Below are 55661 nucleotides of genomic sequence, written 5' to 3'. Positions count from 1 at the left end.
GGACGCCCTGGTGAAGACCGACAGCCTGATGTCGAACGTCTACACCAAGTTCCTCCAGACCCTTCCCCCGGAGCAGTTGGCTGCTTCGCTGGGCGAGGAGACCCTGAAGAAGATCCGGCAGTACGAGGTCCAGAAGATCAAGTCCAACCAGCGGGGTGTCCCGCCGGCCGGCCAGCGAAATGCTGGTCCAGTCGCTCCGCAGCGGTCGGAAGACAAGCGTCCGATGTCAGAAGCTGAATGGCGGGACAAAATGGCGAAGCTCCGCGGCTAAATACCCGTGAACTGGACCAGTACTTGACCAAGCCAAGTCGCCGTCAAGTGCTGGTCCAACACGGAGTACCGCCCTGGTGCCAGGAGCCCAGACCAAGCCTCGCCGCCGTCTGCGTAAACCTCGAAGCCGTCGCGGAAATCCATCCCTCGAAAATCCCGGTGACCCCCGTCACCAGTATTTGTGAAATGGAGAGCCAAGATGGCCCCTGTTTACACCGACGTGGGCAAGCTGAACGGCTTGTTCAAGCAGGTTTACGCCGACAGCATCGCCGACCTGTACCCGGACAATGTGAAGTTCACGAAGATCGCGAAGTTCACCTCCAAGGACAAGGAACTCGGCGACTTCTACAACCAGCCCTTCCGCGTGAAGCTGCCGCAGGGCACGACCCGCTCGAACTCGAACGGTTCGGCGTTCAGCCTGAACGAGGCGGTGTCGGGTGAGATGGTCAACGCCCAGGTCCGCGGCAGCGAGTACCTGCTCCGCGACACCATCTCCTACGGTGCGGCTGCCCGTGCCGTCGGTTCCCGCAACGCCTTCATGGACGCGACCCAGGTCGTGGTCGAGGGCATGCGGAAAAAGATCGCCCGCGACATCGAGGCCGACCTGATGTACGGCCAGACCGGCATCGGCGAGGTCGCCAGCGTCGCTGGCAACGTCATCACCCTGAAGGGTGCTTCCTGGGCTCCCGGCCTGTGGGTCGGCCAGGAAGGCATGAAGATCCAGACATGGGCCGCCGTGTCGGGTGAGACCACCCCGACCAACACCGCCGGCACCGGCGTCATGACCGTCCTGGCCATCAACACCCGCACGAAGTCGATCACGGTGGACAACGCCACGGGCGTCGCCGCCAACCATCACATCTTCGAGTTCGGGGCCTACACGACCCAGATGGCTGGTCTGGACAAGATCCTGACCAACACGGGCAGCTTGTTCGGCATCAACTGGTCGAGCTACTCGATCCTGCGGCCGACCCAGTACTCGATCAACGACGGCGGCACCGCCGGTGCACTGTCGTTCGCGGCTCTGGACGAGGCCCTGGAAGAGGCTCTGGCCAAGGGCATGGGCGAGGATGTCACCCTCCTGACCTCCTTCGCGTCCTGGTCGGACCTGCACCGTGAGGTTCTGGCCCGTCGGGAGATCGACTCCAGCTACGCCACGGCCCAGGTGGATGTCGGCAGCAAGTCGATCCGGTACTTCAACCAGAACGGCGTGACCCGCATCGTCGGCTCCTCGTTCGTGAAGAACGGCAAGTCGTACCTGTTCGCCGACCGCTGCATGCTTCGCGTCGGTTCGACCGACGTGACCTTCCGCCGGCCGGGCCAGGGCGACCAGTTCTTCCGCGACCTGGAGAACAACGCCGGTTACGAACTCCGTGCGTACACTGATCAGGCCCTGTTCTGCGAGGCCCCCGGTCAGTGCGTCGTCATCGACAACATCGCTCCGGGCGTCGTGGCCTAGGGTCAGGTCAAGCACAAGTACCAAGGGGGACCTCCGGGTCCCCCTTTTCTTGTTCGGGGTTAACCCCGCGACGCCATCCCATAAATACCGGCGACTTCATGTGGAGAGTGCCGAATGGGAACCTCTGTTACGACCAACCTGGGGAATACCTACGTGATCCCCGGCGACAACGAGACGGACTGGGGCGAAGCCCAGGTCGGGCCGGCCCTGGTCGAGCTTCTCCAGTACGCCCTCCTGGAGGGTGGCGACGTGTCGCTCCTAAAGCTGGTCGGCCCCCTGGTCACCACACCGGTGTCCTTGACGGTGGACAACGGCTCGACGGTCCCGTCGTCGGCCCCCTGCTACTTCCTGACCGGCCTCGGTGGCCCGGTCGCCCTCAGCACCATCACCCCGATTGCTGCCGGCACCTACCCAGGCCAGCACCTGATCCTGGTCGGTCGTTCCAGCATCGCCCCCGTGACCGTACCGGACAGCGGGAACGTCAACATCAACGGATCCTGTGATTTGGAGCAAGACGAGGCCCTCGTTCTGCTTTGGACCGGTACTGCCTGGGTCGAACTCAGCCGGACTTTCTGATTGGAGAACCTGACATGAAAGACATTCGTCTTGCGAACATCTTGGAGGCCATGCAGGAACTCCTGCCGCTCCTGACCGAGGACGACGCCCCGCTGGGCGATGATGCGTCCACGACCGTGATCGAGATCGGTGGCGGCGACAACCCGCTGGAAGAGGCCGCCGAGGGCAAGACCGGGGATAACCCCCTGGAGGAAGCCCTGGAGAAGGGCGACGACGCCATGAGTGGCATGCTCGGCGGCGAGGAGGACCTCGACACCTCCAGCCTGGGTGGCCTGGACGATGAAGAGGACGCTTCGATCTACAAGGCCCTCCTGAAGTCGCTGGGGAAGTAACCCATGGCGACCATCGACCCCAAGCAGGTTCTCCTCGCCGCGTACGACGAGAACACGGCCCAACTCCGGACTTTGTACATCGGGACTGCCGGGTCGGTGGTCGAGCACGACTTGGACCCGGCCCAGATCTGGATCCGCGTTTATGACCCGGCGACCGCGAGCCTTCGCGTCGCCTCTGTCTCTTGAGGTGACGCATGACCACCAAACTTGATCCCAGCCAGATCCTCGCTGCGGTGTACGACCCGGCCACGGGTGCCCTCCGGATCTCCGGTGGGGGTGGCGGCGGGGGTGGCGGGGCCACGACCTTCACGGGGCTGACCGACACGCCGGCCAGCTACTCCGGTGCTGCAAACAAGCTCGTGGCGGTGAATGGAGCCGGCACGGCCCTGACCTTCATCACGGCCCCGGCCGGCAACTTCATCGGCCTGACCGACACGCCGGCCAGCTACTCCGGCCAGGGCGGGAAATCCGTGCGGGTCAAGAGCGACGCCACGGGGCTGGAGTTCTACACCGTCCCGACGTACTTGACCGCGGTGTCGGGCGACACCGCCCCGTCGCTCAGCGGCGACCTGAACGTCAACGGGCACAAGATCACGGGTGCGGCCGGCGTCGAGATCGCGACCCCGACCTTGGCCCTGACGAATGCCGGTGCGGACATCACGCTCCAGAAGGGCGACGCCGGCAAGCTCACGGTGTCCACCCTGGATGGCATCGTCCTGGACCCGGCCGGCAACAACGTCGCCATCGGGGGTTTCCTGACTGGCACCAACGGCCAGAACCTCTCGATCCAGGGCGACGCCGGGGCCGTGGTGATCGGCGGCGGGACCACGACCTCGCTCCTGGTCACCGGCACCGACCTGCTGCTCGATCCCAGCTACGCCCTGTCGGTCGATGGCGTGAACGCCGACCTGACCCTGCGGCCGGCTGGCACCGGCAAGGTGGTCCTGGACGGCCCGGTCCAGGTGAAGGGCAAGTTCACGGTGGCCAACACCGCCGGCACGATCTCGCGGGATGTCCGGATCCTGTCGGCCACCACCACGACCGGTTCCTTGACCGCCCTGACGGGGGCCACGCTCGCCATTGCGACCAACACCGTCGTGGATTTCGAGATCCGGGTGAAGGGTCACCGTAGCGACGTGTTTGGCGAAGTCGCCAAATACAAACTGTCGTTCACCGTGAAGAACGCTTCGGGGTCCCTGACCATCGGGCCGATCCTGAAGACAATCGTCCAGGAAGATGACTCGACCTGGGACGCCGATGTGGCGGTCAGCGGCACGAACATCGTCATCAACGTCACCGGGGCCAGCGGTAAGACCATCCAGTGGGTCGCCGTGGTCGATCAGGTTGTGTGAGGTGAGCCATGGCTCTGGTAATTGACAACGCCAACACTCGGCTGAACAAGACGGGGTCCAGCGACATCACGGTCGGGGACAACACCACGTTCGTGGACAACTTCGTCCGGAAACCCCGGCTCCAGTCGTACAGCAACGTCACCGACGCCCCGTCCATCGTGGCGGGTGTCGTGACGCTGAACCTGGACAACGCGAACGTTTTCCCGGTCAGCCTGACCGCCAACGTCACGTCCATCGTGCTCCAGAACGTGCCGGCGACCGGCCGGCACGTCGAGATCCTGATCACCTTCACCCAGGACGCCACCGGCGGCCGGACGGTGGCGTGGCCAGCCTCGTTCAAGTGGCCGGGCGGAACCGCTCCCACGGTGTCGTCCACGGCCTCGGCCGCTGACGTGCTGTACGCCTTCACGACCAACGGGGGCGTCACCTGGAATTGCTCCCTGGTGAAGGACTTCCGCTGATGCTGATCGGACGCGGCCTGACCGAATCTTTCACGACCCCGCCCATGACCTGGGCGACGTACGACGCGTCCAAGGATGGCCCCCGGACGGCGTTGTGGTCGAACGACGCCGCGTTCGACGGCGACAGCTTCTCCCGCTCGACCTCCATGGGGGGCGGGGTGTTCCTGTTCGTCCACAACCGGTTCGCCACGGGCACCAGCCCCGGCACCGCCGGCATCTACGCGTTCGCGATCCAGGTCAACGCCGACAACACCATCACGGTCGGGACCGAGACGGCGGTGGTCACCGCCAGCTTCCTGAACTGGGCCGCGTCGTTGTCGGTGCTGAAGGTCGAAACCAACAAGGCGGTGTGTTTTTACAACGGCCCGTCGGCCCCGTACGCCATCTACGCCGCAACCCTGGCTGTGGACCCCAGCACCCTGGCGGTCACGGTCACGAACGCGACCAACAACGTGTCGTCGGTGCTGGCCAACACCCGGATCGACCACAGCCACGCCATCATGCTGGACAGCACCAAGATCGTGCTGACCGGCCGGTCGGATTCGACCACGTACCGGGTCCGGTCGTACGCCCTGAACTGGAACTCGGCGGCGGGAAAGGTCGATGCCATGTCTTCGACCTCCCAGGCGGTGGGCAACACCTCGCTGGAAAACGGTGGCCGTCTGGTCAAAATCTCGGCCACCCAGGCGATCCTGACCGCGACCAAAACCGGCACGCCGGCCGGCATCTCGTCCGTGATCCTGACCCACAGCGGTACCGGCATCACGACCTCGGCCGTCGTGCAGGGAACGCTGACCAACGGCACCTGGGCCGACAACTTCAACAGCAACGACATGTCGGTGGCCGGAGCGGCGATGACCTACGGCATGACCGACCCTGCGGCTGGCATGAAAGTCTGGCCGGTGAAATCGGGCGGCACCACGCCCACGGTCGGCACGCAGTTGCTCCTGGCCGGATCGTCCACCGATTACCGGTACTGCCCGCTTTGGCTGTCCTCGACCCGGTTGGCCGCGGTGTGCTCGGACGCCACCACGAGCGGCGACCGGATCTACCTGTACGTCCTGGACTACGACGCGGCAACCAACGCCCTGTCGCGGGTGAACGGGCCGGTGATGATCGAGCCCAGCGTCGGGTCGTTCGGCCTGGAAAGCCACCGGATTGACGCCAACCGGATCCTCGCCGTCTACGCCAGCGACGACGGTGTGACTTCGGCAAAGGTCCTGTCCATCGTCTAAGTTCTCTGCGGTTCTGACCACGAGCCAGGGGGCCATAAATAACCCGAAGACGGGAGATTATGCCCTATGGCTCGTGAGTTTCAGTTTAACTCCAACGGTCACAAGCTGACCCTCAAATTGACGAACGCTGGTCTGACCGCAGACCGGACGGTCGTCATCCCGGATCGCTCTTTTACTCTGGGGGATGGCGGCAGCGGTGGCGGTCTGGCGTTCGTTGAGGACGACACCGCTCCCCGGCTCGGTGGGAACCTCGACGTATCCACGCACTGGATCGTCTCCAGTGTGAACCGGAACATCACGATCCAGCCCGACGGCACTGGCCAGATCGTCCTGGACGGCATGAAGTGGCCGGGGGCCGACGGCACGTCGGGGCAGGTCCTGACCACGGACGGCAGCGGCAACCTGACCTGGGGGAACCCCGTCGCGAGCTTCCTGGGGCTGAGCGACACCCCCGCCTCCTACGCCGGCAAGGCCGGCAAGATCCTGGCCGTGAAGAGCGACGAGTCCGGCCTGGAGTTCGTCTCGGATCAGGTCGGGACCGGTGGCCTCACGCTGCCGCTCGGCGTGTCCGACGGCGGCACCGGGGCGACCACCGCCGGCAATGCCCGGATCAACCTCGGGATCGGGTCGCTCGGCGAGCAGAGCCACAACAGCGTGGACATCAACGGCGGGACCATCGACGGCGTCGCGATTGGCGGCACGGCGGCGGCCACGTCCCTGACGGTCAGCGGCACCGTCTCGTTGAACGGCAACACGTTCCCGACCGGCACCGGCACCAGCGGGCAGGTCCTGACCACCAACGGGGCCGGCACCCTGACCTGGGCACCGGCTTCCGGCGGCACCTCGCTGGCCCTCTACAAGGAAATCACCGGCGGGACCGTCACGGCCAACACCGTGCAGGGCGTCCGCAACGTCGTCATCGGCAACGGGCAGTCGATCACCAGTGCGGCGTCCGACAACTCGATTTTCGGCGGCAGCCTCAACTCCATCGAGGGCGGCTACTACAACCTGATCGTCGGCGGCAAGTCGAACACCATCACGTCGAACAACACCAGTGCCATCGTGGGCAGCGACAGCGTCACGGTGACGAACGGCGGCTGGGTGTTCGGGTCGGCGTCCACGACGGTGTCGAACTACGGCATCGCCATCGGGAGCAACGCCGGGTCGGCCACGTCTTCCCGCGGCGTGCTGCTGGGTGCCGACGGGGGCACGATCTCTTCGTCCGGCGTGGTCCTGGGTGGCCTGTACAGCAGCGTCGCGAGCCGGCACTCGGTCGCCATGGGGTTCGGGGGCAAACCGCACGCCAGCAACACCAACGCGTTCGTGCACGGCGGCGACTACAACATCACCTCGGTGATCAACGCCGGACGGATGCAGGCCGGCCAGTATCTCCTGACCCACACGACCACGGACGGCACTCAGACGGCCCTGAACCAGTACGGCCCGACCGCTGGTGTCGTGATCGGGTCCGAGACCACATGGTCGTTCGACATCAACGTCGTGGCCCGCTCGACGGACGCCAACAACTACAGTGCGGCCTGGAACATCAAGGGCTGTTTCGCCCGCTCGACCGCCCTGGGCAACGTCTTCGTCGGGACCCCGACCAAGACCGTCATCGCCAACGACCGCTCGGGCATCTGGGACATCGATGTCCAGTTCCTGGCCGCCAGTTCCCTCCTGCAAGTCAAAGTAACGGGCGAAGCCGCCCGCACGATTAACTGGCTCGCCGTCATTCGGACCGCGGAGATCTACGCATGACCTACACCACGACTGATTTCGTAGCCTCGATCACGTCTCGCGGTCTCTTCCCGAAGTCTCAGCAGACTTTCTCGGACGGCGACATCCTGCGGTTCGCCAACGAAGAACTGATCAACGACGTGATCCCGCTGATCGTCAAGTTCAACGAGGAATACTTCACCCGCGAGATCGCGATCCCGTTCGAAGAGGGCAAGGTCCGGTACCGGATCCCGCCGCGGGCCATGGGGCAGAAACTCCGGGACGTTTACTGGACGGATTCCGAGGGGAACCCCCAGCCGCTCTCCAAGGTGAACCGCGAGGAAGCCTACACCTTCCCGACCGAGGCCAGCCGGCCCCTGGGCTACTACCTGGAGGGTAACGACATCCGGCTCGTGCCCTACCGGTTGGCCCGCCCCCAGGGCTCGCTGGTGGTCGTGATCAACATGCGGCCCTCCCGGCTGGTCCCGGCCAACCGTGCCCGCAAGGTCGTGGCCGTGACGGATTCCACGATCACGATCAACGGCGTGCCGGCCCACTTCCTGACCGGCCAGCGGATCGACGTGGTGAGCCAGTACGACGGGGGCGAGGTCAAGCAGTTCGACCTCCAGATCGCCGGCATCACGGCCCAGACCCTGGTGTTCAACGCCTGCTCGATCACGGACGTGGAGGTCGGGGACTGGATCGTCCTGGCCGACGAGACGCCGGTGCTCCAGACCCCGGCCGAACTGTACCCGTACCTCCTGGAACTGACCTCCATCCGGATCCTCCAGGCCCTCGGGAACGCCCAGGCGGTCCAGACCAAGATGGCGGCCCTGCCGACCATGCGGTCCTCGCTGGCCAACGTGATCGAGAACCGGGTCCAGGGTGACCCGACCAAGATCGTCAATCGCAACAACCTGCTGCGGATCGGTACCCGGCGGAGGATCTGACCATGGCTGACAGCATCGAACGCCGGACGGAGGCCAAGGGCCTGTACTCGGCCGGCAACCCCTTCGCGTTGCCCGCCGGGGCCTACCTGGAGGCCACCAACGTCGTGGTCCAGGAGCCCAACGTCGTGGAACCCCGAAAGGGCCTGGACGATTACCAGGGCTTCAACCGGGGCGGTTCGCTCCCGAACCTCGCCGGTGGGGCGGCCTGGAGTTTCCCGTCGGGTGACCGCCACTTCGAGCACGTCTCGCTGGCCGGGTACCGCCCGATTGGCTTCCTGGACGTGACCCAGGACATCGTCTGGGCACTCGGCAACTTCTCGACGGGCAACTTCGTCGCCTTGGCAGACCGCTCGACCCACCATCAGGCGTACGGGGTCAAGAACTCCGGCTACGTGGCCGGCGACATGTCCACCCAGTACGACCTGTACCCGGACCGGGACTGGGGCGACGCCTTCAACGCCGACTGGACCGACACCGGCTACCAGACCCTGAAGATGGCCCAGTACCGGAACGGTCGGTATGCGGTCCCGCAGTTCACGAAGTTCCGGGAAGCCGTCCTGACCACCACGGCCACGGGCGTGTACCGCTCGGAGGAGAGCTACGCCCCGTACATCACGGGCGTGTTGGGCTCGCCGGGCTCCTACACCACCACGACCGTCAACTATGGCGGCATCTGGCTCAACGCCCGCAAGGCCGGGCTGAAGAAACCCGCGTGGATCCGGGCGACGACCAGCTACGCCTCCGGGACCTGGACCGGCGTGGTCACGGCGTCGTCCAAGAACGTCTACACCGTCGCGTTCCGGGCCTGCTACCAGTACACCCCCGGTGCGGTCGCGAAGGCCGCGAGCCCCATCGGCATCCCGTCGGGCTACGAGATCCCGAGCAGCGGCATCCAGACCGCGACGCCGGCCGGCAACTTCCAGGCCAGCGACGCCGGGCTGGTGATCGGGCCGCCGAGTGACCGCGTCGTCGTCACCGGCAACGTGCTGCCCAAGATGACCGCCCTGACCAAGTCGGGCTCGACCGCGACGGCGACGTTCGCGGCCGACCACGGCATGACGCTCGGCAGCCGGTTCTCCATCGTGGAGGCCAATGACTCGACCTGGGTCGGGAACTACACGGTCGCGACCGCCCCCAGCACGACCCAGATCACCTTCACGGCCTCGACCAGCCTGACCACAGGCACCGTGACCGAATGGACCCGTCCCATGAAGGTGGACGTGCTCGTCGGCGACGTGGACCGCGAAGCCGGCTGGGAACTCAAGCTCTTCCGGACCAACGAGACCGGGGTGGCCCAGGCCCAGGGGGCGACCGATCCGGGCGACGAGTGCTTCGAGGTCACGGACCTGTCCTGGACCGCCGGCACGGCCTACTCGGGCGGCCCGGCCATCCAGATCACGACGGTGGACGGCAGCGAGGGGCTCGACAGCCTGCTGTACACCAACCCCAGCCGGGAAACGATTTCGAAGGCCAACGACCGGCCGCCGCTCAGCCGTGCGTCCGCCCTGTACCAACAGTACGCCTTCTTCGCCAACTGCGACCTGCCCGCGATCTCGATGCACCGCTGGGCACCGGACGGCACGTCCACGCCCGGCAACATCTCGTTCCAGATCGAGTACCAGGGTTCGACCGTCACCGAGACCTACAACGCCGGTGCGACCGAGGACTACACGGTCACGCCCCGGACCTTCCGGGTCGAGACCGGCGGCACGCCGTCGCAGAACGTCCAGGAGACGATGCGGTCGCTGTGCCGGGTCATCAACAACTGCTCGGCCCACCTCCGGGCCTACTACGTCTCGGAATTCGAGGACGTGCCGGGCCGGGTGGTGTTCGTCGCCGTCGGGACCGACCGGGACGCGGTCAAGATCGTGCCCGACACCGGGTACTCGGACGAGTTCGACCCGCCGCTCGACACCCGGTTCCGGCCCAAGGGCTACCCGAACCGGCTGTTCTACTCGAAGTTCCAGCAGCCCGAGCACGTCCCGGCCCTGAACTACATCGACATCGGCGACGCCACCCACGAGATCCTGGCCCTGGTCCCGACCGACGACCGGCTCCTGATCGTTACCAATAAGTCGGTGTTCGAACTGACCGGCGTGACGGACGCGTCCTTCTCGGTCCGGCCCCTCAACCTGACGCTCGGCACCGTGGCACCCCGGACGACGGTGGTGCTGAACAACTCGGCCTTCACCCTGACCCAGTCGGGCTTCACCCAACTGGCCGGCGACTTCGAGAGCATCTCGACCCCCATCGACGACGAGGTCCAGCCCCGCCTGAAATGGTCGAACCTGTTCGATGTCGCCCACGCCGTGGCCGACCCGCTCCGGCGTGAAGTCATCCTGTGGCTGCCGGTCGATCAGAACTCGACCGAGACCGTCGGGTACCGGTTCTCGGCCATCAACTCGGCCTGGACCAAGCTCGACCGCTCCGCCGGTGCCGCGACCTACATGGCGTCGGAGAACGACCTCCTGGTGGCGTTCGCGACCCCCGATCTCGCGACCCAGAAGCTCACGGTGATCCGCGACAGCGGCACTGTGGACGATTACCGGGAGGAGCGGATTGCCACGACCATCACGGGGGTGGAGTCGCCCACCGTCGTGACCGTCAACCACAGCGACGACTTCTTCGCCGCTCCGGCGGTCGGCTGGCAACTGGAGCAGGGCTCGGCCCAGTCGGTGGTCAGCAAGGTCGAGGACCTAGGGTCCGGTAACTACCGCCTGACCGTTGAGGAGGCCAAGGACTGGACCGCGGCTGCCGCCAACCTGTACCCGGCGATCACCACCCGCGTGATCCCGGCCCCGTTCGTGGGCGGGCAGGCCGGCCTCCTGAAGCAGTTCACCGAGGCCGCGATCAGTCTGAAATTCAACTCGGTCCGGGAGGCGACGTTCGGGTTCACCACCGACCAGAACCGCACCGAGACCTTCGTCACGGTCAAGAACGACGCCTTGTCGTTCGGCTGGGGCAAGAGCCCGTGGGGCCACTTCCCGTGGGGCAACCCGGAGCCCGAGATCGATCTCGGGCTCCGGACCTTCATCCCGGCGGAGGCCCAGTACGGCCGGTCGCTGGTGATGTCCTTCAACCACGCCCGTGCTGGCGAGAAGTACCAGATCATCGAGTGGGACATCTCCGTCAGCCCGAAAACGGAGACCACTGTCCGATGAAGTTCCCGTCCCTGCCGAAGATCACGACGCCGGCCCAGATCTTCACGGCGTACAACAGAGCCGTAGATCAGATCAATCAAGCCCTCCAAAAAGGGCTTGATTTTACTAACAACCTCCGAGCGGTAAATACGGACATCGACCTGCCGAAGCTCACCTTCGTCGAGATCGATGTTTCGGGACTTGGGTCCAAACCCTCGGAAGTCCAGGTCGTCCAGACCTCGGCCATCGGGAACAAGGGCTACCGCTGGGCCAAGGCCGGCGGGGCCGGCACGTTCCTGGGCGTCCAACTGGAGTGGTACCCGGTGGACGCCACCACGGTGGCGGTGCGGGCCAACTGGACGGGGACCGAGGAGAAGGTGCGGGCCAGATTGCGGATCATGGGTGAGTGAGAATGGCGAATTTCGGAACGACCGCCGGCAGCCTCTACGACGACGAGGCCCAGAACGTCACGCAGCAGGTCCAGCAGACCCCGACGCTGTTCAACTCGGACAGCGTTCTGGCCTCGATCCGGGGGGCGTACCCGACGCTGTCCACGTCCCAGGCGGCCTACGACGGCCGCCAGTACATGAAGAACCCGGCGTTCTCGACGCAGTGGCAGCAATCCCAGCAGACCGGCCTCCAGGCCAAAGCCCAGGCCAACGCCGCCAAGGCCCAGCAGCAGGCTGCCGCGTCCTCGCCGTCCGCCCAGCAGGCCCAACCGACCACGACCGTGACGCCGACGCCGGCCGCCACCAATCCGGTCCAGCAAGCCCAGCAACAGGCCCAGCAGGCGTCGGATCGGGTCACCACCCAGGTCCAGCCCCAGCCGGCCCCGGCTTACAACACCGGGTTCGTCCCGCAGGCCCAGGGCGGCTCGCCCGTGCCGGCCCCCCAGGCACCGCAGCCTCCCAAACTCCTGACGGACGCCGAGCGGACGAAGCTCATGACCCAGTCGGTGTCGAGCAACTACAACCAGCGTGCGGCGGCCCAGAAGGCCCTGGAGGCCGACAACCAGTTGCGTGCCCAGATCGGCGTCGGGGGCCAGATCGGCCCGATGTACATCGGGCCGCAGCAGAGCCCGGCCCCGGTCCAGCAGAACCCCGCGTGGCAGTACGCCGGCTACGGCTTCGACCCGTACGGGATGTTCGGGGGCGGCGGTCCGTTCGGAGGTGGCCTGTTCGGTGGCCTGCCGATGCCGCAGCAGCCGGCCCTCGACTGGGGCAGCCTGTTCCAGGCCGGTCTGTTCGGCCGCCAGCCGGCTCCGCGTCCGCAGGTCCTGCCGCCGCAGAACCTCCAGTTCGCCCTCCAGGACCTGTTCTCGTCGTTCCTCGGGGGTGGGGACCAGATGTCGGCCGCGGTCATGCCGCCCGGCTACCAGGAGCCCTACGCCCCGGACAAGCCGGTCAACACCGGCATCGTCCCGCCCGGCACCCCCAACTCGGCGGTTCCGGCCCCAGCCTCGACCCCCGCCCCGACGGTGGAAACGAAGCCCGCCGTGCAACCAACAGGAGAACAAAAGGCGAACAACCAGACGGCCAAGCCGGTCAACTCGACTGGGGCGACCAAGGCCGAGGCCAACGCCTACGGGTGGATCACGCCCCAGACCCTGGACGAGCAGAAGGCCAACAAGGCGGCCCAGGACTCGGCCAACAAGGCGATCCAGGCCGGCAAGCTGACCCAGGCCCTCGACTTCATGAAGACCGCCCCGTCGCTGCTCTCGGGCTTGTCCATGTCGGATCCGTCCTGGGGCGAGACCATGCAGAAGATGGTCGATGCCCAGAACACCGTCGAGGCGATGTCCAAGGGCTTGGTCCTCGGTACTCAGCAGTGGATCGACTTCACCCGCCAGAACGCTGAGCGGGTCCGGAAGTCCATCACCGACGATTTCATGAAAGGATACAAATAATGGCTCTCGACATGAGCGTGTTCGAGGACATCCTGGGTGATGGTCTGACGGACGAGTACAAGACCCTCCTGAACGGCATCTACAGCCCCCAGCAGATGGACGACCCGATGGCGGCCTCGGCCAGCCGGTACGGGTTCCAGCCGGACCGCTGGAACGGCGTGAAGTCGCTGGACCAGTTGGTCGCCGACGACAACAAGTCGTGGGACCAGCAGCGGCTCACCGCCATGCTGGACTCCCAGAAGAAGCAGCAGAACTGGTACGCCAGCGAGCAGGCCCGCCTCAAGAAAGAGGCGGAACTCCAGAAGCTCGCCAACCAGAACCAGTTCCTGGGGAACCAGCGTGCCCAGAACCTCCACGGTCAGGCCGGCTGGAATAACTACTACAGTGCCCTCCAGCAGGAACAGAACCGGCAGAAGTTCCGGGACGACCCTTATGCGAACGTCCCGATGTCTTCGGTCCTGAAGTCGGCGGCCATGGCCTACATGGGGGCCAGCCCGGTCGCCGTGGCCAAGGCGGCTGGCGGTGGCACCGGTGGGACTGCTCAGCCGCAGGTCTTCCCGCGGCAGCCGTCCACGGGCTCGAACCAGCAGCAGGTCCTCCAGCAGCAGCAGGCCCGAGCCGCAGCCCTGCGGGCTGCACTCCAGGGTCGGTACGGGCAGCAGCAGCAGCCTCAGGTCCTCCCGCGGAAGGTCTACTAATCGAAAAGGAGAGCCGGCATGGCCAGCTTTTGGGATGGACTGTGGGATGACCTTCTCGGCGATCTCGGGAACGCCGGCACCGGCGTGGTCAACGACGGGTTGAACGGGATCTGGAATGACATCCTGGGTCTCTCCGGGTCCCCCTTCGGGGGCACCGGCGAGGGGACCAAGATGGCACAGGAGTTCCTGGACTACGCCAAGGGCGTGGGCGAGGACTCGTGGATGCCGCCGGATGTCACCGCGGCCCAGTGGACCCCCTGGCTGTTCGGCGGCGACACCCCGTACAGCACCGCTCCCCAGACCGCGTACCAGGGCATCGACCCGACGCTGTTCCGCGAGGTGATGTCCCAGGGCTACACCCCGTCCACCGGCACGGCGAACACCGTCGATCTCAACGCCCTGAAGCAGGCGATCACCCAGGGGTACGACCCGGCCACGGCCGATCTGACGAAGATCGGGCCGCTGTCCAGTGTCGCCCTCAAGGGCTACGACCCGACCAAGATCGGGGATCTGGCCCAGGTGGCGTTGTCCGGGTACACCCCGACCACGCTGGGCGACGCCAAGACCATCGAGGACAACGCCGACCTGCTGGGCAAGCAGAACGCCCTGGTGGACCGGTACGGCTCGATCATCGACTCCGGCGGCTGGGACCCGGCCGCCCAGGGGATGTTCAACCGCGTCCTGTCCGACCAGTCCAAGCAGGCCCAGCGGATCAACGACAGCGTCATCCAGGACATGCAGGCCCGCGGCATCGCCGGGGGCGGGCAGGAATTGGCGGCCCGGCTGGCCGGCAATCAGGCTGCCGCGGATCAGGCCAACAAGGTCGGGATCGACGTGGCCGGCAAGGCCCGCGACCGTGCGGACGCCGCCATGGGTGCCCAGGGGAACCTCGTGGGCCAGATGCGGCAGCAGGACATCTCGACCCAGGCCCAGAACGCCCAGGCGATCAACGCCTTCAACCAGTACAACGCCACCGCCCAGAACACCGCCGCCCAGTACGGGGCGGAGGCCGGGAACCGTGCGGCCCTGGCGAACAACCAGAACGCCGTCCAGAAGGAGTTCCAGAACGCGGCCATCGCCAACGACGCGGCCAAGTTCGGGGCCTCCGCCGAGAACGAGGCGTCGAAGCTGAACGCCGACTACGCCAACCGGGCGGCCTTCCAGGACGCGTCCCAGGCCAACCAGATCGCCCTGGCGAACCAGTCGGCGAAGAACACCGCGTCGCAGTTCGGGGCCAACGCCCAGAACACCGCGGCCCAGCAGTACGCCACCCAGTACAACCAGGGGATGTTCCAGAACAGCGACGCCCAGAACCGCATGGGGCTGGCGAACCTCCAGTACGCCAACGACGCCGCCAAGTTCGGGGCCGACGCCGCGAACAAGGCCGAGCAGTTGAACGCCGACTACTGGAACAAGGGGCTGTTCCAGGACCAGACCGAATTCAACAAATGGGCGGCCAACCAGGGCAAACTGGACCAGAACGCCGACTTCTCGAACCAGGACCTCTGGTACAAAACGGGCCTGTTCAACAATCAGGCGAGCAACGACGCGGCCAAGTGGAACGCGACGCAGCAGAACTACGTCGATTTCCAGAACATCCAGAACAAGCTGGCCGGCAATAAAAACAACAACTCCATGATCAGCACCGCGTACCAGACGCTGATCAACCAGTTGAATGCCGAGCAGGCGGCCCGGAACCAGCGGAGCTTCGGCACTGACGTGAACAACGGGCTGGGCGGCACCGGCACCAACGGGACCTGGAACCAGATCAGCAAGCTGCTGGGCCTGGGCGGGACCGGTGGGACCGGCGGGAACAACGGCGGGCTGCTCGGCACCATCGGCGGCGGGATCAGCAGCATCTGGGACGAACTGTTCGGCGGCGACGACTTCGGCGAGGTCTACGACAACTGGGACAGCTACACCGGCACCGGCGACTGGATGTCGGATCCGGGTTGGGGCTGGTTCGACGGCGAGGACGTGAACTTCGCCGGGGACACCGGCTCGTGGATGACCGACCCGTCGTGGGGCTGGTTCGACGAATCCACCGGCGGCCTCGGCGACACGTCTTGGTTCGATTTCGGCGACGCCGGCACCGACACGTCGTGGCTCGACTTCGGTGACGACTTGTTCGCCGATGCGGGCGACTGGTTCGGCGATCTGTTCGATTGGTTCGGTTAAGGGAGACCAGCAATGGCCAATTGGTTCGACGACTTCAGTGACAACCTGCTGGGCTCCTACCGCGGCAAGCCCATCGACCCCATGGACCCCACGGCCATCGACCGCCTGGGAGCCCTGAGTGATGCCCGCGAGGAGGAACTCCGCCGCCAGAGCCTGATCGCCCAGCAGGCCCGGCAGCAGCAGTTGCTCGCCGCCGCCCTGGCGAACAAATATGCCTCGGCTGGCGGGATCCTGACCCACTCGCTCCCGGACCCCAAGCCGTACATGTCCACGGTCAGCGACTGGGCCAACCGTGAGACGGACATCAGCAAGACTCGGATCTCCGGCAACGAGAAGGACGAGGATCGGATCGCCCGCTTCGTCGCCGACAGCTACAAGTCCGCGGTGGACCGGGACAAAGAGGACTGGACCCGCTCGAAGTGGGAACAGGAATTCGACTACCGCAAGGGTCGAGACGCCGTCAGCGACTCCCATTGGAACTCCGAGTTCGGGCTCCGGAAGGAAGCCGACGCCCGCTCGGCGACCAAGTTCGGCTGGGACGCCGAGGACCGCCTGAAGAAGGAGAAGTTCGGCCTGCTGGAAGGCAAGGCGGTGTACCAGGACCCGGTCACCGGCGAGTTCCGGTGGCTGGATGACCACGCCCCGGTCGAACCCGGCAAGTACAAGGACATCAAGGGTATGGTGCTGGACGACGGCAAGTCCCGGTACCAGAGCGAGTTGAACTACATCGATCCGGTTACCGGCAAGCGGTTCAACAAGGTGTTCGATCCGAAGTCCGGCACCGCCGTGATCAAGGACAGCACCGGTGCCGTGCTGGCCGACGCCGAGGTCGAGAAGCGGCTCCAGCCCGACAGCGTCTCGGCCCCGACCTACGCCGGCCTGGGGGCGTTCTCGCGTGAACAGGGCAAGACCGGCTCCGAGGGGCTGAACAAGCTGGCCGAGGCCGCCGCGGGTGCCGCCAACACCAAGCAGGTGCTCGACACCCTGGAGAAGACGCTGGCGAACCAGTCCACCGGCGTGCTCACCGATTCCGACACCCTCCGGGGGCTGGCGTCGGCCGTCCAGCAGGTCACGGGCGTCAGCCTGCCGAACTTCGACCCGACCAAACAGGATGTCGCCCTTCAGCAGATCGGCGATCTGTTGCTCAGCCAGCGTGAGCGGCTCAAGGGCCAGGGTGCAATCACGGACTACGAGCAGCGTACGCTCGAACGCACGCTCCCGTCGCTCGGCAAGTCCCCCGAGGCCAACCGGCAGATCATCGAGATCCTCCGGAACGCCGCGGACCGGACGCTCCAGAAGCGGGACGCCTGGATGTCGGACCGGGAGGCCGGCAAGGTCAAGCCGGAGGACTTCAACAACTGGTCGATGGAGTACCAGATGCGGCAGAGCCGGAACCCGGCGGCGGCTCCGTCGAGCAGCAGCCGGCCGACAGCCTCGCCGTCGGGCCTGGGCGGTGCCGGCCGTGAGCAAGCCCTCCAGAAACTGTACGACGACGTGAAGTCCGGCCGGCTCAGCAAGGAACAGGGCCAGCGGATCTACGACGAGATCATGCGGGGAGGCTACTGATGGCGTCCTTTGACGAATTTCTCGCCGGTCCCCGCCCTGGGGCCGGCGGGGCTACCCCGGACTTTGACTCCTTCCTGAACGGCCCGCGGCCGGGCGAGCGGGGTCCTGGTCCGGGTACGCCTGAGGCCGAGGCCCGCGACACCAACAGCCTGAACGCCCTGGTGGGCGGGCTCGCCAAGGGTTTGAGCTTCGGGCACGACGACGAGATCGCGGGGTTCCTCCAGAGCCTCCCGGCCCTGGTGAAACCCGGCCAGTCCTTCTGGTCGGAGTACGAAAAGAACCGGGACAACATGCGGCGGTTCGACGACGCCCTGGCGAAGGAGCACCCGCTCGCCGTCAACGCCGGTGACATCGGTTCCGCCCTGGTGCCGGGTGGTTTGGCGGCCAAGGGCCTCGCCGGTGCCACCGGAGCGGCTCGTGCTGCCGGCCTGATCGGCACGGGTGCGGCTGCTGGTGCCCTGCGGGCCGAGGGCGACAATCGGGATCCCGGTGCCCTCCTGGGCGACATGGCCCGTGGTGCTGCCATCGGTGGTGCTGCCGGCGGTGTCGGTGCTGGTGTGTCGGCCATCGGCCGCGGTGCCCAGGGTGTCGGCCGGGAGATCAACGACTTCCTGGGGAAGAAGGCCCCGCTGGATCGCTTCGACGAGTTCAGCGACCGGCTCGGCAGCATCAACCCCGAGTGGGCCGACCAGCTTCAGGCCATGTACCGGGCTAACCCCGCCCTGGTCGAGAACCTGATGAAGCTCGGGCCGGCCGGGCTCGGGGGTCGCCATCCCTTCAGCCTGGGCCGGATGGCCACGGGTGCTGCGGGCGATGCTGCCGATCTCGCCGGGCGTGCCGTCGAGAAGGCCGGCGACAGCCTGGGTCCCCGGTTCTCCACCGCAGCCGGCGAGATGGCGGGCAGGGGCTCGGCCACCACGAGCTACGGCATCGAGCACTACCTGTCCAACCCGCAGGATCTCCAGCGGAAGGTGACCGGGTCGAAGTTCGAGCCGATCCTGGCCGACGCCATCAAGGAAGGGCCGGAAGCCTTCCACGCCCGCATGTACGTCCTCCTGATGCGGCCCGAGTTCCGGAAGCTCCTGGAGAACTAAATAGAGTCGTGAGTGGTTGAGATCGCCATCGAAACCATGAACTCCTCCCTCGGAAAGCTAAACTGGCCACGGCCCTGGACCCCCTCCAGGGCCGTTTCTTTTCGTCCGTCCGGGTCGCCATAGACATTGGCCAAATGCCCACTCAGTTTTGCAGCCGCCCCACTCCACGACAAAAGAAATGGGCTCCCTCCTTCGGCGGGAGCCTATTCCTTTTATCACGGATTGGACCGTCTGGCGAAATTAAAACTGAGTGATCTGACGTGGTTCCTCGCGGAACGGGGAGTGGGGCTCCCCGTCCTCTCGGTCCCCGCCGGTCGCTCTCGCTCGGATTCTGGAACGAGGGAGGCTCGGCTCGTCGATTACCTACCAAACTCGTGCCGGGCTTGTCGGTTTAATTTTGATTCGGCGTGTTTCAGGTCCGTACAATTTCGGAACGAGGCCGATCCACTTGGTTGGCCCGAACCGGACAAGGAACCGACCATGTCGAATACTAAAGCCAAACCTACCCCGATCTCCCCTCGGCCGGAGGCGAAGCCGACGGCCCAGTCGATTGGGGTCTCGATCCCGGCCGAGCAGGGGGACGAACTGCTCACGCCCCGCCAGATCGAGGCCCGAACCCGAGCCCAACGCCAGCCCGCCGGGCTGGTCCGGCTCAAGCCCGGCCCGTGCCGAACCCTCGCCGAGATCCGGGCCGAGCTTCAGGCACGCGATCAGCGTGCCGAGCGTGCCCGAGAGATCGGGCACTTGCTCGACACCTCCACCCGGATCCCGCCCGACCTCCGGGGAGCCCTGAAGCGGTGCATCATCACGTTGCGGACCAAGGACCTGTCCCCGGCCCAGAACAAGCTGGTGAACGATTTCCTGGTGCCGTACCGCAAGCCCGGCACCGAACTGGCCGAGGCCAACGCCGAGCCCGTCAACATCACCCAGCGGACCATCACCGAGATCGAACTCGTCCTGGCCGTGGGCGTGGATGGGTACGAGCACTGGACCCAGGCCATGGTCGAGGCCCTGCACGACCTCAAGCGGGGGATCCCGCTCGACGACCAGATGCGGGGCGTCCACGCCCACTACCACCGGAAGTACGTGAACACCGGCGGGAAGCCGAGGTCTGGGTACGGCCGGGGCCGAGGACCGAAGAAACCGAAATGACCACCATCACCGACATCGAGAAGGCCCTGCGGCAGGACCGGTTCCCGCCCGCCCAGGCCGAGATCATGCGGCACGCCGTCGCCCGGCTGAAGCTCGGGTACGCCATGACGCCGCAGCAAGCCGGGATCTGGGGAGCGTACGGCCCGTCCGCGAGGAAGCGGTGCCGCCCCCGGTCCCAACGGAAGCACTTTCAGAGCAAATCGAAGGCCACAGCATGACCACGCCCTACATCCAGACCCCGGACGGAAAGTACGACCGGGCCGACATCCTGAAGCTGATCGCCAAGTTCCGGGACATCTTCACCAAGAAGAAGAACGAGAAGGGCCTCGCCATTCTCGAAGAGTGGGACGCGAATTTCCGGAACAGCCGGGAACTCCGGCGGAACCAGTGGGAGTGGGTGCTCCTGAACGTCCGGTTCCACAATACCCGCCCGCCCCGGACCTGGGACGAGATCCACAGCCAGCAGGTCACGCCGGAACCCGAGAAGCCAGAGCCCGCCCAGGTCACCATGGAGGACATCACCGCCCTGGTGAAGGAACGGTTCGCCTCCCTGCGGCAGGACCTCGACGACCTGAACATCTTGACCGACTACCTGCTCCAACGTGCCAGCCCGTAAGGCCCGGCGTGCTTTACTGCACGGCCCTACAACCATCTTTCATACCTCTTTCGAAAGTGGCAAGGTTGGGTCGCAGTCGAAGGGGGAAGGACGTGGAACAGCAAGAGCAGGCGATCACGCTCAAGTACGACGGCGGGTTCCAAGCGGGCGAGGGCGAGATGAACGCCCTCGAAGCCGCCGAGGCCATCCGGGGTTTCACTGATTTCACCCGCCGGGCCGTCGAAGCCTTGTACGGCGAGGGAGCCGAGGTCCGGGCCATGGTCCGGGGTGTCAAGCACGGCAGCCTGGACATCCCGTTCTTGATCAAGTTCGCCGGCGAAGGAGCCGCCCTGCTGGCGTCCACCGGGTTGTCACCCCAGGACCTCCTGAAGCTGATCGCTGAGTCGATCAAGCTGATGAAGAGCCTCGGGGGCAAGCCGCCGACCTCGATCAAGACGGCGGACAACGGCAGCATGATCGTCGAGAGCAACAACGGCACGATCAACCACGTGGGCCAGATGACCGTCAATCTGGTCCTGTCCCCGGAGGCCGGGCGTGACCTCCAGAAGTTCGTCCGACGCCCCTTGGCAGGCGGAGCCGCCGACCTCCTGAAGATCCTGGCCGACGAGACCGAGATCGCCAACGTGAACCGGGAGGAGGCCCCGTCCTTCGTCCCCATCGACGCCGGCAACGTGGTGGCCGAGAACACGAACGAGGTGTACCTGACCATCGCCACCGCGGTGCTGGTCGGCAAGACCCAGTGGAAGTTTTACGACGGCCGGAACACCTTCTCCGCCGTGATCGAGGACCGCGAGTTCCTGAGCCGCGTCGATGCCGGCGAGGTGCGGTTCGGGAAGGGCGACACCCTCTTCGTGCGGCTCAGGACGACGCAGAAGAAGGTCGGGACGAAGCTCAAGGCCGAGTACGTGATTGAGGAAGTGCTCGACCACCGCTGGAACCAGAAGAAGCAGGGGAGCTTGTTTTAGCGGGTCTCGGCGTCGATGACGATGACGCCGGCCTGAGCCAGTTCCCATTCCCGCCGCGACCGCTCCCAGAGGTAGTCGGTGACGACCTGCCGGGCCTGGGACATGCTGAACGCCTGACCGTCCCGGAGCGAGGCCGAGCAGCACAGGGCCGCCACGGTCCGCTCGGTCACGGGCCGGCCATCGACGAACAGGTCGAACTTGACGCCGCCCATCTGCATTTCGTTCTTGGACGGGCTGGACTTGTGCCCGATGCCGGGATCGCCCGGCCGGATGTTCCGGAGTTCCAGCCCCTCCCGGTCAGCCCAGTAGTTCACGTACTGCGAGATCTCAGCAAACGCCAGGAAGGTCCCCTGCGAGGTCTTGTTGTCCTTCTTGACCAGATTGGCCATCGTGTTCTCCTGCAATGCGGTTGAGTTCGAGGTCCCCGTACTGGGCGAGACGCAGCACGCCTCCATGCCGGACTTGGGCCACGCGATTGGAAAGGGTGCGGGCGAACCAGCGGCGGTGCCGCTCGCCCAGGTCCTGCTCGGCGAAGAGCTTCTGGACGTAGTGGAGGTACGGGTTCACGAGCCGGAAGGTCGGGTCCACCAGCTTGACCAGCGAACCGCAATTTCGGACCACCAGGCCCTCGATGTGATCGGCACCGTACTGGGACCTGATCCCGGTCAGCACCGGCCGGAGACCAGCCACGATGTCGTGGACGAGCGGGGCGAGGTCGAGGCCAGCGAGGTCCCGTTCGAACCGGAAGTCACTGCGAGCGTCAGCCCATTCCCCGACCGTGAACGAGTCTGGTCGGCGGCGGAGATCCTGGCCCAGGATCTCGGCCACGGTGAAGGTCTGGCCCATGATCTCCCGCTGGCCGGACAGCACCGCGTCCAAGCTCTCCAGGGCAATCCGCACGCCAGCGGGGAGGTCGGGCAGCACCACGTCGCCCAGGCCGTCCAGGGTCCACTGGATCGGCTCTGAGACCGAGGCGACACGACACGGCACGACAGCGTGGGCCGCATCCAGCACGACCAGACGCGGCTCCGGGGCATAATCGACGACGTTGGTCCGGCCGCCCGTCAGGATCTCGATGTCGCAGTGCTCGCCTGGGCCGAGGTTGGTCTCGACCCACCCGGAGGTCACCAGGGCTTCGTGGGCCAGCCGGAACCACCGGGTCCACGGTTGGGCCGGCCATTCGGTTGGGTGGTGGTACTGGACCCGAGCCTTGGGCATCCGCGACGCCCATGGGTACCCGACCGCATCCCGGCCGACCCGGAGGTGCAGGCCATCAAGCTTCTCCTGGACGGCATCGAAGGACGGCCAGCGGTGCAGGAAGGCCGACAGGAGGTCGGGGCGGAGGTGCTCGACGTGGGCGATCATGCCCGTATTTACCGAGGCGAGCCCGGATCGCTATGGGGTACTGGGGTCACCACGCAGGACCTGGATGCAGAAACGGCCCGCTGGGGGACCAGCGAGCCGCCTGAGCAAACCGTACAAGGAACCGCTTCTGCACCATGCGGAGATCGTGAGGGTGACCATGGGCGTGCTATGGGGCAGAAGCGGGACAGAGCTTAAATCGTGCCAACTCTTGTGTCAAGCACTTTTTTACATCATCCACCGATTTTTTCTCTTCATGACGCGGCCTGCCGACTTGGTGTCCGTCGGCTTGTTCTCACGAGTGCTATGGCATTACTGTGTAGGTCGAAGTAAAGCCCAAGTCAAAGCCTGACCAGTCCGAGTAGTACAAATTCCTAGCGATCTGACCGACGACCCACGAACCGGACGCCGGTCATAGGTGAGCGACTCGGGCAGAAGAACAATCCATGAATCAACCGTCACGCGTGCCGATCACTAGATCTTGTGGTGGGGTCCAGATGGCATTTTCCATATTGCCCGTTATGAAACCCAGGAACGCCAACGGTTCCAGAGGATCCGGTGATCCGCCTGATTATTTGCGAGCCCGGAACGACCACTAGATCTTGGGTCATCCATTGGTCATGTTCGCCCGTCGGTTGTGCCTGCGGTTTCTGCATGTCAAGGGCTAAATACCACGTCAGGCAGGCGGAGCCATGCATAGAAGCATGACAGGTATGCATACATGCATGACTAGGGTAATAATGTTGCGTGTTTCTTTTCCTACCCATAGTCGTCTTTTCCTCTTGACACGCGTGTAAAAACCGCCGCCCTCCACAACTACCAACAGGGGCCGGTGCGATGACCGGCAGAAGTACCATGCTCGAAAAAAATCCAAAACAGGAAAAACGCGACCCCCAGGAGGTGACCCCGCCGCGGTTCTTCCACCTGGAGATCGACGAGGACTGGGTCGTCAACGAGGTCCTGGCCTTCCTCCGGACCCACCCGCTCGGCAAGTACCAGATCCAGGTCCACGCCCGGAACGACGGCGGCGAGCCAGTCACCTGGATGTCGGCGACGTTTTTCGATGATGAAGACGCCGAACTGTTCAAGAAAAATTTCGGCATGAGCGACGCTGGTCACTACGCTGTTGCCCAGCAGATTTTGCGAGATCTCAGGGCTAGACTTGACCATGGACGACATCCGTAAGACGTGCACGAAGTGCGGGGTGGACAAGCCCCTCGACGACTACCCCCTGTCCAAGAAAGGCCCGTTCGGCCGGGCCAGTGCCTGCAAGGACTGCAAGAACGTCCAGGCCCGGCACCGGTACCTCCGGCTCTCCCCGGCGGAGAAGCAGAAGCGGTCGGAGCAGGCTCAGGCTTGGCAGCGGGCATGGCAGGAGCGGGATCCCGACGGGTACCGCGAGTACCACCGGGAGTACCGGCGGCAGAACCCCGAGGCCGCGTGCGAGCACTTCCACCGGTACCGCGAGAAGCTCAAGGCAACAGCCGATGACCAGTGAACTGAAGCCGTGCTCGCACTGCGGCGAGACCAAGCCCCTGACCGAGTACCACCGGGACAAACACGCCTCCAACGGCCGGAAATCCGCTTGCAAGGTGTGCACGAACGCCCTGCACGCCATGCAGCGGCGGATGATCCGGGCCGGGACCTGGACGTTCAGCCGCGAGCCCGTCCTGACCCCGAAGGAGCGGCAGGCCCGTGAGGTCGAGTACGCCCGCCGGTACCGGGAGAAGAACCGGGAGAAGGTCAGGGCCTACATGCGGGAGTACATGCGGGCCTACTCCCAGACTGAGGACTACAAGGCCAAGAAGCGGGAGCGGAACCGCCGTCTGGCCGAGCGGAAGAAGCTGGAAAAGCAGGAGCGGCCGGAATGAAGGTCCAGATCGTAGAGTACAAGCCCAAGACCACCCAGAAGCGGGGCCGCAAGCCCGGCCAGAAGGACACCCAGCCGCGGACCCGCCGGACCGTCGCCGAGGTCGAGGCCGAGCGGGCCGCCAAAACCCCGAAGGCTCCGAAGGTCGAGGTGGACGACGAGTTCGACGACGCTCCCGACCAGGGCGGGCCGGTCCTGAAGGTGTTGCAGTCCTGGCTCGACATCGTCCAGCCCTTCGACACCACCGTGTGGTCGTTCCGGGTCCCCGAGGGTTACGCCCGCAAGGCCCAGGCCCTGCCGGACCTCGTCCAGGGCGACTACGCCCTTCAGAACTCCGCCACCCGTGCCGTCCTGTGGTGCCCGGACCCGGCCGACCGTGCCCGTGTCGAGGCCCAGCTTGGCGTGACGCTCCAGAGGATCGAGCCATGACCCACATGCTGTACAGCTTCAAGAACGGCCTGCACCGGATGACCTGGGAGGGCGGCTGCCTGACCCGGCACCCGGACGGCACGATCCAGTACGAGGGCGACATCCGGCCGTACCTGGACTGGCTCGACACCATGGGGCTCGACCCGGCCGAGGACTTCGCCGACCTCAAGGCGGCGGCCCAGGACAACTACTTCGCCGAACTCGACGCCCTCCTGCGGGAGGATTTCGACAGCGTGGTGGACCAGTGAGGATCCGGATCTTCCTGGGCCGGCTCCAGCCCCCGACCCGCACGCACTGCCAGATCATCCGGGAGATGGCCAAGGACCCGAACACTATCCCGGTCGTGGTCATGACCGAGCAGGCCAGGAACCAGAAGAGCCCGCTCGATGTCGAGACCCGGAAGCGGATCCTCCGGGCGGTGTTCCCGGTCCACACTGGCGTGCGGATCATGGTGGTCAGGAACCCCTACATCGCGGTCAAGCGGCTGCTCGCCCATCCCGGCATCGAGGTGGTGGCTCACCACTGCGGCCCGGACCGCTCGTCCGACTTCCGCCACTGGTACAAGAACCAGGAGGTCGAGGTCGTCGAGCACCGGTTCCCCAATGGCGTGCGGGCCTCCATGGCCCGTGACGCCGCACGCCGGCTCGACAACAGGAAGTTCCGGGAGTGCTGCCCCGAGCCGGCGTGGCCGGCGATGCAGATCATCGCGGCGGCGTACCACACCCCGGAGGTCACCCGGCCCGAACCAGGGATCGACGTGGTGACCCCGCAGACCGAGCAGTCCAACCACCAGGGCATCGAAGCCCTGTTTCGCCGTCGCCGGAGGTTCTGATGGGCGGTGCCGCGTTCCCCGATGTGTCCCCGATCTCCATCGACCGCGTCGATGACACCGTCGCGAGCGTCGGCGAGCACCTCAACGTGCCGTTTTCGACCCTCCAGGAGGGCTATCTGGGCTCGACGGGCAAGAAAAACGTCTCCGGAGACCTCGATCTGGGCCTCCAGGCGGGCAAATTCAGCCGTGAAACGGTCTTGGAGGCCCTAAAACGGGCTCTGGGCGACGAAAACGTGCGAATCCTGCCCCACAACGTCGTTTCGGCCCGCGTACCGCAGGCCGGAAGCTCTAAGAAGGTCCAGGTGGACCTCATGGTGGGCGAGTTGCCCTGGCTGAAGTTCAGCTACCACAGCCCGGCCGAGGGCGAATCGGATTACAAGGGCCTGTATCGGTCCCAGTTGCTCCGTGCCGTGGCCAAATCCATGCGGCGGGAGGACGTGGACCTCGATTCCGGTCAGATCCGAGCCCTGGTCGGCCCCCGGTTCGACTATCAGGAGGGGATCTCGACCGTCCGGAAGGGGACCCGCCCCAAGGAACGGGGCGAGGGCTGGACCAAGACCCTGGAGGCCCTGTCGCCGGCCGAGTTCCGGGAGTTGTTCCCCCGGCTCGACTTCGCCGACTTGTCGATCAAGAACCCGACCGTCGCGGCCGAGTTCCTGTTCGGTGCCGGCACGCACCCGAGCCAGCTACGCAGCTACGAACTGGTCAGCGACCTGATCGCCAGGACCAAGTCGCCCGACCAGCAGGACCGCATCCTCCGGGCCTACCGGGAGATCATCCAGGACCGGCTCAAGCTGCCGCTTCCTCGCGAGGGGTGGTGGTAACGATGTCCCGGTACCCGACCACGTAGTACCGGTCCGGCCGGAAGCGGTTCTGGAGGTCCGTCTTGATCTCGAACCGGATCGTCGGCGAGGTCGCCTGGACCTCGACCAGCACGCGGTCGGCCTCGGCCAGGGTGAGCAGGCGGGTGGTGGTCATCGGGCTCTCCATCAAGGTGATGCCCAGACGCTAACTGGCCCGATTCCCCGGTGTCAAAATTCCGGGCGATAACCCGAGTAAATCAACGGCCTAGCCCGGCTAAGTACCGGAACACAGGCACGCAGGCGGGCAACATGGACTTCGCGGAATCCCAGCGGTACGACATCGTCGCCGCTCTGGCCAAACTGGAGGCGGAGGTGGCAGGCATCAAGACTTTCTTGACCGACCTCAAGGCCGAGATCCGGGCCGAGCTTGTTCCCCGGCACCAGTTCGAAGCCTTGGAAGCCCGCGTCGCCGACATCGAGACGTACCGCGAGGATTTCGAGGCCGAGATGCGGGCCGCCAAGAAGGCGGTGATCCGCTGGATCGCAGGCGTGCTGGCCGCCCTGGTCACTGCCGCCGGGGCCTACGGGTGGAGCCACATCGACATCAGCTTCAACCCGACCCCGCCCGCGATCACCCAGCCGAAGTGATCACTCCCAGGGTTGCAGGGGGAACCGGATCACGGGCGTGGGCTGCACGATGGTTTTGCCCTTCAGGAACTTCCTGGTCTCGGCCGCCGTGCGGCCGGCCTGACTCCGGACTTCCTTCTTCTCTGCCGCAATGCGGTCCAGTTCGGCCTGGGCGGCCTTGGCCCACCAATCGGTGAGCCGCCGGACGAGGTCCAGGTCGGCACCGGTGTCCACCCAGAGTTCATCGAAGCAGGTGCTGCCCTGCTGCACCACCACGAGCATGAACTCCTGGTCCTGGCCGGTCCGGGTGACGCCGACCGACATCTGCCACCGGCCGTCGCCAAACCGCTCGGCCAAGAATTGCCGGTTGAAGGTGTACCGCTCGCCGTCGCACTCGATCTCAGCCCGGTAGATGCCGTCGTCGTCGTCCGGCATCGCCTTCCGCTGGGTGTCCCGCACCAGGAAGCCGAGGCCCCGCTTGTCGTCGAGGCTGAGCGGGAAACGGCGGTCGTCGATTTTCCGAAGGGCCATTTTGACCTCCAAAAAGCAAAGGGGCGGGCTACCTCGGGTGATCTCCCGGTAGCCCGCCCCTCGGCGGTTTAACGATCCCCTACAGGTTCTCACGTTGCCGGTTTCCGGTCAAGCCTAGGCTCGGCCGCAGGACCTGGAAGAACTCCCGCAGGAGGGAGCGGGCGACCTCCACGTCGTCCCGCCCGCTCAAGACCACGTAGCTGGCCAACACCCCGATGGCGGCCCAGCCGGCATCCTCGTCCGACAGGCAGTCCACGATCCGCCCGGTCCACAGGAGGTCCTGGATCCTGGCGGCGTGCTCGCCGGAGCGGGCCGCGTACCATTCCGCGGCCCTGACCAGCACGTCGAACTGCTCGGCCGTCGGCTTGATCAAATTACCCCCGGAATCTGCATGTAGGCTTCGCCGTTGGGCCGGAGCGTCACGGTGAACCTCTCCACTCCCTCCACCAGCCCCCGGATCGGGGTGGACAGGGAGGGCAGGGGCTGGTCGTACGCGGCCCAATCGAACTCGATGTGGGCCTCCCGGAGTTCCTCGACCAGGACCGCCAGGGCGATCCGGACCGGGTTGTGCCGGTTGACCACCAGGGTGACGGGCTCCGGCCAGATCGCCCATTCAGTCCGGCACTGGCACTTGTGCGTGCCGTCCGGGAGCGTGAGCAGGACGTTCCTGATCGCGAGCCGGAGCGAGTCGTTGATCGCCGGGGCCAAAGCCGGGGCGTGCGAGGCCCGCACGAGTTCGTGGCAGGCCCGCAGGTGCGGGTAGTCACCCCTGGGCATCGTCCACCTCCTCTACGCCGGTCACGATCTGGCGGAGCCGCTTCTGGAGCCGCACCAGGGCCACGTACTCGTTCACCGGGGCGAGATGGCGTCGTCGGAGGTCCGACTTGTAGCAGGCCAACAGGTTGAAGGCGACGCCGGCCGTCGTGACATCCCACAGGACCTCGCCGGCAAGATCCGGGTCGGTCATCCGGAGAATCCGGCTGTAGCGGTCGAGCATGACCGCGTATTCCTTGTATTTCTCTTCCAGGAGGGCGTGCTCTCGCCGCTGCAAGGACTTGGCGGCGGCGTTCAGGACCGCGATCTGGTCCGGGGCGAGGGGCTCAGACATCCGCCATCTCCTTCTCCTCGATCCGGGAGACGGCGTCGGCGAGCCGCTGCGGGAATTTCACCGAGGACGCGGCCCCGTTCCAGAAGAAGATCGTGGGGGTGAGTTGCCGCCCGGCGAACTGGAGTTCGTCCAGCACCACGGTCACGGACGACGGCGTGCATCGCAGGGGATCGTCAATCAAGGTGAACGTCACCATGTCGGCGTGTCGGCAGTTGATCGGGACCGGTATTCGGACCGGTGGGCCGATCAGGTAGACCACGAATTCGAACTCGCCAACATCCCGTAATACTCCGGCGAATCGGTTCTTTTCATTGCGAGTCGTGGTTGAATCGCGTACCCATTCTGCGGCGTGTCGAAGTGATTCTTCTTGCCGCTTTGTTAAATCACCGTCACGGGCAACGCACACGCGATTTTCTGGCATGGAAATTCCCCCGGCATGCTCTTCTTTTTCCATCATGCCACAGGGGTTTTTCTGTGCAATCGACCAATAGGTGTAAGACAATGGCATACGAAAGCGTGCCTGATTCCGCACGAAGACTCGCGGGGTCACCACGCAGTACTTTGTACTTCTTCGCGTGGTCACCACAAGGCTGGCACGAGTACTTGGCTGGTACCGGATGTTGACCTTCCCCGGTGGGAGTGGTTGTGCCTCGAATTTTCGGGGGTGCCAACGGGAATCGCCTCGCCTACGCGGAGTAAGCGAGTCAGGCCGCTTGACCGGCGGCTCAGCGTGCATCTAGCGTCGGCGGTTAGGCATAGCCGAGGGGCTTTGCCGAAGGAGGTATCGATGTAGGAATCGAGCGAGGCCCCCGGCTGGATTGGCGTCCAGCCGGGAAACCCCAGATCGCGGAATAGCCGCTTGCTTGGCGGCTCCAGGCTATTCCGCTCCACCGCCCAGGTCAATTCACCATGTGGATTGGCCCAGGAGGGGTTTTGTCCTCGCTCCCCTGAAGGAGGAGCGATGTTCGGAATTGTACATTCGGATTGGTTGTCCCACCCGGAGATCGGGGCCGCGGAGTTCGCGGTCCTGTCGGCCTTGGCCGGGTACGCGAATCGGAGCGGGGTCTGTTGGCCGTCCCAGGCCACCCTGGCCGCACGCCTGAAGCGATCCAGGGCCTGGGTGTCGGCGGCGGTCTCCCGCATCCTGGCGGTCAAGCCCGCCATCCTGGCCGTCGAGCGGACCGGCCGTGCCTCGGTCTACCGCCTGATCGGGCACGACGCCGTCGTCCCGAAACGTGCCAGCCCGCTGGCATCTGATGCCCGGCCGGTAAAAACTGATGTCAAACCCGCTGGCCCTAACACCCCCAACCATCACCTCCAACCAACACCGGCCCAGCGGGAGGCCGCCGGTGAGGTGTACCGCGACGCCGCGATGGATGGGCCGGACGAGCAGCAGCGGGTGCGGGCGGTCGTCCACCGGATCCTCAAGCGACGCCTGCCGCCCTGGAAGGACCACCGCCGCGTCATCGACCACATCGCCCAGGTCATCGCCCTCGGGGGTACGGTGTACCGGGACGGCAGCCGGGTACGGCTGGGGGAACCGACGCTAGATTCACAGGTCAAAGATCCGGGTACCCCTGGGGTACTCGCCGGGAAAGTATGCCCAGTTGCAACCTCGATCAACGGGTACTTTGGAGTTACTGTAGGCCCGGTAGCGAACTTCCATGGGTTGTCTTTCGTCACAGCCCGTCACAGAGTAAAAAATCGCGAGGAAAATCAGCGTGGTAGGCGGTATGCTCTTGTACATGATGTACACGCTGGCCGGGCCGCGCGCCCGGCTCGCCGCCGACGCCCGCGCGCTGCTCGACGACGCGCTGCGCTGACGGTATCGTCACCCACAAACACGAAACATGAGGAGGGTTATCCATGTCCGGTCGCATCGAGGCGCGCCTTAAGGAATTGGGGATCGAGCTGCCGCAGCCGGCGGCGCCGGTGGCGGCGTACGTGCCGACCACGCAGGCGGGCAAGATCCTGTACGTCTCCGGTCAGGTGACGGTGTGGAACGGCGAGCGCCGTTTCCTCGGCAAGGTCGGCCAGGACTTCTCGGTGGAGGAGGGCAAGCAGGCGGCCCGCCTGTGCGGCCTGAACATCATCGCCCAGGTCAAGGCGGCCTGCGGCGGCGACCTGGACCGCGTCGCCAGCTGTTTGAAGCTGGGCGGTTTCGTCGCCTGCGGCCCGGACTTCCACGACCATCCGCTGGTCATCAACGGCGCGTCGGAGCTGATGGTGGAGGTGTTCGGCGACGCCGGTCGCCACGCCCGCTTCGCCGTCGGCGCCCCGTCGCTGCCGCTCAACGTGGCGGTCGAGGTGGAGGCGGTGTTCGAACTGGCGTGAGTTTCGGATCCTTGCGGGCAAAAGGGTTTACACGGATTTTGGGGATTTAGGCACGGATTACACGGATTTTTCTTATGCTTGCCGCGCATCGGCCTGCCCGTCAGCCGTTGCTGCGCACGATCAAAAAGCATCCGTGTAATCCGTGCTCAAATCAGTGAAATCCGCGTAGACCCTGTTGTCCCCCACGAAGCCAATACCTAGGTCCCTCCGGGTCGCCTGGAAAGAAGGAGGGGGCATGCCCGACGGCAGCGATGCCATCACCGTCAAGGTCCTGAACGCCATCGGCGAGGTCGCCGCAGCCGAGTGGGACGCCTGCGCCACCGACGGCAACCCGTTCGTCCGCCACGCCTTCCTGGCCGCGCTGGAAGAGTCCGGTTCGGCCACCGCGCGCACCGGCTGGCAGCCGGCGCACCTCGTGGCGTTGGACGCGCAGGGACGCGTACAGGGCGCTGTACCTGCGTACTTCAAGGGCCACTCGTACGGCGAGTACGTCTTCGATCACGCCTGGGCCAACGCGTACGAGCGGGCCGGCGGGCGCTATTACCCCAAGCTCCAGGTGGCGGTGCCGTTCACCCCGGTGACCGGGCCGCGCCTGCTGCTGCGCCCGGACGCCGGGCCGGCGGTGCTGCCGGCGCTGATCCAGGCGCTGGAGGAGCTGGTGCGCCGCATGGGCCTGTCCTCGGCGCACGTCACCTTCCCGCTGGAGGCGGAATACCGCCGTCTGGGCGAGGCCAAGTGGCTGCAACGGCTGGGCATGCAGTATCACTGGGAGAACCGCGGTTACGGCGCGTTCGACGACTTCCTCGGCACGCTCAACGCCCGCAAGCGCAAGGCCGTCAAACGCGAGCGGCGCGAAGTGGCCGACAGCAGCGTGCGCCTGCACACGCTGACCGGCGACGCCCTGAAGCCTGAGCATTGGGACGCCTTCCACCGCTTCTATCTGGAGACCGCCGACCGCAAGTGGGGCGGCGGCTACCTGACGCGCGACTTCTTCCACCGGCTGGGCACCGGCATGGCGGACTCCGTGGTCCTGGTGATGTGCGAGGATCACGGGGAGTGGGTCGCGGGTGCCCTCAACCTGATGGGCGGCGGCGTGCTGTACGGGCGCAACTGGGGCTCGGACGGCCGCTACCGCTTCCTGCATTTCGAGGCGTGCTACTACCGGGCGCTCGACTTCGCCATCGAGCACGGCCTGACCCGCGTCGAGGCCGGTGCCCAGGGCGAGCACAAGATCCAGCGCGGCTACCTGCCGGTGCCGACCTACAGCGCCCACTGGATTCCCGACAAAGGCTTCCGACGCGTTCTGTCCGCCCATCTCGAGCAGGAACGCCGTGCCGTCGAACAGGAAATGCTGATGCTGGAGGAGTGCTCCCCCTATCGCAAGGACGGGGAATAGTCCGATGTTGACGCATTTCGCCGTAAATTCTTGAATTGTTCAAGAATTGCAGCCCTGGTTTCTGGGTGATCATCCAACGCCAACCAGAAAATCGATTGCATACGTAATCTTTTGGAGTAACCTTTCGGCGTTGGGAAGCTCCCGGCACCGACAGGGAACGACCTATGACCGACGAGAAGACGCTCAATTTCCTGAAGCGTGTTCGTGATCATCTGCTCTACTTGAAGTTACGGCCCGGCGGCATTCGCCTTCAGGCCAAGGGCATGGATCTGTCGGCGCTGCACCTCAAGGGCTTCGACCTCAAGAACGCCGTCCTCACCCAGTGCGACTTCTCCGACAGCCGGCTGGAGGAGGTGAGCTTCGCCATGACCGACCTGTTCGGCGCCAATTTCAGCCGCGCCTCGCTGGTCGGGTCGTCGTTCCTGCGCGCCGACCTGCGCGGCACCAACTTCTTCAAGGCCAACCTGCGGCAGACCGATTTCGAGGGCGCCGACCTGCGGCCGGGTCAGGTGCTCGCCACCGCCAACCGCCGCGACGGGGTGGGGCAGCGCACCAGCCTGAAGGACGCCACGCTCGACGGTGTGCGCTTCAAGGACGCCGACCTGTCCAACGCCGACCTGTCGATGTCCTCGATGACGCGCGGCGACTTCACCAACGCCAACTTGTTCTCGGCCAACCTCAGTGGCGCCGACCTCAGCGACGCGAACTTCAGCAACGCCAAGATGAAGCAGGCGATCCTCAACGGCGCCAACCTCAGCCGCTGCTGCCTGCGCAACGCCGACCTGCGCGACGCCGTGCTGCGCAACGTCGATCTGTCCGGCGCCGACATCACCGGCGCCAATCTCAACGGCGCCATCTACCTGAAGGACCGCGGCAAGCTGCCGGATTCCGTGCGCGGCAAGCTCGACCCGCACACGCTGTGGATCAACTCCGGCGGCCGCCGCGGCGAGCGTGCCGACCTGTCCGGGCTCGATCTGCACGGGGTGGACCTCAGCGCCTGCGACCTCAGCGGTGCCCTGTTCCGCCAAACCTCGCTGGACGGCGCCACGCTGGCGAACGCCTATCTGGCGCTGGCCGATTTGGGCGGCGCCTCGCTGCGCGGCGCGCAGTTGGAGCAGGCCATTCTCACCGGCGCGAACCTGTCCGACGCCGACCTCACCGGCGCGCAAGCGGCCGGCGTGGATTTCGGCATGGTCGAGTTGCGCACCCCGGACGGCAAGCCCACGGGCCGCAGTTGGCCGGCCAACCTGACGCGCGCGCTGTTCGCCAACGCCGACCTGCGCGGCGCCCGGCTGCAAGGGGCGCGCATCGCCGGCGCGGTGTTCGACCGCGCCAACCTCACCTCCGCCGATCTGCGCGGCTGCGACGAGGGCGAGGTGGACCTGTCGCACGCCGTCACCCTCGGGCTGCGCCGCGGCTCGCTGTCCGCCGGGACCGAAGGCGCGCCGGACATGCTGGTGGCGGTCTGACCCTCAGCGCCACGCCGCCAGCACCGCGTCCGCCTCGGCGTCCACCAGCGGGCGGCGGGCCGGCGGCGGGCCGCCATCGACGCGCAAGCCCAGCAGCGTCTCCACCAGCGGCTCGGGCCCGCCATGCGCCACCACTTGGCCGCGCGCGGCGACGTGCGGATGCGCCGCCATCTCGCCGAGGTCCGGCAGCGCCTCGAAGCAGCAGTCCGCCGGATCGAGCACCGCCTGCCACTCCGCCAGCGTGCGGCCGGCGAACAGTTCGGCCAGTTCGGCCATGAGCGCGCGCTGCGGTAGCGGCTCGCCCTGGCGTCCGAGCCAGTCCGGCCGCTCGACGGCGGCGCAGAAGCTGCGCCAGAACTTGGGCTCGATGGCCGACAGCGTGGCGAAACGGCCGTCTTTCGTGGGGTAGACGGCGTAGAAGGCGGCCCCGCCCGACAGCAGGTCCTGCCCGCGCGGCTTCAGCTGCCCGCGCGCCGCGGCGGTGAGGTTGAGGCCCTGCCAGCCGAGCACCGTCTCCATGATCGACAAATCGAGGAACGCGCCTTTCCCGGTGCGCTCGCGCCCGTACAGCGCCGCGCAGACCGCCAGCGCCGTCTGCTGCGCCGAGGCGAAGTCGGCCACCGGCGGAAACGCGAAGATCGGCCGCTCCTCGATGCCCGAACCGGCCAGCCCGCCGCCGATCGCCATGTAGTTGAGGTCGTGCCCGGCGCGCAGCGCGTACGGCCCGCCATAGCCCCAGCCGGACAGGCTGGCGTGCACCAGGGCGGGGTTGAGGTGGCGCAGATGCTCCGGCGCCAGCCCGAGCTTGCTGAGCACGCCCGGCCGGAAGCTCTCGACCAGCGCGTCGGCGCGCTCGATCAGCGCTTCGAAACTGGCGCGGCCCTCGGCGCTCTTCAGGTCGAGGCGCACGACGGTCTTGCCGGCGTTCAGCAGCTTGTAGGCGGCGGTGGTGCCATCGGAGTCCACGGGGCCGAGCCGGCGCAGCGGATCGCCTTCCGGCGGCTCGACCTTCACCACCTCGGCACCGAGGTCGGCGAGGATCTGCGCCGCGTGCGGTCCGGGCAGGTACTGCCCCAGATCGACGACGCGGACACCGGCGAGGAAGGCGAGCGGCATAGGACGGACCCCCAATGGTTGGTCCTCCCTTGTAACGCCCTTGCGCGCCGTTGTGAAACCCTGGACGGCCACGGCGCGTTCAGAACCCATGCTGAATCGCGTGAAGGGAGGGCGACCGCCATGACCGAGCGAAACAAGCGGGGCCGCTGGTGGGTGCTGGGCGGCGCCGCCATGATGGCCGGCGCCGCGGCCTACGCCGCCTGGAACCAGTACCGCCGGAGCGCGCGGCCGCAGCGCCTCGCCCCGGCCTTCCGCGACGGCCTGCCCGTTGGACCGACCGACCCGGACTGCCATTCCCAGGTGCGCAACGCCGGTCCGGGCGCCATGCGCGACGACACCCGGCGTCCCTGGACCGACGTGGACGAGGCCTCCGACGAATCCTTCCCGGCCAGCGACCCGCCGTCCTACACGCCGCTTCGCACCGGATCGTAAAGCCGGAATCAGCGGAACGGGATGTTCATCTGCACGCTCACGCCCGGCGCGGGCATGACCGGAGCGTACACGACCGGCGGCGGCGCATAGACCACGCGCGGCGGCGGGGCGACGTAGACCCGCGGCGGCGGCGGCTGGACCACCACGACGGGCGGCGGCGCGCCGTAGAAGACGACCGGGCCGTCGTCGTAATCATCGTGGTGATGTTTCTTGTAATGGCCGTAGGCGTGGCCGCGGCCATGACCGCCGGGGTCGGCGGCGGCCGGAGCGGCGAGCGCCAGCGGCAGCGCGACGCTTGCGACGGCGAGGACGACCCCGCGAACAGCAGCCTTGACGAACATTCCGCTAACCCTTTTTTGCAAGTGCCGACGCCAATCTAGCACCGCGGCGGTGCCGCCGCGTTCAGGCAAGTGGGCTTCGGGCTGGGACAATTTTGGGTGGCGAGTCACCCTTCTCATGTGGCGAGCCGGCCGCCGCCGGCTACCCCTTCGAAAGGGGTAAGACCCTCAAAGGAAAAGGGGAGCCGCAAGCGGCTCCCCTCCTCGTCGCCTCCACGATGCGTGAACGGATCACTCCGCCAGCACGTGCTCCATCTCGTCCTCGTCCGAGCCGGCCCGGCGCTTCGGACGGTGACCCTCGACGAACTCGAAGGCCGGCTTGTCGTCCTGGACCGTGACCCGCACCAGACCACCCTTCGACAGCTTGCCGAACAGAACCTCTTCGGCCAGCGGCTTCTTGATGTGCTCCTGGATGACGCGGCCCAGCGGACGCGCGCCGTACAGGGCGCTGTAGCCCTTCGTGCCCAGCCACTCGCGGGCCGCGTCGGTCAGCTCGATCGACACGCCGCGGTCTTCCAACTGCGCTTCCAACTGCATGATGAACTTGTCCACCACGCGGTAGATGACCTCCTGGCTTAGCGCCGCGAACGGGATGATCGAGTCCAGACGGTTGCGGAACTCCGGCGTGAACAGCTTCTCGACCGCTTCCATGTCCTCACCGATCCGGCGTTCACGTTCGAAACCGATGGCCGGCTTCGCCATGTCCGCCGCCCCGGCGTTCGAGGTCATGATCAGGATCACGTTGCGGAAGTCGACCGACTTGCCGTTGTGGTCCGTCAGCTTGCCGTGATCCATGATCTGCAACAGGATGTTGAACAGATCCGGGTGCGCCTTCTCGATTTCGTCCAGCAGCAGCACGCAGTGCGGATGCTGGTCGATGGAGTCGGTCAGCAGGCCGCCCTGGTCGAAGCCGACGTACCCCGGAGGGGCGCCGATCAGGCGCGACACGGTGTGCCGCTCCATATACTCCGACATGTCAAAGCGGATCAGCTCGATGCCCAGCGTGTGCGAGAGCTGGCGGGCCACCTCGGTCTTGCCCACACCGGTCGGGCCGGTGAACAGGTAGTTGCCGATGGGCTTCTCCGGCTCGCGCAGGCCGGCACGGGCCAGCTTGATCGCCGAGACCAGCGCGTCGATGGCCTTCTCCTGGCCGAAGACCATGGTCTTCAGGTCGCGTTCCAGGTTCTGGAGCACCTCGCGGTCGTCGCGGCTGACCGACTTCGGCGGGATGCGGGCGATCTTGGCGACCACCGCCTCCACGTCCTTCACCTGGATGGTCTTCTTGCGCTTGTTCTCCGGCAGCAGCATCTGCGCCGCACCGACCTCGTCGATGATGTCGATGGCCTTATCGGGCAGCTTGCGGTCGCCGATGTACTTGGCCGACAGCTCCACCGCCGAGCGGATGGCGTCGGTGGTGTAGCGCACGCGGTGGTGCTTTTCGTAGTACGGCTTGATCCCCTGGAGGATCTTGATCGCGTCCTCGATGGTCGGCTCGTTGACATCGATCTTCTGGAAGCGCCGCACCAGCGCGCGGTCCTTCTCGAAGTAGTTGCGGTACTCCTTGTACGTCGTCGAGCCCACGCAGCGCAGCGTGCCCGAGGCGAGCGCCGGCTTCAGCAGGTTGGACGCGTCCATGGCCCCGCCCGAGGTCGCACCGGCACCGATCACGGTGTGGATCTCGTCGATGAACAGGATCGCGTTGTCCTGCTGCTCCAGTTCGGAGATCACGGCCTTGAGGCGCTCTTCGAAGTCGCCACGATACCGCGTGCCCGCCAGCAGCGAGCCCATGTCGAGCGAGAAGATGGTGGAGCCTTTCAGCACCTCCGGCACCTCGCCGTGCACGATGCGGCGCGCCAGACCCTCGGCGATGGCGGTCTTGCCGACACCGGGGTCACCCACATAGAGCGGGTTGTTCTTGGAGCGACGACAGAGGATCTGGATGGTCCGTTCGACCTCCTGCTCCCGGCCGATCAGCGGGTCGATCTTCCCGCTTGCCGCTTTCTTGTTCAGATTGACGCAATAGGCCTCTAGGGCCTCGCTGCCTTTCTTCACGACTTTCTCCGCCGCCGCCTCGTCGTCGGATCCGGACACCCGCTTGGTTTCGGAGCGGCCCGGAGCCTTCGCGATACCGTGAGAGATGTAGTTCACCGCATCGAACCGGGTCATCTCCTGCTCCTGCAGGAAGTAGACCGCGTGGCTCTCGCGTTCAGAGAACAAGGCGACGAGCACGTTTGCTCCCGTCACCTCCTCGCGACCCGACGACTGAACGTGGATCGCTGCGCGTTGCAGAACCCGCTGGAACCCAGCCGTAGGCTTGGCATCATCGGGCCTGCTGGTGATCAGGTTCGCAAGTTCGTTGTCGAGGTAATCCGAGAGTTCAGTGCGTAAACGGTCCAGCTCCACGCCGCACGCGCGGAGCACCGCCATTGCGTCGGAGTCCTCGGTCAATGCGAGAAGAAGATGTTCGAGCGTCGCGTATTCGTGCCGGCGCTCATTCGCATAGGCGAGGGCTCGGTGCAGCGTCTGTTCGAGGTTACGCGACAGCATGTGCGTATTTAATCCTTTTCAAGCGTGCATTGCAGCGGGTGCTGGTGCTGACGTGCGAAGTCCATGACTTGCGTCACCTTGGTCTCCGCGACCTCGTACGTGAACACGCCGCACACGCCCACGCCACGGCGGTGCACATGCAGCATGATCGTCGTCGCCTCCTCTCGCGACTTGTTGAAGAAGCGTTCCAACACATGAACGACGAACTCCATCGGAGTGTAATCGTCGTTCAGCATCAAGACCTTGTACATCGAGGGCTTTTTGGTCTTAGGCTTGGCCTTGATGACCACTCCCGTCCCGGTGCCCTCATCCCCATGTTTGTCGGAATCGGCCATGGCCTCTAGCAAGTGATCTCAGCGATGCGCATCGCATGAATGATATGAGCACTCCGGGCGCCGAGGGAAGGGGCCGAATGCGCATGCTCTCCATTTGGGAGAAACTCCATCGGAATTGGCCATGCTCCGCTACCCCCAAATAGAGATGCCAGACGGTCCGCCTATCCCGCCATCCACCTGTCCTGGCGCCGTTTCGCTGGTGAAACAGCTATGAACGCTGGAGGGTCTCGGAGGCGGTGACAAAATGCGGCCGCAAACGAAAAAGGCCCGGAGGCGTGTGCCTCCGGGCCTTCGTCTGAAGCCTTGCGGCTGCGGGCCGGTTTACGCGGCCAGCGGCTTGGCGATCTTCTCGACGGCGAGGTTCACGCGGGCGTTCAGCGGGGCGAGCGCCTCGTTGGCGACCTTGACCGACAGCTCCTGGAGCTTGGTGGTTTCGGCGACCAGGGCGTCGAAGCTCTGCTTGACGTAGCTGTTCTGGAGCTCGACCAGCTCGCGGATCGACTTGACGGCGAGGACGGCCTTGCCGGTGGCGACGCTCTGCTCGAGCGAGGCCTGGGTGAAGGCGGCGACCTGCTTGCCGGCCTGCTCGGCGCCCTTGGCGACGATGGTGCTCGACTGGACGACGGCGTCGACGTTGCTCTTGGTCAGCGCGTTCAGCTCTTCATAGCTCTTCAGCAGCTGGGCCGAGGCCTTCTGGATCTGCTCCTGCTGGGTCTTGGCATAGCCCTCGAAGCTCTGCTTGGCCTGGCCGGCGACGTCCTGGAAGATCTTCTGAGCGGCGGCGATCTTGTCGTTCATGTCCGTTTCCTTGTGTCTGACCGCGCGCCGACCCCACACAAGGCAACCGGATCGCGGAAGGGAAGAAAGCTTGAACCAACCGGGGTTCCAAGCTTTTGCTGCGGTGCAGCATATGGTGGAAATATAGGCGATCCGTCCGGCCTGTCAACGGATTTTTTGTGCACTGCACAAAACCCGGAACTTGCTGTCGGTGGCTGTTCGCTATAGGATCAAAGTCTTCGTTGGAGAGGCGTGTCCGCACGCGGCGGTCGAATGAGACGTTGGCCTGATTCGCGTTTCATAGCGTTTCACTCCGTCTCATCCGACGCCGAATGGATGCAACACTCCATCGAATCGCGTTTCATAGCGTTTCATGGCGTTTCATCTGGTGTCGGGCCTACCCCATTCCGTCCTGGCCGGGCTCGACCCGGCCATCCACGCGCCGCACTTGCCGAAGTCCCCGTGGATGCCCGTGTCAAGCACGGGCATGACGGATTGGGGCGTTCGGACCAACGAGAAAACGGATCAAGCCACGGATGGCCCCCAGGCATGGCGACGGCCCGGCGGTCCATGGGGCCACCGGGCCGTGCTTCACCAGGATGGAAACCGCTCCGCGATCAGGCGGCGAGCGGCTTGGCGAACGTTTCGACCGCCGCGTTGACGCGGGCGTTCAGTGGGGCGAACGCCTCGTTGGTGACCTTGACCGACAGCGCCTGAAGCTTGGCGGTCTCGGCGACCAGCGCGTCGAAGCTCTGCTTGGCGTAGGCGTTCTGGAGATCGACGACCTCGTCGATCGACTTCGCCGACAGCAGCGCGCGGCCGGTCGCCACGGATGTGTCGAACGACGCCTGCGCGAAGGCGACCAGCGCCTTGTTGATGTCCTCGGTGCCCTTCACCACGACGGTGCCGGACTTGACCAGCGCGTCGACGGTCGCCTTGTTGAAGGCCGAGTATTCCTCGTAGCTCTTCAGCAGCTGAGCCGAGGCCTTCTCGACCTGCTGCTTGGTGGCGGCGACGGTCTGGTCGAAATGCTTGCGGGCCTGCTCCTGGCCGGTCTTGACGATGCCTTCGAAATGGTCTTTCGCCTGGGCGGCGACGTCTTCGATGATCAGCGTGGCCGTGGGCTTCGCCTTGAGAGCGGTGGTGGTCATGGGGCGTCTTCCTTCCTTGACGGCTTCCGCATCGCACATCGGGAGAGTCGACGCGGGAATTTGCTGCGCTGCGGTATGGCGAATTTGAAAAGGACGCCCGGACCTGTCAACGGAGAAGATTGTGCGCTGCACAAAGGCGTCTGACCGATGGATATAGGCCTTGGCCCGGTCCGTTCGCCGGCATCCTGTGCGACATCATGTGCGTCGTGCGCAAAGCGTTGCTTAACGAAAGCTTTACCGCCTGTTGTGCCCAATCTGTCCCAACTGGCCTCCGGACGTGTCGCTGCCCAAAGGTCTATGACCTGCGGCGGAATGTCGCAGATGCGGGCCGCGGCTCACTGTCGGGATCTCTTCGCCTCATGACCTACTGCCTCGGCATCAAGACACGCGACGGCCTGATCGGCTTGTCGGATGGGCGCATCACCAGCGGCACGCAGGTGTCCTCGGCGCGCAAGGTGACCATGATCGGGGCGGACGGGAACCGCTTCTTCATCCTGAATTCCGGGCTGCGCAGCGTGCGTGACAAGACGCTGGCCTACCTGCGCCGCGACATGGCGAAACGCCGGGGCGAAGCCTTCGCGACCATGCTGGACGCGGTCACCGCCTTCTCCGGCTGCCTGCGCCAGGTGGCGGCCGAGGACAAGGAGTCGCTGGAAGCGTCCAAGCTGCACTTCAACCTGCACGCCATCATCGGCGGCCAACTGGCCGAGGATGCCGAGCCGGCCATGTACCTGATCTACCCCGAGGGCAACTGGATCGAGGTGGACGAGCGCACGCCCTACCTGTCCATCGGCGCCACCGCCTACGGCAAGCCGATCCTCGACCGCGCGCTGAAGTACGACACGGACATGCCGGCGGCGCTGAAGATCGCTTACCTGTCCTTCGACTCGACCCGCTACTCCAGCAACGACGTCGGCTTTCCCATCGACATGGTCACCTACGACCGCGCCGAACGGACGTGGCGGCAGACCAATTTCGACTACGACGATCTGGTCGAGCAGCGCCTGTGGTGGAACCGCAACATTACCGAACTGGTCGGCCGCATGCCGGACGGCCCGTGGGTCGAGACGCTGGTGCCGGAAGCCCTGCGGGTGAAGGTGCCGGGATGAGCGTCACGGCTTGATCCCGGCCTGCGTTCCGTCGGCCAGCGTCCACGGCCCGAACAGGTGCGTCGGGCCGATGACGCCGGTGCCGTCCACGTCGAGCTGGAAGGCGGCGCCCGGATCGTCGCGGGGCCGCTCCGGCGGCTGCCAGGCGGGGTCGGGCAGGGGCGGGAACGGCACCCCGGTGCGGTCGAGCGCCCGCAACGGCTCCAGGAACCGGATGTCGACGAAGCGGGTGTCCGGGTACGGGTAGGCGGAGAAGAACCAGCGCCCCTCGTGGCAGCCGTTGACCAGCCAGTAGATGCCGTTGGAGCGCAGGCGCAGCCGGTCCGGCAGGCCGTCGAAGGCGCCGCTTTCGCCCAGCGACGCCACGAAGGCGGCGAACTGCGGTGCCGACAGGCGGGTTTGCCCCGTCTTGCCGCGCACGTTGGCCAGCGGGTCGGAGGCGTCCATGCGGGCGAGGTCGGTGGCTTCGATGACGTGGGCCTCCAGCGTGGCGCCGCCGTCCACCGGGTCGGCGGTGAGGTCGTAGGTGCGGACGTGCTGGTTGAAGTCGGCGTTGAAGACAAGGCGGTATCGCTCCGGCCCGTCCTTGCGGCAGGCCGGGCGCAGATCGTCGCCGCTGACGTAGCTGATCCAGGTGAGCCGGCGCGCCACCGGGTTGTCGGTCGGTCCGATGGAGGCGCAGCCCGCCGCCAGGAGCGCGCCCGCCATTGCCAAGCCCAGGCTCGTTGCTGCCGTCAGCCTCATCGCGCGCCCCTTGTTTTCTGGAAGGGTCTCACGAATGTAGTGGGGCCTTTACCTCGGGACAACACGGCTGGCGCCGCTCCGGTGGATAGCGTGCCCCACTTTCGCCACAAGGGGCGGCAAAACGCGAAAGCGGGAAATTAACGAATTCCTGCTAGACACTGATTCGGCTCGTATTTACCATCGCTGTTACTGACCGAAACAGGTCTATTTCCGGGGGCATCATGACCGTGACGCAGCGCCGCGCTCACACCGCTCTGGCGCAGTTCGTGCAGGCCGTGCGGAATGGTCCGGCGTCGGTGGTGTCCTGGCGAACCCCGGCAGCGGCGTTCGCCTGCGCGGCGATGCTGTGCGCCGGCCCGGTGCTGGCCGCCAAGTACGAGGCCATCGTCATCGACGCCCGCACCGGCGAGGTGCTGCACGAGCAGGACGCCGACGCCCTGACCCCGCCGGCGTCGCTGACCAAGATGATGACCCTCTACCTCACCTTCGACGCGCTGGACGAGGGGCGGCTGACGCTCGATCAGGCGCTGCCGGTGTCCGAGAACGCGCAGGCGCAGTCGCCGACCAAGCTCGGCCTGCGCGCCGGTTCGACCATCAAGGTGGAGACGGCGATCCTCGGCCTCGTCACCAAGTCGGCCAACGACGCCGCGGTGGTGCTGGCGGAGGCCATTGGCGGCAGCGAGAGCCACTTCGCCGAGATGATGACCCGCAAGGGCCGCGAGCTTGGCATGAAGCGCACCGTGTTCCGCAACCCCAACGGCCTGCCCAACCCCGAGCAGGTGACCACGGCGCGCGACTTCGCGGCGCTCAGTCAGGCGCTGCTCAAGGATCATCCCAAGTACTATCCGTATTTCAGCCGCCGCAACTTCATGTACGGCAGCCGCTCGATCCACAACCACAACCGCCTGATGTCCCGCTATGAGGGCATGGACGGCATCAAGACCGGCTACACGGTGGCCTCGGGCTTCAATCTGGCGGCATCGGCCGTGCGCGACGGGCATCGGCTGATCGCCGTGGTGATGGGCGGCAAGTCGGCGGTGTCGCGTGACAACCGCATGGCCGTGCTGCTTGACGACTCCTTCGCCAAGCTGCGCCGCGGCAAGGGCCAGGACCCCGACGCGCCGGTGGTGGCGCAGGCGGCGCCCACCCCCGCTCCGGCCCAAGCTCAGGCCGACGACGATGAGGACGAGGCGCCTCAGGCTCCCCGCGCGGCGAAGAAGGCCGCCGCGAAGGCGCCCGCCAAGGCCGAGCCCAAGCCGCAATCCATGGCGCAGCTCGCCGCCGCCGTATCGGCGCCGCCGGCCCGTGCCGGCGAGGGCTGGATCGTCCAGGTCGGCGCCTTCGGGTCGAAGGCGGCCGGACAGAAGGCGCTGACTCAGGTGTCGCGCAAGCTGCCGCGCCTGCCGAGCACCGCTAAGCCGAGCGTCGTCGAGTTTTCCAGCAAGAAGGGCAAGATGTATCGCGCCCGCCTGATCGGCCTGGACGAGAAGGCCGCGCGCACCGCCTGCACGCAACTCCTGAAGACCGGCCAGCGCTGCGTCGCCCTGGCCCCCGGCGACCGGACCTAAACGCCCCCGGCGGGGCTGGGAAGCATCGCGCGTTTGCGTTCCAGCGCGTCGATGGCCGGCCCGTAGGCCGCCTCCAGCGCGCCCATCAGGCTCGTCACGTCGCCTTCGTCCGTCTTGATGCCGCGCTCCAGCGCCTGCGCCGCCTGACGCAGCGCCGGGCAGCCGTAGACCCCGGCGACGCCGGCCACCTTGTGCGCCATGGCGCTGAGCGCAGCGCCATCACCCCCGGCCCAGGCCGAGCGCAGCGCCGTCCGATAATCGCCGAGCGCCTTGAGCGTGCCGCCGATCAGCACGGCCACGCGCTCGGCCGGCAGCGCGTCGAGCATCTGTTCCAGCGCGCCGTCGTCGGACACCGGCACATCGTCCTCGGTGGGCGGCCGGCCTTCCAGTACGGGAAGCAGCGCGTCGAGGCGCAACGGCTTCGCCAGCACCGCGTCGGCACCGGCGGTGCGGCAGCGCTCGGCATCCTCGGGCATGGCGCTGGCGGTCAGCATGACGACGCGCACGGTGGCCTTGCGGCGGTCGGGCAGGGCGCGGATGCGCCGCAATGCCTCCACCCCGTCCATCGCCGGCATGCGCAGGTCGAGCAGCACGAGATCGAACGGCTGCGCCTGCACCGCCTCCAGCGCGGCGCGGCCGTCGTCCACGACGGTGACCGCGTGGCCGGCGCGGCGCAGCAGGGCGGCGGCCACCGCCTGCGTCATGCGCTCGTCCTCGGCCAGGAGGATGCGCAGGCCGGGCGGTGTTTCCTCGGGCGCGTCCGGTTCCGGTGACGCGGGCTCTGCCGTGCCCCGCCGCCCGACGATTCCCAGAACCGCCAGTCCGGCCAACGTGCCGGCGAGCACCGGGGCGGCGCGCAGCAGGGGGGTGGCCTCGGCGCGGTCGGCTCTGACGGCTTCGAGCAGCCCGTCGGCGGTCCGCCGGGCCAGCTGCGAAACCTCGTTCGCATGGGCGCGGCCTTTGCGCATCAGCCCGGTGATGCGGTCGGTGAGGTTGGCCTGCTCCCACCGCAGCTCGAAGATGTTGCCGGTGTCCAGGCCGAGTGCCATGAGCCGGCGCGCCGCTTCCGAGCGGATGGCGCTCCCGGTGCCGATGGGCAGGCGGGCAAGCAGTGCTTCCAGCTCCCGCGCGTCGGCGCGGAACGCTTCCTGGATTTCCGGGTCCGGGTTTCCCGCTGTGGTCAGCCGGGCGGCCAGCCGTTGCGACCGGTCGGCGGCGGCGTCGCGCAGGCTCAGCAACTCGGCGTTGCGCGGGCCGGCTTGCAGGGCCTCCGCGTTCACCGTTGCCAGCGCAGCGCGCAACGCGGCGCGGCGCTCCGGCACCTGGGTGAGCGCGTTGTGCAGCTCGGCGTCCACGGCGATGCGCGCCTCGACCGCCCGGTCGAGGTCGCCGATCTGCGTCTCCATGCCCGACAGCGGACGGCGCAGCCCCTCGGCCGTCGCGCGGTTCAGGCTGGCGGCTTCGGCGGCGAGCGCGGTCAGCTCCCCCATCAGCACCCGCAGGTCGGCGCGGGCGGTCAGCCGGTCGGTTCCGGTGCGCGCATCGGCCAGCAGCGACGTCGCGGCGGCCAGCCGCCCAGTCGCCTCGGCCAGCCGCAGCACCGCCACGCCCGCGCCCAAGCCACGCTCGGTGCTGGCGTCCAGCAGGGTCAGGGCTGGCCGGTCAACCAGCCAGACGGCGCCGGCCACCACAAGCCCGGCCAGCGCCGCCGAACCCATCAGCGCGGCGCGCCGCCGCGGCCCGGCGGACTGGTGAGGCGTGGTGTTCGGGTGTTGCATCGGCCGGCTCGCGTGCAGGGGATGGCGGATTGTAGCGCGTAGCGGGTGCGCTCGTCAGCCGCCCATCTGGTCGGCGATGAACAGCGGGTCCTCGATGCGGTGCAGGCGCGCCGAGGCCACCAGCGCCGTGCGCAGCATCAGCGCCTTGCGCCGCGCCGGGGCGAGGCGGCTTTCCGGCGCTTCGCGCAGCACCGCGGCGCCAAAGGAGTCGGCCACCATCAGCCCGCAGTCCTCAGGGATGAGGCCGGTCGGGAACGCCTCATCCACGGCGAAGTAGAAGGCGTCGCACCAGTCCCGGTACTCCGGCCACTTCTGGTCTGCGCGGAAGTCGGCAACCGAGCTCTTCACCTCGACGATAATCACGGTGCCGGATTCGTTCACCGCCAGCACATCGGCGCGCCGGCTGTTGGCGAGACGGAACTCGGTCAGGCTGACGAAGCCGCGCTGGCACAGCGCGCGTCGCACGCCGCGGAAAATCGATGCGGCGCCGGCCGGGGGCTCGGGAAGGTCGGTGGCCATGGGAACGGGGGGTGAACGCACGCCCCACCATGCGCCGGGCAGACGGTTCGGGACAAGCGGAAAATGGCTCAGACCGACGGCGCTTGATGTCTTCCATCAAGCGCCGTCGGTTCAAACCCGGCAGTACATTGCGCAGCAATGTGCGGGAGGGTGATACGGCCGGCCGATCATGGAAGCATCCATGCGCCGGCCGTATCAGCCGTAGAGTCGCGCCGGCGGCGGGCAGAGGGTGCGGGGCAGGCTGCGCTCCGCCGGGAACAGAAGGATGGCGGTGGTACCGCCGGGCTCGCTGGTCAGCTCCAGCCGGCCGCCGTGCATCTCGATCAGGCGCTTGACGATGGGCAGGCCGAGGCCGGTGCCCTCCGCCTCTCGCGCCTTGTAGCCGTCGGCGCGGCCGAACGGCTCCAGCAGGCGGGGCAGCTCGTCGGCGGCGATGCCGACGCCGGTGTCGGCCACCATGATGCCGATGCCGCCGTCTGGCAGCGTGGAGGCCGACAGCAGCACGTGCCCGCCCTCCAGCGTGAACTTCACGGCGTTGCTGGCGAGGTTCGTCACCATCTGCCGCAGCGCCCGCACGTCGGCGTGCAGCACCGGCAGCCCCGGCGTCACATCCACCTCCAGCGTCAGGCCGCGCTCCGCCGCCGCGGCGCGGACGGACGCGGCGGCGTGGGCGACGGCCTCCCCGGCGTCGGTGATCTCCTCGCGCAGGGTCATCGTGCCGGCCTCGATGCCCGCCAGATCGAGGATGTCGTTGATCAGCGCCAGCAGGTGGCCGCCGCTGTCGTGTATGTCCTGTGCGTAGTCGCGGTAGCGCGGGCTGCCCAGCGGCCCCAGCGTCTCGCCGATCATCAGTTCGGTGAAGCCCATCACGGCGTTGAGCGGGGTGCGCAGCTCGTGGCTCATGTGGGCGAGGAACTCGGTCTTTGCGCGGCTGGCGCGCTCGGCCTGTATCTTGGCGGCGAGCGCCTCCATCTGGCTGCCGCGCAGCTCCTCTTCCTTCTCCTTCAGCGCACTGACATCGGTGTGGATGCAGACGATGCCGCCGTCCGGGGTTGGGCGCTCGCTGGTCAGCAGCCAGCGGCCGCCGATGGTGCTGAAGGTGAAGGAGCCGTTCGGCGTCCGGTGGCGGGCGATCCGGCGCGCCACCAGCGCTTCCAGCTTCGGCCCGGCCGGCGGCGCCGTGGGGTCGAGGGCGAGGTAGCGGCGCAGCAACTCCTCGAACCCGGCGCCGGGCAGCAGCTTCCCGGCGATCTCCGGGAAGAAGTCCTTGAGCCGGCCGTAGCACTCCACCAGCCGGTCGTCTGCGTCGAACAGGGCGAAGCTCTCGGTGCTGTGGTCCAGCGCCACCCGCACCGGGTCCCCGGCGCCCAAATCGATCACCGTCAGGCAGAGGCCGTCGCCCAGCGGCGACGCCGCCACCCGCCAGCGCGTCGCCGCGGCGGCCAGCTTGCGCTGCACCGGCGCGCCGGATGCCAGCGCCGCGGCCAACGCGTCCGACAGCCCGCGGCAGCCGCCATCAGCGCCGTCGCGCGTCAGCCGTCGCCCGGCGAGCGGGCCGCCGAACAACTGCTCCGCCATCGGGTTGGCGGCCGTCCATTCGAAATCCACCACGGAGCCGTCCGCCGCCCGCACGGCCGCCAGCGCGCCGGCGCCATCGGGAAGCGCCGCCAGCACGGCCGCCGGCAGGCCGCCGGGTCCCATTGGGTCCGGGCTCGCGGTGCGGTGCGAAGGGGTGTCGGAATCAGCGCCCATGCGGTCAATCTTCGGGGGCGCTCGTGAAGAATTCATAAACAATTTGCCGTGGGGTTTTGCTTCTTTTTGGCTAAGAATATTTAACCTTTCGTCGACGTCTTCGGCTTTTGAATAAAACTTTAGGAAGACATCTGCCGGGTCATAGGCTCGTTCGAAGGCCAGGGTTGGATTGTCAGGGCCAGTTTTGTACGGTGGCGGAAGAGCTTATGCTCGGAGGGGAGCGGAAATCCGTGGCGGATGACGTCGGCATCGTGGAGCGGGGACGCTCGGACAACGCGACAGCTGCGCGCGGCGCGCTGCTTGTGTTCGACCATACATTGCGGTTGACCGCCTGGAACGAGGCGGCGGCGGCGCTGCCGCCGTTGGCCGGGGTGCTGGCGCCGGGCGCGCCGCTGGCGGCGCTGGAGGCGCTGCTCGGCGGGATGCCGCAGCGCGACTGGCGGCTGGCCGATGGCGGGTTGATCCGTATGCTGGGCGCCACCGCCTTCACTGGGCCGGGGCTGAGCGCCGACCGCGGCAGCCGGTTGTTCGCTGCCGCCAGCCACGATCTGCGCCAGCCGTTGGCGGCGCTGTCGTTGCTGATGGGCGCGCTGGACGGTCGCGTCGGCGAGCCGGGGGCGCGCGATGTGCTGCGCTCCATGACCGCCGCCGTGCACTCCATGAAGACCATGGTCGACAGCCATTTCGACCTGGCGCGGCTGGAGGCCGGACTGCTGGAGGCGGAGGTCGGCCGGCACGCCATGAACGGCATCCTGACCCGTCTGGCGCTGGACTTCGCGCCGCGCTTCGAGGCGCGGCGGCTGCGCTTTTCGGTGCAGCCGTGCTCGGCCATGGTGGAGACCGACGCCACGCTGCTGGAGCGCATCCTGCACGCGCTGCTGTCCAACGCGCTGCGCCACACCGAGCGCGGGCGCGTGCTGCTCGGCTGCCGGCGGCGTGGCGACGCGCTGCGCATCGAGGTGTGGGACAGCGGGCGCGGCCTGCCGCCGGACCAACTCGCCCTGCTGCGCGCCGAACTGGAACGGGCGCCGGGCGACGATCAGGCCAGCCGCGTGCTGGGCCTCGGCCTGACGCTGGCCGGCGGGCTGGCGCACCGGCTGGGGCGCGGCATCGGCGTGGGCTCCGTGCCCGGACGGGGCACGCACTTTTCCGTCACGGTCCGGCGCGTGCCTGATCAGGACGAGAGCCCCGCTCCGGAAATCATGCCCGACGAGGGGGGCGACGCCGACGTCAGCCGGGCGCGCGTGCTGGTGATCGAGGACGACCGACTGGTGCTCGACGCGCTGAACCTCCTGCTCGGGCAATGGGGGTGCGCGGTCATCGGCGCGGAGTCCTACGACGCTGCGCTGGAGCGGCTGGGACCCGCCCCTCAGCCGCCGGACCTCGTCATCGCCGACCTCCGCCTCAAGGGCGCCGCCAACGGTATTGTCGCCATCCGGCAGCTCGGCAAGGCGTTGGGCGCCGCGGTGCCGGGGTTGATCCTGACCGGCGACACCGATCCGCGGCGCCTGCGCGAGGCGCGGCTGTCCGGCTACCCGCTGCTGCACAAGCCGGTGGCGCCGCTGGCGCTGCGGACCGCAGCGGCCAACCTGCTCGGTCGCGAGCGCCTGCGGCCATAGCAATCAATAATAGCGGTTCCGTTGTGAATTTCCGCTTGTCAGGCTCTGCTTTGTTACTGTCCTGTAATGTTTCGCATAGAAGTCCTGGTAAATGAAATTTTAACTCAATGCTCAGGATTGAGTGGGTGCGCGCGAGTCCTTTGACCTTTGGCCGATGTTTGGGTTTTCCCTTGCGGTGTCTCTGATATCTCGTATGATTTCCATGCTCTCGAGCCAAGAGTCTCGGGATGGAGCGGCAGGGTATCATGGCGTTCGGAGTTACGCAGCGGCGGAGCGGTTCCCCGGCAATCGTCCTTCTGGCCGTGGCCGGGGTGGTCATGTCGGTCACGGTCTTCGTTCTCCTGCGCGACGCGTCACGCCAGGCCGACCGCGCGCTGCTCGACCGTCAGACGGTGCAGTTCCAGCAGTCGTTGCAGGAGCGCTCCGACCGGCACGTGCTGCTGCTGCACGCGCTGCGCGGGCTGTTCGCCGGCGGCACCATGACCCGCAACGACTTCGCTGCGGCGGTGGCGCCCATGCGCCCGCTGTTCGCCGAACTGGTCGCCGTCGGCTGGGTGCGTCATGTGACCGACCACGACCTCCCGGCCATCGAGCGCGACGCGCGCGCCCAGGGGTATTCGGACTTCCAGGTGCATGCCCGTGATGGTTCGACCCATGACGGCTGGGCCGAAACGCCGCCGGGCGGCGATCACTTCGTCGTCTCCTATCTGGAGCCGCGGCCCCGCAGCGGCGACGTTGGTGGCGAGGCTGAACTGGGGCTCGATCTGGCGACGCTGCCCGGGCGGGGGGCGGTGCTGGAGGCGGCATGCGCCAGCGGCCACATCACCGCCACCGTCGGCGAGCCGGCCGCAGGGGGCAAGGCGCGCACCCACATTCTCTACATGCCCGTCTACGGCGAGTTCGGCGAGCCCGACAACTCCAGCGTCGGCTGCGTCACGGCCGCCGGGTTTCTGGTGGCGGAGTTCCGCTTCGACCGCCTCGTCGCCGAGGCGTTGGGCAGCCATCGCCCGGCGCGCGGCGACACCTACCTGCTGGACACGGCGGCGCCGGAGGGGCAGCGCCTGCTTTCGGTCTTCCCGACGCCCGAGCGCACGCAGCCCTTCATCGCGCTGGCCGAGGCGGAACTGGCGATCGCTCAGCGCATCGTCCAGTCGCTGGAGGTCGGCGGCCGGCGCTGGGAGGTGGTGCTGGTGCCGCAACCCATGCTGCTGGCGCCGGGCGAGGTGGGGGCCGTGGGATTGCTCGTCGTCGGGCTGCTGCTGACGATGCTGCTGACCGTGTACCTGCGCCGCGAGGCGCGCGCCAAGTCGCTGCTCCACACCGAGGCGCGGGCGCGCGCCGCCATGGCCCGCATGTTGCGTGACAGCGAGGAGCGGTTTCGGCTGGCGCTGCGCCATTCGCGGGTGTCGCTGTTCAGCCAGGACCGCGCGCTGCGCTACGTCTGGGTCTACAACCCGCAGGTGGGCATCCCCGTGGATCGCTTCATCGGCCAGACGCACGCCGATCTGTTCTCCGCCGACGACGCGGCGCTGCTCGATTCCATCAAGCGCCCGGTGCTGGAAACCGGTGTCGGTACGCGGGAGGAGATGCGGGTGACGGTCGGCGGCCGCACGCTGGTGGCCGATCTGGTGGTCGAACCGCTGCGCGACGAGACGGGGGCGGTCACCGGCATCATCTGCGCCGAGATCGATGTCACCGAAAGCACCCGGATCAAGGAGGCGCTGGCCGAGGCGCACGCCGAAGCGGAGCGCGCCAATCAGGCCAAGACGCGCTTCCTGGCCACCGCCAGCCACGATTTGCGCCAGCCGTTCCAGGCCATGAGCCTGTTCCACCACATTCTGATGGCCCGCCTTCATGAGCCCAAGCAGCTGGAGGTGGCCGGCAAGCTGGGCGAGGCGCTGGCGGCCGGCAACGCGCTGTTGAACACGCTGCTCGACGCCTCGGCGCTGGAGGCCGGTACCGTCCAGCCGCGCTTCGCCGAGGTCGCCGTCAACGAGATCGTCGAACGGCTGGCGACCGAGTTCGCCGATCAGGCGGCCGGCAAGGGGCTGGGGTTCCGCATGGTCGGCACCTCGGCCGTCGTGCGCAGCGACCCCGTGCTGCTGGAGCGCATGGTGCGCAACCTGCTGGTCAACGCGCTGCGCTACACCGACGCGGGCGCCATTCTGATGGGCTGCCGCCGCCGCGGCGCCTCGTTGTGCATCGAGGTGTGGGACACCGGGCCGGGCATTCCCGCCGACCAGCTCCAGCGCATCTTCGAGGATTTCTACCGCTGCGACGGCAACCGTGGCGACAACACCGGCGGTTTGGGGCTTGGGCTCTCCATCGTGCGGCGCATGGCGCAGATCCTCGACCATCACATCATCGTCCGCTCGAAGGTTGGGCATGGGACGGTGTTCGCGATATCCATGCCGCTGATCGTCGACGCCGGCGAGGCAGCCTCGCCGGCACCGGCGCCGACATCGATGCCGGTGTAAGGGGCGAAGCTGTGCCGTCAGCCCGGCACGAACCAGTTCTGCACCTCATTCAGGTGGAGGATCACGTCCCACGGCGAGACGCCGGTCAGGGTGATGACACCCTGGTTTTCGGTGCGGATCACCAAGCCGGTGCTCGCTATGTCGAGCTGGCTCTGCGCAAAGCTCGTTCCGACGATCCGCAGGCTGTCGCCTTGCGCGAAGCTGAAGTCGGTGACGGTATCCGAGCCCGATCCGGCGTCGAAGACGAAGACGTCCGCGTCGCCGCCGCCGGTCAGAAGATCGTCACCGAGGCCGCCGGACAGCGTGTCTGCCCCGCTTCCGCCGGACAGCTGGTCGTTGCCGCGCCCGCCATACAGGGCGTCATTGCCGAGGTCGCCGGACAGCGTGTCCGCCCCGTCATCGCCAGACAGCGTATCCGCGCCGTCGCCGCCGGACAGAACGTCGTTGCCATCGCCGCCGGACAGCGTGTCCGCGCCGTCGTCGCCGGATAGCGTGTCCGCCCCGTCACCGCCGAACAGTTGGTCGCTGTCGCGTCCGCCATACAGGACGTCGTTGCCAGCATCGCCGTTCAGGATGTCGTTGCCGGTGTTGCCGCACAGAATGTCGTTGTCGATTCCGCCATACAGGACATCGTTGCCCATGCCGCCCATCAGCGTGTCGACGCCGGCGTTTCCGTACAGCGCGTCGTCGCCCAGCGCGCCGAGCAGAATGTCGTTGCCCGCGCCGCCGGTCAGGGCGTTGTTGCCGTTGTTACCGGCCAGTCGGTTGTGCAGTTCGTTGCCGGTGGCCGACACGTTGGCATTGCCGGTGAGGGTGACGATCTCGATGCCTTTGGGCGCGGTGTAGTTGACGCTGACGAGCACCTGATCGCCGGGCGAGTTGAGCCGCGCCGGCAGCAGGGGGCTGATGCCCGACGCTGCGCCCGCGGGGGCGGAGGCTGCATCCTCGATGACCACATCCAGCGGATCATCGACGATGTAGCTGTCGTTGCCGTCGCCGCCCATGAGCGTGTCGGCCCCGTCGCCGCCGGAGAGCAGGTCGTCGCCAACGCCGCCGTCGATGACATCGTTGCCGACGCCGCCGTCGAGGACGTCGTCGCCGCCACCGCCGTTCAGGACGTCGTTGCCCTCACCGCCCAGTTCGACATCCTCGCCGGATCCGCCCAGCACCATGTCGTTGCCAGCGCCGCCGTCGATGGTGTCGTCGCCGTAGCCGTTGTTGCGGATGACATCGTCGCCGCCGCCGGTGTTGACCACGTCGCTGCCGCCACCGGACAACGAGATGTCGTCCGAGTTGCCGCTGCCGCTCACCGTATCGTCGTTGCCGCTTATGCCGCTGCTCGTGCCGGTGTCTGTGCTGCTGCTCGTGCCGGTGTCTGTGCCGGTGTCGGTGCTGCTCGTGCCGCCATCCGTGCTGTCGCTCTCCTCCTCGTTGGCGGCGTAGAGCGCCCCGGCGCCTTGGAGGATCACCTCCTCCACCCCGAAGAGGGCGCGGTTCGCCGACATGTAATCGTAGACCGTCCGCGAGGTGGTAAAGACGCGGTCGTAGCCGGATGAATCGAAGATCGCGTCATCGGCATCTACATAATAGTCGTCGTTGCCAGCGCCGCCGTAGAGCGTGTCGGCCCCGCGGCCTCCGACCAGCGCGTCGTTGCCCGCCTCGCCCTTCAGCACGTCGTCGCCGTCGTTGCCGACAAGCAAGTTGTTGGCGTTGTTGCCGATGATCGTGTCGCTGCCCGCCCCGCCGTTGGCGTACTCGATGGTGGTACCGAAGGCGATGCCGACATTGTTCGACACCAGATCGCCGTTGGCGTCCTCGCCGATGGAGCTGAACTTGCCGGCGCGCAGGTCGATGCGGCAGCCCACGGACTGCGCCGACGCGTCGAAGGTGTCGATGCCGCCGGCATCCCAAACCGTCAACAGCTGCGGCGCCGTGAAGGTGTAGACGTCGTTGCCGGTGCGCACCGTCCTGTTGGCGCCGTAGAGGTACTGCACCGCCGCGATGTCGTAGAGCATCGGCGACGCCGCGTTCAGCCCGTTGGCCGGCACGTTGTAAGACATGATCGAGTTCTGGTGGCTGTCCTCGGCCGCCGGCAGGAATGGGGGGTCGCCGCCAGTGCCGGCCGCCGATCCGGCATTGTAGTTGCCGGGATGCTTCAGGCCGATGGCGTGTCCGATCTCATGCACCAGGGTCAGCCAACCCCAGGTCCCCGGCGCCGTTTCCTGCGCCGAGCTTTGGTTGTTGGCGATGTAGACGTCGCCGCACCCCTGCCAGTCGGACGACGGGTAGTAGGCGTAGCCAGCCGACGGCCCCTGGAAGTTGGTGCCGAAGCGGATATCGCCGCCTTCACCGGCGTCGCTGACCTGGGTGAAAGAGATGTTGGCGACATCGCTCCACATCTCGAGCGCCGCCGCGGCTCCCGCCTTTTGGATGGCGTTGAACGGCTTGAACTGGTTGCCGTCGGCCGCGGTCGCGTAGGAGGGCAACCGGTCCATGAAGCTGTAGGTCACCGCCACCGACGAACCGTACGCCGCGTCCCTGTTCCAGCGTGCGTTGCCGGTCAACGCGAGGACGCCGTCGATGTAGTAGACCGACGAGAGCAGTGCGGCACTTTTGGGCTCCTCGGCCGCCGCTGGCTGGTCGTTCAGGGGCAAGGCGAGCGAAGGGGGCGAAAAGCGCATGCGTCAGCTCTCGTTGTAGGTGGGTCGTGCATTCTCCAACAAGTTGCATGCTGCGTTTGATAATCCAAGAATAGCAATTCCCATGAGGGGGCGGCGCTCCGTGCCCCGTGATCGGACTGCTGCATTGTGTCGCAGTGCACAATGCCCCTGTGTCCTCTTTCGGACAGCAAGCCCACATCGACAGCATTGCTGCATTGCGTCACGGTTTTGCTGCGCAACAGCAAAGCCATTTTTGCGCCGTACGCGCAAGAATCCGCCGTGTTGCGGGCCCGCACCGGTGTTGATCCGTCA

At 66.7% G+C, this 55661-nt stretch carries 56 protein-coding genes and 1 pseudogene (1 of these 57 only partly in view); 38 read left to right on the top strand and 19 right to left on the bottom strand.

Annotated elements, in window-relative coordinates; all coding sequences use genetic code 11:
- The 21 genes from ACSVDD_RS20605 to ACSVDD_RS20505 all read left to right on the top strand — a co-directional run.
- On the top strand, positions 1–271 hold the 3' end of the coding sequence (locus tag ACSVDD_RS20605; RefSeq protein WP_448191266.1) for a hypothetical protein. It extends 704 nt beyond the left edge of the window; 271 of the gene's 975 nt are visible here — the last part of the coding sequence; the start codon falls outside the window, past its left edge; it ends in the stop codon at positions 269–271.
- Positions 272–469: 198 nt separating this feature from the next.
- Positions 470–1729 (top strand): hypothetical protein, encoded by a 1260-nt coding sequence (locus ACSVDD_RS20600; protein ID WP_448191265.1) that lies wholly within the window; start codon positions 470–472, stop codon positions 1727–1729.
- Between the two features lie 114 nt (positions 1730–1843).
- Positions 1844–2305: a hypothetical protein gene (locus ACSVDD_RS20595; protein WP_448191264.1), complete on the top strand. Its 462-nt coding sequence runs from the start codon at positions 1844–1846 to the stop codon at positions 2303–2305.
- Between the two features lie 14 nt (positions 2306–2319).
- On the top strand, positions 2320–2637 hold the full coding sequence (locus ACSVDD_RS20590) for a hypothetical protein (RefSeq protein ID WP_448191263.1): 318 nt from the start codon (positions 2320–2322) through the stop codon (positions 2635–2637).
- A 3-nt stretch (positions 2638–2640) separates the two neighbouring features.
- Positions 2641–2823, top strand: a complete 183-nt coding sequence (locus tag ACSVDD_RS20585; protein ID WP_448191262.1) for a hypothetical protein — start codon at positions 2641–2643, stop codon at positions 2821–2823.
- Between the two features lie 8 nt (positions 2824–2831).
- On the top strand, positions 2832–3989 hold the full coding sequence (locus ACSVDD_RS20580) for a hypothetical protein (RefSeq protein WP_448191261.1): 1158 nt from the start codon (positions 2832–2834) through the stop codon (positions 3987–3989).
- 8 nt (positions 3990–3997) lie between these two features.
- The gene (locus ACSVDD_RS20575) at positions 3998–4450 is read left to right on the top strand and encodes a hypothetical protein (RefSeq protein WP_448191260.1); all 453 of its coding nucleotides are present in this window, start codon (positions 3998–4000) and stop codon (positions 4448–4450) included.
- On the top strand, positions 4450–5685 hold the full coding sequence (locus ACSVDD_RS20570; RefSeq protein ID WP_448191259.1) for a hypothetical protein: 1236 nt from the start codon (positions 4450–4452) through the stop codon (positions 5683–5685). The genes ACSVDD_RS20575 and ACSVDD_RS20570 overlap by 1 nt, the downstream gene beginning before the upstream one ends.
- Before the next feature lie 117 nt (positions 5686–5802).
- Positions 5803–7443, top strand: a complete 1641-nt coding sequence (locus tag ACSVDD_RS20565) for a hypothetical protein (RefSeq protein WP_448191258.1) — start codon at positions 5803–5805, stop codon at positions 7441–7443.
- Positions 7440–8351 (top strand): hypothetical protein, encoded by a 912-nt coding sequence (locus ACSVDD_RS20560; RefSeq protein WP_448191257.1) that lies wholly within the window; start codon positions 7440–7442, stop codon positions 8349–8351. Before ACSVDD_RS20565 ends, ACSVDD_RS20560 begins: the two co-directional genes overlap by 4 nt.
- A gap of 2 nt (positions 8352–8353) precedes the next feature.
- Entirely contained in the window at positions 8354–11512 is a 3159-nt protein-coding gene (locus ACSVDD_RS20555; RefSeq protein ID WP_448191256.1) for a hypothetical protein, read from the top strand.
- Positions 11509–11901 carry a hypothetical protein gene (locus ACSVDD_RS20550; protein WP_448191255.1) on the top strand — a complete coding sequence of 131 codons (393 nt, stop codon included), beginning with the start codon at positions 11509–11511 and terminating at the stop codon, positions 11899–11901. Before ACSVDD_RS20555 ends, ACSVDD_RS20550 begins: the two co-directional genes overlap by 4 nt.
- A 2-nt stretch (positions 11902–11903) precedes the next feature.
- Positions 11904–13397: a hypothetical protein gene (locus tag ACSVDD_RS20545; protein ID WP_448191254.1), complete on the top strand. Its 1494-nt coding sequence runs from the start codon at positions 11904–11906 to the stop codon at positions 13395–13397.
- Positions 13397–14095: a hypothetical protein gene (locus tag ACSVDD_RS20540; RefSeq protein WP_448191253.1), complete on the top strand. Its 699-nt coding sequence runs from the start codon at positions 13397–13399 to the stop codon at positions 14093–14095. Before ACSVDD_RS20545 ends, ACSVDD_RS20540 begins: the two co-directional genes overlap by 1 nt.
- Before the next feature lie 18 nt (positions 14096–14113).
- Positions 14114–16273, top strand: a complete 2160-nt coding sequence (locus ACSVDD_RS20535) for a hypothetical protein (protein ID WP_448191252.1) — start codon at positions 14114–14116, stop codon at positions 16271–16273.
- 12 nt (positions 16274–16285) lie between these two features.
- A complete protein-coding gene (locus ACSVDD_RS20530) occupies positions 16286–17839 on the top strand; it encodes a hypothetical protein (protein ID WP_448191251.1) in 1554 nt (517 codons plus the stop codon).
- A complete protein-coding gene (locus ACSVDD_RS20525; RefSeq protein ID WP_448191250.1) occupies positions 17839–18933 on the top strand; it encodes a hypothetical protein in 1095 nt (364 codons plus the stop codon). Before ACSVDD_RS20530 ends, ACSVDD_RS20525 begins: the two co-directional genes overlap by 1 nt.
- A gap of 480 nt (positions 18934–19413) precedes the next feature.
- Complete coding sequence (locus ACSVDD_RS20520) at positions 19414–20085, top strand: hypothetical protein (protein WP_448191249.1); 672 nt, start codon at positions 19414–19416, stop codon at positions 20083–20085.
- Positions 20082–20303 carry a hypothetical protein gene (locus tag ACSVDD_RS20515; RefSeq protein ID WP_448191248.1) on the top strand — a complete coding sequence of 74 codons (222 nt, stop codon included), beginning with the start codon at positions 20082–20084 and terminating at the stop codon, positions 20301–20303. The genes ACSVDD_RS20520 and ACSVDD_RS20515 overlap by 4 nt, the downstream gene beginning before the upstream one ends.
- The gene (locus ACSVDD_RS20510) at positions 20300–20701 is read left to right on the top strand and encodes a hypothetical protein (protein WP_448191247.1); all 402 of its coding nucleotides are present in this window, start codon (positions 20300–20302) and stop codon (positions 20699–20701) included. Before ACSVDD_RS20515 ends, ACSVDD_RS20510 begins: the two co-directional genes overlap by 4 nt.
- Before the next feature lie 92 nt (positions 20702–20793).
- Positions 20794–21666: an LAPAL motif-containing putative phage structural protein gene (locus ACSVDD_RS20505; RefSeq protein WP_448191246.1), complete on the top strand. Its 873-nt coding sequence runs from the start codon at positions 20794–20796 to the stop codon at positions 21664–21666.
- Here ACSVDD_RS20505 and ACSVDD_RS20500 read toward each other — a convergent pair.
- Together ACSVDD_RS20500 and ACSVDD_RS20495 are read right to left on the bottom strand one after the other, a co-directional pair.
- Entirely contained in the window at positions 21663–22055 is a 393-nt protein-coding gene (locus ACSVDD_RS20500) for a hypothetical protein (RefSeq protein ID WP_448191245.1), read from the bottom strand. The two genes, ACSVDD_RS20505 and ACSVDD_RS20500, sit on opposite strands and share 4 nt — an antisense overlap.
- Positions 21994–23031 (bottom strand): hypothetical protein, encoded by a 1038-nt coding sequence (locus ACSVDD_RS20495; protein ID WP_448191244.1) that lies wholly within the window; start codon positions 23029–23031, stop codon positions 21994–21996. The genes ACSVDD_RS20500 and ACSVDD_RS20495 overlap by 62 nt, the downstream gene beginning before the upstream one ends.
- Before the next feature lie 852 nt (positions 23032–23883).
- On the opposite strand from ACSVDD_RS20495, the gene ACSVDD_RS20490 reads away from it, so the two are divergent.
- Genes ACSVDD_RS20490 through ACSVDD_RS20460 form a run of 7 tightly spaced genes read left to right on the top strand, consistent with a single transcriptional unit; the run spans position 23884 to position 26983 of the window.
- Positions 23884–24213, top strand: coding sequence for a hypothetical protein (locus ACSVDD_RS20490; protein ID WP_448191243.1), 330 nt, complete (start codon positions 23884–23886; stop codon positions 24211–24213).
- Positions 24197–24526 (top strand): hypothetical protein, encoded by a 330-nt coding sequence (locus ACSVDD_RS20485; protein ID WP_448191242.1) that lies wholly within the window; start codon positions 24197–24199, stop codon positions 24524–24526. Before ACSVDD_RS20490 ends, ACSVDD_RS20485 begins: the two co-directional genes overlap by 17 nt.
- Positions 24516–24899: a hypothetical protein gene (locus tag ACSVDD_RS20480; RefSeq protein ID WP_448191241.1), complete on the top strand. Its 384-nt coding sequence runs from the start codon at positions 24516–24518 to the stop codon at positions 24897–24899. The genes ACSVDD_RS20485 and ACSVDD_RS20480 overlap by 11 nt, the downstream gene beginning before the upstream one ends.
- Positions 24896–25327: a hypothetical protein gene (locus ACSVDD_RS20475; RefSeq protein WP_448191240.1), complete on the top strand. Its 432-nt coding sequence runs from the start codon at positions 24896–24898 to the stop codon at positions 25325–25327. The genes ACSVDD_RS20480 and ACSVDD_RS20475 overlap by 4 nt, the downstream gene beginning before the upstream one ends.
- The gene (locus ACSVDD_RS20470) at positions 25324–25575 is read left to right on the top strand and encodes a hypothetical protein (RefSeq protein WP_448191239.1); all 252 of its coding nucleotides are present in this window, start codon (positions 25324–25326) and stop codon (positions 25573–25575) included. Before ACSVDD_RS20475 ends, ACSVDD_RS20470 begins: the two co-directional genes overlap by 4 nt.
- Positions 25572–26159, top strand: a complete 588-nt coding sequence (locus ACSVDD_RS20465; protein WP_448191238.1) for a nucleotidyl transferase family protein — start codon at positions 25572–25574, stop codon at positions 26157–26159. Before ACSVDD_RS20470 ends, ACSVDD_RS20465 begins: the two co-directional genes overlap by 4 nt.
- Complete coding sequence (locus tag ACSVDD_RS20460) at positions 26159–26983, top strand: hypothetical protein (protein ID WP_448191237.1); 825 nt, start codon at positions 26159–26161, stop codon at positions 26981–26983. The genes ACSVDD_RS20465 and ACSVDD_RS20460 overlap by 1 nt, the downstream gene beginning before the upstream one ends.
- Here ACSVDD_RS20460 and ACSVDD_RS20455 read toward each other — a convergent pair.
- Entirely contained in the window at positions 26949–27137 is a 189-nt protein-coding gene (locus ACSVDD_RS20455) for a hypothetical protein (RefSeq protein ID WP_448191236.1), read from the bottom strand. The two genes, ACSVDD_RS20460 and ACSVDD_RS20455, sit on opposite strands and share 35 nt — an antisense overlap.
- Positions 27138–27271: 134 nt before the next feature.
- Here ACSVDD_RS20455 and ACSVDD_RS20450 point away from each other — a divergent pair, with 134 nt between their 5' ends.
- A complete protein-coding gene (locus tag ACSVDD_RS20450; protein ID WP_448191235.1) occupies positions 27272–27610 on the top strand; it encodes a hypothetical protein in 339 nt (112 codons plus the stop codon).
- Here the strand turns inward: ACSVDD_RS20450 and ACSVDD_RS20445 are convergent, their stop codons facing one another.
- The 5 genes from ACSVDD_RS20445 to ACSVDD_RS20425 form a co-directional block, all read right to left on the bottom strand.
- A complete protein-coding gene (locus ACSVDD_RS20445; protein WP_448191234.1) occupies positions 27611–28120 on the bottom strand; it encodes a hypothetical protein in 510 nt (169 codons plus the stop codon).
- A gap of 79 nt (positions 28121–28199) precedes the next feature.
- Positions 28200–28493 carry a hypothetical protein gene (locus ACSVDD_RS20440; RefSeq protein ID WP_448191233.1) on the bottom strand — a complete coding sequence of 98 codons (294 nt, stop codon included), beginning with the start codon at positions 28491–28493 and terminating at the stop codon, positions 28200–28202.
- Positions 28490–28897, bottom strand: coding sequence for a hypothetical protein (locus ACSVDD_RS20435; protein ID WP_448191232.1), 408 nt, complete (start codon positions 28895–28897; stop codon positions 28490–28492). Before ACSVDD_RS20435 ends, ACSVDD_RS20440 begins: the two co-directional genes overlap by 4 nt.
- The gene (locus ACSVDD_RS20430; RefSeq protein ID WP_448191231.1) at positions 28884–29228 is read right to left on the bottom strand and encodes a hypothetical protein; all 345 of its coding nucleotides are present in this window, start codon (positions 29226–29228) and stop codon (positions 28884–28886) included. The genes ACSVDD_RS20435 and ACSVDD_RS20430 overlap by 14 nt, the downstream gene beginning before the upstream one ends.
- A complete protein-coding gene (locus tag ACSVDD_RS20425) occupies positions 29221–29685 on the bottom strand; it encodes a hypothetical protein (RefSeq protein WP_448191230.1) in 465 nt (154 codons plus the stop codon). Before ACSVDD_RS20425 ends, ACSVDD_RS20430 begins: the two co-directional genes overlap by 8 nt.
- A gap of 504 nt (positions 29686–30189) precedes the next feature.
- Here ACSVDD_RS20425 and ACSVDD_RS20420 point away from each other — a divergent pair.
- The 4 genes and pseudogenes from ACSVDD_RS20420 to ACSVDD_RS20405 all read left to right on the top strand — a co-directional run.
- Positions 30190–30333 (top strand): annotated as a pseudogene (locus tag ACSVDD_RS20420) (helix-turn-helix domain-containing protein); the annotation flags it as partial.
- A 761-nt stretch (positions 30334–31094) separates the two neighbouring features.
- A complete protein-coding gene (locus ACSVDD_RS20415; RefSeq protein WP_448191229.1) occupies positions 31095–31562 on the top strand; it encodes a RidA family protein in 468 nt (155 codons plus the stop codon).
- A gap of 235 nt (positions 31563–31797) precedes the next feature.
- On the top strand, positions 31798–32958 hold the full coding sequence (locus ACSVDD_RS20410) for a GNAT family N-acetyltransferase (RefSeq protein WP_448191228.1): 1161 nt from the start codon (positions 31798–31800) through the stop codon (positions 32956–32958).
- 164 nt (positions 32959–33122) lie between these two features.
- Complete coding sequence (locus ACSVDD_RS20405) at positions 33123–34427, top strand: pentapeptide repeat-containing protein (protein ID WP_448191227.1); 1305 nt, start codon at positions 33123–33125, stop codon at positions 34425–34427.
- Between the two features lie 3 nt (positions 34428–34430).
- Here the strand turns inward: ACSVDD_RS20405 and ACSVDD_RS20400 are convergent, their stop codons facing one another.
- Positions 34431–35543, bottom strand: a complete 1113-nt coding sequence (locus ACSVDD_RS20400; protein WP_448191226.1) for a CaiB/BaiF CoA transferase family protein — start codon at positions 35541–35543, stop codon at positions 34431–34433.
- Between the two features lie 120 nt (positions 35544–35663).
- On the opposite strand from ACSVDD_RS20400, the gene ACSVDD_RS20395 reads away from it, so the two are divergent.
- A complete protein-coding gene (locus tag ACSVDD_RS20395) occupies positions 35664–35975 on the top strand; it encodes a hypothetical protein (protein WP_448191225.1) in 312 nt (103 codons plus the stop codon).
- Positions 35976–35983: 8 nt separating this feature from the next.
- On the opposite strand, the gene ACSVDD_RS20390 is transcribed toward ACSVDD_RS20395, so the two are convergent.
- The 5 genes from ACSVDD_RS20390 to ACSVDD_RS20370 form a co-directional block, all read right to left on the bottom strand.
- Positions 35984–36316: a hypothetical protein gene (locus tag ACSVDD_RS20390; RefSeq protein ID WP_448191224.1), complete on the bottom strand. Its 333-nt coding sequence runs from the start codon at positions 36314–36316 to the stop codon at positions 35984–35986.
- A gap of 228 nt (positions 36317–36544) precedes the next feature.
- Positions 36545–38860, bottom strand: a complete 2316-nt coding sequence (clpA, locus tag ACSVDD_RS20385; RefSeq protein ID WP_448191223.1) for an ATP-dependent Clp protease ATP-binding subunit ClpA — start codon at positions 38858–38860, stop codon at positions 36545–36547.
- A gap of 8 nt (positions 38861–38868) precedes the next feature.
- A complete protein-coding gene (gene clpS / locus ACSVDD_RS20380) occupies positions 38869–39195 on the bottom strand; it encodes an ATP-dependent Clp protease adapter ClpS (protein WP_448191222.1) in 327 nt (108 codons plus the stop codon).
- A 321-nt stretch (positions 39196–39516) separates the two neighbouring features.
- On the bottom strand, positions 39517–39993 hold the full coding sequence (locus ACSVDD_RS20375; RefSeq protein ID WP_448191221.1) for a phasin family protein: 477 nt from the start codon (positions 39991–39993) through the stop codon (positions 39517–39519).
- A gap of 596 nt (positions 39994–40589) precedes the next feature.
- On the bottom strand, positions 40590–41123 hold the full coding sequence (locus ACSVDD_RS20370) for a phasin family protein (protein WP_448191220.1): 534 nt from the start codon (positions 41121–41123) through the stop codon (positions 40590–40592).
- Positions 41124–41482: 359 nt separating this feature from the next.
- On the opposite strand from ACSVDD_RS20370, the gene ACSVDD_RS20365 reads away from it, so the two are divergent.
- On the top strand, positions 41483–42232 hold the full coding sequence (locus ACSVDD_RS20365) for a proteasome-type protease (RefSeq protein ID WP_448191219.1): 750 nt from the start codon (positions 41483–41485) through the stop codon (positions 42230–42232).
- Positions 42233–42235: 3 nt separating this feature from the next.
- On the opposite strand, the gene ACSVDD_RS20360 is transcribed toward ACSVDD_RS20365, so the two are convergent.
- The gene (locus ACSVDD_RS20360; protein ID WP_448191218.1) at positions 42236–42976 is read right to left on the bottom strand and encodes a hypothetical protein; all 741 of its coding nucleotides are present in this window, start codon (positions 42974–42976) and stop codon (positions 42236–42238) included.
- Positions 42977–43197: 221 nt separating this feature from the next.
- On the opposite strand from ACSVDD_RS20360, the gene ACSVDD_RS20355 reads away from it, so the two are divergent.
- On the top strand, positions 43198–44544 hold the full coding sequence (locus ACSVDD_RS20355; protein ID WP_448191217.1) for a D-alanyl-D-alanine carboxypeptidase: 1347 nt from the start codon (positions 43198–43200) through the stop codon (positions 44542–44544).
- Here the strand turns inward: ACSVDD_RS20355 and ACSVDD_RS20350 are convergent.
- The 3 genes from ACSVDD_RS20350 to ACSVDD_RS20340 form a co-directional block, all read right to left on the bottom strand.
- Complete coding sequence (locus ACSVDD_RS20350) at positions 44541–46322, bottom strand: response regulator (RefSeq protein ID WP_448191216.1); 1782 nt, start codon at positions 46320–46322, stop codon at positions 44541–44543. The genes ACSVDD_RS20355 and ACSVDD_RS20350 overlap by 4 nt on opposite strands.
- A 54-nt stretch (positions 46323–46376) precedes the next feature.
- The gene (locus tag ACSVDD_RS20345) at positions 46377–46862 is read right to left on the bottom strand and encodes an MmcB family DNA repair protein (protein WP_448191215.1); all 486 of its coding nucleotides are present in this window, start codon (positions 46860–46862) and stop codon (positions 46377–46379) included.
- A gap of 174 nt (positions 46863–47036) precedes the next feature.
- Positions 47037–48593 (bottom strand): sensor histidine kinase, encoded by a 1557-nt coding sequence (locus ACSVDD_RS20340; protein WP_448191214.1) that lies wholly within the window; start codon positions 48591–48593, stop codon positions 47037–47039.
- Between the two features lie 230 nt (positions 48594–48823).
- On the opposite strand from ACSVDD_RS20340, the gene ACSVDD_RS20335 reads away from it, so the two are divergent.
- Together ACSVDD_RS20335 and ACSVDD_RS20330 are read left to right on the top strand one after the other, a co-directional pair.
- Positions 48824–50212: a hybrid sensor histidine kinase/response regulator gene (locus tag ACSVDD_RS20335; RefSeq protein ID WP_448191213.1), complete on the top strand. Its 1389-nt coding sequence runs from the start codon at positions 48824–48826 to the stop codon at positions 50210–50212.
- Between the two features lie 245 nt (positions 50213–50457).
- Complete coding sequence (locus tag ACSVDD_RS20330) at positions 50458–52689, top strand: sensor histidine kinase (protein WP_448191212.1); 2232 nt, start codon at positions 50458–50460, stop codon at positions 52687–52689.
- 17 nt (positions 52690–52706) lie between these two features.
- Here the strand turns inward: ACSVDD_RS20330 and ACSVDD_RS20325 are convergent, their stop codons facing one another.
- Positions 52707–55370, bottom strand: coding sequence for a M10 family metallopeptidase C-terminal domain-containing protein (locus tag ACSVDD_RS20325; protein WP_448191211.1), 2664 nt, complete (start codon positions 55368–55370; stop codon positions 52707–52709).
- Between the last annotated feature and the right edge of the window lie 291 nt (positions 55371–55661).

It is taken from the genome of Azospirillum terrae, from assembly GCF_053470425.1.
The sequence above is the reverse complement of the archived record's forward strand: the minus strand, read 5'-3'. Positions and strand labels throughout refer to the sequence as shown.

Excerpts from the sequence above, each read along its gene's own strand:
- ACSVDD_RS20360 (WP_448191218.1), bottom strand. The coding sequence starts at position 42,976 with ATGAGGCTGACGGCAGCAACGAGCCTGGGCTTGGCAATGGCGGGCGCG.
- ACSVDD_RS20470 (WP_448191239.1), top strand. The coding sequence starts at position 25,324 with ATGACCCACATGCTGTACAGCTTCAAGAACGGCCTGCACCGGATGACC.
- ACSVDD_RS20535 (WP_448191252.1), top strand. The coding sequence starts at position 14,114 with ATGGCCAGCTTTTGGGATGGACTGTGGGATGACCTTCTCGGCGATCTC.
- ACSVDD_RS20370 (WP_448191220.1), bottom strand. The coding sequence starts at position 41,123 with ATGACCACCACCGCTCTCAAGGCGAAGCCCACGGCCACGCTGATCATC.
- ACSVDD_RS20530 (WP_448191251.1), top strand. The coding sequence starts at position 16,286 with ATGGCCAATTGGTTCGACGACTTCAGTGACAACCTGCTGGGCTCCTAC.
- ACSVDD_RS20340 (WP_448191214.1), bottom strand. The coding sequence starts at position 48,593 with ATGGGCGCTGATTCCGACACCCCTTCGCACCGCACCGCGAGCCCGGAC.
- ACSVDD_RS20510 (WP_448191247.1), top strand. The coding sequence starts at position 20,300 with ATGACCACGCCCTACATCCAGACCCCGGACGGAAAGTACGACCGGGCC.
- ACSVDD_RS20560 (WP_448191257.1), top strand. The coding sequence starts at position 7,440 with ATGACCTACACCACGACTGATTTCGTAGCCTCGATCACGTCTCGCGGT.
- ACSVDD_RS20425 (WP_448191230.1), bottom strand. The coding sequence starts at position 29,685 with ATGATGGAAAAAGAAGAGCATGCCGGGGGAATTTCCATGCCAGAAAAT.
- ACSVDD_RS20460 (WP_448191237.1), top strand. The coding sequence starts at position 26,159 with ATGGGCGGTGCCGCGTTCCCCGATGTGTCCCCGATCTCCATCGACCGC.
- ACSVDD_RS20355 (WP_448191217.1), top strand. The coding sequence starts at position 43,198 with ATGACCGTGACGCAGCGCCGCGCTCACACCGCTCTGGCGCAGTTCGTG.
- ACSVDD_RS20570 (WP_448191259.1), top strand. The coding sequence starts at position 4,450 with ATGCTGATCGGACGCGGCCTGACCGAATCTTTCACGACCCCGCCCATG.
- ACSVDD_RS20515 (WP_448191248.1), top strand. The coding sequence starts at position 20,082 with ATGACCACCATCACCGACATCGAGAAGGCCCTGCGGCAGGACCGGTTC.
- ACSVDD_RS20575 (WP_448191260.1), top strand. The coding sequence starts at position 3,998 with ATGGCTCTGGTAATTGACAACGCCAACACTCGGCTGAACAAGACGGGG.
- ACSVDD_RS20435 (WP_448191232.1), bottom strand. The coding sequence starts at position 28,897 with ATGCCCAGGGGTGACTACCCGCACCTGCGGGCCTGCCACGAACTCGTG.
- ACSVDD_RS20490 (WP_448191243.1), top strand. The coding sequence starts at position 23,884 with ATGCTCGAAAAAAATCCAAAACAGGAAAAACGCGACCCCCAGGAGGTG.
- clpS (WP_448191222.1), bottom strand. The coding sequence starts at position 39,195 with ATGGCCGATTCCGACAAACATGGGGATGAGGGCACCGGGACGGGAGTG.
- ACSVDD_RS20580 (WP_448191261.1), top strand. The coding sequence starts at position 2,832 with ATGACCACCAAACTTGATCCCAGCCAGATCCTCGCTGCGGTGTACGAC.
- ACSVDD_RS20485 (WP_448191242.1), top strand. The coding sequence starts at position 24,197 with ATGGACGACATCCGTAAGACGTGCACGAAGTGCGGGGTGGACAAGCCC.
- ACSVDD_RS20480 (WP_448191241.1), top strand. The coding sequence starts at position 24,516 with ATGACCAGTGAACTGAAGCCGTGCTCGCACTGCGGCGAGACCAAGCCC.
- ACSVDD_RS20600 (WP_448191265.1), top strand. The coding sequence starts at position 470 with ATGGCCCCTGTTTACACCGACGTGGGCAAGCTGAACGGCTTGTTCAAG.
- ACSVDD_RS20445 (WP_448191234.1), bottom strand. The coding sequence starts at position 28,120 with ATGGCCCTTCGGAAAATCGACGACCGCCGTTTCCCGCTCAGCCTCGAC.
- ACSVDD_RS20390 (WP_448191224.1), bottom strand. The coding sequence starts at position 36,316 with ATGTTCGTCAAGGCTGCTGTTCGCGGGGTCGTCCTCGCCGTCGCAAGC.
- ACSVDD_RS20540 (WP_448191253.1), top strand. The coding sequence starts at position 13,397 with ATGGCTCTCGACATGAGCGTGTTCGAGGACATCCTGGGTGATGGTCTG.
- ACSVDD_RS20350 (WP_448191216.1), bottom strand. The coding sequence starts at position 46,322 with ATGCAACACCCGAACACCACGCCTCACCAGTCCGCCGGGCCGCGGCGG.
- ACSVDD_RS20395 (WP_448191225.1), top strand. The coding sequence starts at position 35,664 with ATGACCGAGCGAAACAAGCGGGGCCGCTGGTGGGTGCTGGGCGGCGCC.
- ACSVDD_RS20550 (WP_448191255.1), top strand. The coding sequence starts at position 11,509 with ATGAAGTTCCCGTCCCTGCCGAAGATCACGACGCCGGCCCAGATCTTC.
- ACSVDD_RS20555 (WP_448191256.1), top strand. The coding sequence starts at position 8,354 with ATGGCTGACAGCATCGAACGCCGGACGGAGGCCAAGGGCCTGTACTCG.
- ACSVDD_RS20585 (WP_448191262.1), top strand. The coding sequence starts at position 2,641 with ATGGCGACCATCGACCCCAAGCAGGTTCTCCTCGCCGCGTACGACGAG.
- ACSVDD_RS20450 (WP_448191235.1), top strand. The coding sequence starts at position 27,272 with ATGGACTTCGCGGAATCCCAGCGGTACGACATCGTCGCCGCTCTGGCC.
- ACSVDD_RS20410 (WP_448191228.1), top strand. The coding sequence starts at position 31,798 with ATGCCCGACGGCAGCGATGCCATCACCGTCAAGGTCCTGAACGCCATC.
- ACSVDD_RS20375 (WP_448191221.1), bottom strand. The coding sequence starts at position 39,993 with ATGAACGACAAGATCGCCGCCGCTCAGAAGATCTTCCAGGACGTCGCC.
- ACSVDD_RS20365 (WP_448191219.1), top strand. The coding sequence starts at position 41,483 with ATGACCTACTGCCTCGGCATCAAGACACGCGACGGCCTGATCGGCTTG.
- ACSVDD_RS20415 (WP_448191229.1), top strand. The coding sequence starts at position 31,095 with ATGTCCGGTCGCATCGAGGCGCGCCTTAAGGAATTGGGGATCGAGCTG.
- clpA (WP_448191223.1), bottom strand. The coding sequence starts at position 38,860 with ATGCTGTCGCGTAACCTCGAACAGACGCTGCACCGAGCCCTCGCCTAT.
- ACSVDD_RS20325 (WP_448191211.1), bottom strand. The coding sequence starts at position 55,370 with ATGCGCTTTTCGCCCCCTTCGCTCGCCTTGCCCCTGAACGACCAGCCA.
- ACSVDD_RS20400 (WP_448191226.1), bottom strand. The coding sequence starts at position 35,543 with ATGCCGCTCGCCTTCCTCGCCGGTGTCCGCGTCGTCGATCTGGGGCAG.
- ACSVDD_RS20405 (WP_448191227.1), top strand. The coding sequence starts at position 33,123 with ATGACCGACGAGAAGACGCTCAATTTCCTGAAGCGTGTTCGTGATCAT.
- ACSVDD_RS20500 (WP_448191245.1), bottom strand. The coding sequence starts at position 22,055 with ATGGCCAATCTGGTCAAGAAGGACAACAAGACCTCGCAGGGGACCTTC.
- ACSVDD_RS20525 (WP_448191250.1), top strand. The coding sequence starts at position 17,839 with ATGGCGTCCTTTGACGAATTTCTCGCCGGTCCCCGCCCTGGGGCCGGC.
- ACSVDD_RS20455 (WP_448191236.1), bottom strand. The coding sequence starts at position 27,137 with ATGACCACCACCCGCCTGCTCACCCTGGCCGAGGCCGACCGCGTGCTG.
- ACSVDD_RS20545 (WP_448191254.1), top strand. The coding sequence starts at position 11,904 with ATGGCGAATTTCGGAACGACCGCCGGCAGCCTCTACGACGACGAGGCC.
- ACSVDD_RS20590 (WP_448191263.1), top strand. The coding sequence starts at position 2,320 with ATGAAAGACATTCGTCTTGCGAACATCTTGGAGGCCATGCAGGAACTC.
- ACSVDD_RS20495 (WP_448191244.1), bottom strand. The coding sequence starts at position 23,031 with ATGATCGCCCACGTCGAGCACCTCCGCCCCGACCTCCTGTCGGCCTTC.
- ACSVDD_RS20430 (WP_448191231.1), bottom strand. The coding sequence starts at position 29,228 with ATGTCTGAGCCCCTCGCCCCGGACCAGATCGCGGTCCTGAACGCCGCC.
- ACSVDD_RS20475 (WP_448191240.1), top strand. The coding sequence starts at position 24,896 with ATGAAGGTCCAGATCGTAGAGTACAAGCCCAAGACCACCCAGAAGCGG.
- ACSVDD_RS20595 (WP_448191264.1), top strand. The coding sequence starts at position 1,844 with ATGGGAACCTCTGTTACGACCAACCTGGGGAATACCTACGTGATCCCC.
- ACSVDD_RS20330 (WP_448191212.1), top strand. The coding sequence starts at position 50,458 with ATGGCGTTCGGAGTTACGCAGCGGCGGAGCGGTTCCCCGGCAATCGTC.
- ACSVDD_RS20520 (WP_448191249.1), top strand. The coding sequence starts at position 19,414 with ATGTCGAATACTAAAGCCAAACCTACCCCGATCTCCCCTCGGCCGGAG.